Genomic DNA, 57,671 nt, shown 5'->3' on the forward strand with positions numbered 1-57,671 from the left:
TGGAACGATTTGTTTGTACATATTACAGTGACTATAATCGAAAGCAAGCTGCTCGAATCCATTTAGGGTTCAATGCGGCCGAAAGTGATTTAGTGAATATGTTTGATAATCCTAATCGGTAAGAACAGCCTAAAATGCTTGCAGGAACGTTTACACATTTATCTTGACACTATCAGTCGAATAGTCGAATATATTAATTAAATAATATGATATTACGATTCCTGTGGGATGACTATATTACATAAAAATCAGTCAGAGAAATTAGGATGATGTCTCTGACTGATTTTTATATTTATGCATTACTATTTTTTTTATATAGAAGTAAAAAAATATATAAATAAATTTTATTTATATATAAATCATCAACCATTAAATATTATTAAATAATCATAATTTATTGCTTTTATGAAACATTATATGTATAAAATTATACAGAGATGCCTTAGCAGTAACCTAATAAAGTTGTTTTTATCATTTAGGTGGATACGAGCACTATCTAGGTAATAAAAGTAATACTGAATTGTGCGATAATATTTATATGAAGAAAACTTGATGCTCGAGTGACAATTTTTAATTATTATAATAAGTATTTTTGTAAACAAGGGGGACACTGTGTGGGTGTGTAAAGAAGTTGTATTTAAACAAATCGGCGCAAAAATTGTCTATTACCGTAAACTGAATGGATTAACACAGGAAAAACTCGCAGGGTTTTCCCACATAAGTACCAGTGCTTTGGGACGCATTGAAAGAGGAAAATATAATCATAATATTTCTGTGGCTGTATTGATTGATATTGCCAATGGTCTCAACATTGATTTTTCTGTTTTGTTTGAGTTCAGTGAAATGGAAAAAAAAATGTGGTATATGTAGGATGATTGCCTGCAGTGTAAAAAAGAAATAAAGAATATGTCTTATAGAAAGCCTGTAAAAAGTTTTTATTTGATACATGGAAAAGACCTATAAATCAAAAGGTATCTTATACATATTTGAGCAATATGTACTATTGATCTGAAACAATTCTATTTGGAAGGCATCCATAATAGTATTTTAAATATTTTTATTAGATATATCCATATTATGAAAACACAGTATTTTTGAAAAAGAATATAGAGTAAAAGCATATGTCTTATAGTTGTAAAAAAAACGAAGATACTGGTTGTGCGGTTTTATTTTTCAAATTTTCTGCAGGAGGGCGGCATTTCATGTATCATATTCCTGATTTCGACACATGCTATAAGAAATATTTTCCTAATGATGCAGATACTTTTATAATGGAAATTTCAGTTGGTAAGTTCGACTATTCAATTGAAGAGTTTACAAAAATATTAATTGACGGAAGAGTGGAACATGATCTTATCAACTTCGTTGAACTTAATGTTTCACGGCCTTTTTGTGCAGCTATTATCATGCATACTGCATATGGCCATTATAAGAGTGATTTGGAAAGCATGTTGAAAAATTTTAATGGAACAAAAGAGTTTGCTGACGAAATGCGAAACATTGCATTGTTGGTAAAAAGTACTGATAATATAAAATCAGGGTAGTGCATCTTGTTGATTTTAAAATTTTTAATATGGTTTCAGTAGAGAAGATGATGAAAACAGACTATCCGGTAATATTCAACAGGTAAAGAAAAATGATTTAATAAATTATATAATAAAAAATTTATTTATTGACAAATTTAAAAAAATCATATAATTTGCTGTATAGGAAGAGTATATTTTTGATTTGGAAATGGTATGCAGTATAATTAATGAGAGGGAATATATGAAATTTTTAATTTTGCAGGGAAGCCCCCGTAAAAATGGGAATACAATGCAATGCCTGCAGCCTTTTTGTGAAACATTGAAGAATGCAGGACATGAGGTTGATTTGGTATGGCTATATGATAAAAAAATTGCCGGATGTCGTGCTTGCCGATTTTGTCAGGAAGATTGGTCGAAATTTACCTGTACTATTCAGGATGATGCAGTTTTTTTGGCGGATCAGATCATGAGCAGTGATTGTATTATCTTAGCAACTCCTATTTATTCTTGGTATTGTACACCTCCTATGAAAGCCTTGTTGGATCGAATGGTATATGGGATGAATATGTACTATGGTGAAAGAAAAGGACCGTCTTTATGGGCGGGCAAGAAAATGGCGATAGTGACGACTTGTGGATATCGACCGGAAAAAGGGGCAGATCTGTTTGAAGAAGGAATTCGTAGATATTGCAGGCATTCCCAACTCCAATATATGGGAATGCTGGCGGAACGGCATTTAGGGTATCAATCTGCATTTATGGATGAGACGAAAGCAGCACATGCCAGGGCGTTTGCTCTGAAACTTTGTAAAGTATAAAACGATATAAGAGATCATAAGAATGCTGCAAGCACGTGATTTAAATAAAATTATATAATCTGGTATAAAAAGAGCGCTGAGGGAACGAACCTTTTTCAGCGGTTTTTTTATGTATGTTCAGTGAATTTTGTGAAATATATGAAGTGAATAAGCCTTTGCACTGTTTTTTATACTAAGTAAAGATAGAACTTAATACTATATTAAACTAATACTATATATAGTATTGTTATTATTATAATCATGATATATAATAGAATATATTGTATATCATGATTGACAATTCCGTGCAATTGCCTTATACTGAAAAAACCGAATATCGGAGTACTTTTAACTAATTTGTAATTTTATAGCAATGGATCGTGTAAATTCAATAGTAAATTTGTTTGGACAAAATACGGCATTTTGAGACAACAGAAAATATATTTTTTGTGCTGTCCTTTTTTATGGCTTCGTGATATCGGAAAAGGTTAGACGCAGTAGAGGTTAAGTTATAATGATATTTGTTTGGAGGGTCAGAGGATGAAAATCATAAAACGTAATGGATCAGAAGAAGTTTTCAACGTAGACAAGATTATTAAAGCTATCGGCAAGGCCAATATTGTTGTAGATGAAAAACACCGATTAAATGCTTTGCAAATCAGCAGTATTGCTGAAAAGGTAGAAAATATATGCAGTGAAATACCACATGCGATGAATGTAGAAGACATACAGGATTATGTGGAAAATGGAATCATGGGATACAATGCGTTTGAAGTTGCACGAAAATATATTACATACCGATATGTTCATTCTCTTATACGGACTAGAAATACGACAGACGATAAAATATTGAGTTTGATTGAATGCAATAATGAAGATGTAAAACAAGAAAATTCTAATAAAAATCCTGCGGTTAATAGTGTGCAGCGTGATTATATGGCGGGAGAAGTGAGCAAGGATCTAACGATGCGGCTGATGCTTCCTAAAGATATAGTAAAAGCCCATGAAGAAGGCATGATACATTTTCATGATGCCGATTACTATGCCCAGCACATGCACAACTGTGATTTGGTCAATTTAGAAGACATGCTGCAACAGGGAACGGTTATAAGTGGTACACGAATTGATCGTCCGCATAGCTTTTCTACAGCTTGCAATATTGCGACGCAGATTATTGCTCAAGTAGCTAGCAGTCAATATGGCGGACAGAGTATCAGCTTAACTCATTTGGCACCTTTTGTGGATGTCAGCAGACAAAAAATTCGCAGAAGTGTTGTGGAAGAATGTATGACACTGGGAGTAGAGACCTCTGCTGAGAAAATAGAAAAAGTTGTTCATAAGAGGCTTCTTGAAGAAATTAGCAGGGGGGTGCAGACTATACAGTATCAGGTGGTTACCTTGATGACCACCAATGGACAAGCGCCTTTTGTTACCGTGTTTATGTATTTGAATGAAGCACGAAATGAACGGGAAAAAGAAGATTTGGCAATGATTATCGAAGAAATGCTGCAGCAACGTATTCAAGGAGTGAAAAATGAAAGCGGTGTGTGGATTACGCCGGCGTTTCCCAAATTGATATATGTATTGGAGCCAGATAACTTGAAAAAAGGGACACCTTATTTTTATTTAACGGAATTAGCTGCAAAATGTACTGCGAAAAGAATGGTGCCAGACTATATAAGTGAAAAAATTATGCTTCAAAATAAAGTCGATAAAAACGGAGACGGTCATTGTTATACTTGCATGGGATGCCGGAGTTTTCTTACCCCTTATGTAGATCCCAAAACGAATAAGGCGAAATACTATGGGCGGTTTAATCAAGGGGTTGTTACGATTAACTTGGTGGATGCAGCGTTGTCCAGTAAGGGAGATATGGAATCTTTTTGGAAAATTTTTGACGAACGGCTAGAACTATGTCATAAAGCATTGATGTGCCGTCATAATCGTCTGAAAGGTACGAAGTCGGATGCGGCACCTATTCTTTGGCAATATGGAGCATTAGCTCGTTTAGATAAAGGAGAAACTATCGATGAACTGCTATATGGCGGTTATTCGACTATTAGTTTGGGTTATGCCGGCTTATATGAATGTACGAAATATATGACGGGCAAATCTCATACCGATCCGCAAGCTACACCGTTTGCATTAGCGGTTATGCAGCATATGAATGATAAATGTACAGCATGGAAAGCAGAACATAATATTGATTTTAGTTTATATGGGACTCCTTTAGAATCGACGACGTATAAATTTGCTAAATGTTTACAGAAACGATTTGGTGTTATCAAAGGGGTAACTGATAAAAATTATATTACCAACAGTTATCACATGCATGTAATGGAACCGGTGGATGCTTTTACAAAACTTAAATTTGAAAGCCAATTTCAACGACTTTCACCAGGGGGTGCTATCAGTTATGTTGAAGTACCGGATATGCAGCATAATCTGGAAGCCGTTGAAGCGCTGCAGCAGTTTATATATGAAAATATTATGTATGCTGAACTGAATACAAAATCCGATTATTGCCAAGAATGTGGGTTTGATGGAGAAATCCAAATTGTTGAAAGTGATGGAAAACTTGTATGGGAATGTCCAAAATGCGGAAATCGGGATCAGAATAAATTAAATGTGGCACGGCGGACGTGTGGGTATATTGGGACTCAATTCTGGAATCAAGGAAGAACCGAAGAAATTAAGGATAGAGTCATGCATTTGTAGGAGAAAAAAATGAATTATGCGAATATCAAGTTTTATGACATTGCCGATGGTCCGGGCGTTCGGGTAAGCCTTTTTGTTTCTGGATGCACACATCATTGTAAAGGATGTTTTAACCCGGAAGCTTGGAGTTTTGAGTATGGGGAACCTTTTACAGAGGCTGTACAACAAAAGATTATAACGGCTATTGCACCGGAATATATCAGTGGACTTACTTTGTTGGGAGGTGAACCGATGGAACCTTGTCATCAAAAAGCATTGGTAAAATTTCTTGATAAAGTAAAAGAAGCGTATCCTGATAAAACGATTTGGTGTTATACAGGCTATACGTATCCGGAGGATTTTAAAGACGGAGGCAAGGCGTATAGTGAGGTTACAAAGAAAATGTTGTCGTATATTGATACGATTGTCGATGGAGAATTCAAGGAAGAACTGAAAGATATATCTCTGCAATTCAGAGGTTCCAGCAACCAGCGTATATTGCAGCTTAAAGAATAAAGTAAAATATTTCATACCTAAATGGTGGACGGCTTTCTCATATAACAGATAAAAATCTAATGTATGGGAGAGCCGTTTTTTAGGAAAAATAAAGGTTTGTTTTGAAGAAAAATAATATACATATTTTTTCAGATAAAAAAGAATGTTATGCATTTAATATTAAAAATAAATTATTATAAAAAAATTAAACAGTAATTCTAAGTTTACGCATTTATATAATAGTGGTATAATGAAAAATTATAATCCCTTAATGCGTATCACTTGCAAATAGATAGGAGAGATGAATATGATAGTAAAGAAAAGAACAGTCGGTGTCATTGGAATGGGACATGTAGGAGCTCATGTAGCATTTACGTTAGGAATGATGGGAATTGCTGATGATATTCTTATTTGTGATAAAAATGAAGATAAACTTTGCAGTGAAAGACAGGATTTAATGGATGCCGTTCAATTTATGCCGCATCGCGTTACATATAGTATTGCCGGGTATGAAGAATTGGGCAATTGTGATGTTATCGTTAACTGCGTCGGCGATATTACACTGGTTGCTACGGGAAGCCGTGATGATGAAATGAAGTTTACTGCGGCACAGGTGGCTGATTATATCCCGAAGGTAATGAAAGGCGGCTTTAACGGAATTTTTGTTAATATTACTAATCCCTGTGATGTTATCACGTATCTTATTCAAAAATTGAGCGGTCTGCCGAAAAATCAGGTTCTTGGCACCGGTACCGGACTTGATACCTCCCGTTTAGTCAGTGCGATTTCTCAGCAGACAGGAATAGAACAAAGCTCCTTTACTGCCTTTATGATGGGAGAACACGGCGATTCTCAAATGGTTCCATGGTCTTTTGTGTCTTTTTCGGGAAAATCATTAAACGAAATGGAACGAGATCCGAAGTTTACATTGAATCGTGAAGATACTAAAAATTTGGCGATCCGTGGCGGCTGGATTACTTACAAAGGCAAGCATTGTACAGAATACGGAATTTGTTCGACGGCAGCAAATATTGTAAAATCTATTTTGCATAACCAGGGAAAAGTGATGGCGGCCAGTGTGCCTTTCCAAGGAGAGTATGGAGAACAGGATATTTATTGTGGCTGTCCGGCTGTTATTGGAGCCAATGGAGTTCAGCATATTGTGGAATATCCTTTGCCGGCTGATGAAATGGCCGAATTCAAAACCTGTTGTGCTAAGATTCGCGGGAATATAGCAAAGGCAGAAGACTTACTTGGAAAAGGAAAATAATAAGAACACAGAAGTTGAATGCGGTGGAAACTATATAAGAACTGCTGTATAGAAAAATGAAGAAATATAATGGATATCCATGTAATAAAGCTTCTCTGTATATGAGAACTGGAAATAGAACTTGATTTATCAATATATCTATGATAAAATATCTAAGCAAGTTCAATTTTGGACTTACTTATTATATGGGGGCGTAGCTCAGCTGGGAGAGCGCTTGCATGGCATGCAAGAGGTCAGGGGTTCGATCCCCCTCGTCTCCACCATAGATACATAACGGCTTGGACTCATGGCATGTTGTCATGAGTTTTTTTATATGTTACTATTTTGTATAAATACTATGCCGTATAAAATACACATTACAGGAGAATATTATGGATTATGAAAAAATCATTCGGGTTGTTCAGACAACTCGACCGTTTTTTGTAGATGATACAAGAGAAATTAAAGTAACTGTTAAAGGAAGATCTGATTTTGTGACACAGATTGATGTGGCTGTTCAGGAGTATTTGCGTCAGGAATTATATCGGCTGGATCCCCAGACTATTTTGATTGCTGAGGAACAGAAACGTATTTACATTAAGCCGGATACCAGCTATTGGATACTGGATCCGATTGACGGTACACAAAATTTTATTCGTCATGTGGGGCTAAGTGCGGTGTCGTTAGCTTATTATAATAAAAAGGATTTGCAATTTGGAGTTATTTATAATCCATTTACGGAGGAAACTTTTTATGCTGTTCGCGGACAAGGGGCTTTTCTAAATGGACGAGCGATTCATGTTACAGAAAATAAAGTTTTAGAAAAATCTCTTATGGCAATCGGGACATCTCCATATGATCGGCAGTTTATTCCAAAAAATTGGGATGTATTCCAAAAGGTATATTGCCGTTGTTTAGATGTTCGTCGTTCAGGCAGTGCCGCTTTAGATTTGGCATACGTAGCAGCGGGACGATATGATGGTTATTTTGAACGAAATTTAAAGCCTTGGGATATGGCGGCGGGAATTATATTAGTGCAGGAAGCGGGCGGACGTGTAAGCGATTATACCGGTAAAGAGATACAGGTTGATTGCAATGCGGATATTTGTGCTGCGAATGGATTTATTAATGAAGAGTTGCTACGTATAATTGGGGAAAAATAAGAACAACAAGAAAATGCTTACAGAATACAGGTAAGCAGAGAAGACCCATATACAATGATGATTAATATGTATAATTAAAATAACAAAAAGGTATTTACTTAAAAATATACTGATGATATAATAAAAGTGTAAAAAGCGGAAAGGATGTGGAATGTTACCCGTTAAAAGCATTGGAAAAGAATCACGCAGTTTACTTCTTGCCCAGATGACCGGTAGCATGTTGAAAAGCAAACTATTAGTTATTGGGATTGTGTATGAAACATTATGTTAATGCATCAATGAGAGACTGTTTGTAAGGTCAAAGGATGTGAGTCCAAAAGGCACTTAAATAGCAAATAGTCTGAGTAGGAAAAGAGATTGCATGACGGTGATTCTTACAACGGAATAGGGGATATGTCCATATCCACATACATGCCGCTTTTCATAAAGGCGATGGCCGGTCGGGTCATCGCCTTTGTTCCGTGTGAAAGGACTATGGGAGCAAAATATATAGGTTAGACAAATTGAATTGGGTAATATATGAGGAGTTCTTTTTATGGAAATTACTATTCGAGCAGCCAGAAGGGCAGACTTAAACCGTGTTGTATATATAGAACAGCAATGTTTTCCAAAAGCGGAAGCGGCAACGTATGAACGTCTTAGTGAGCGGATACATGTTTTTGTTCATTCTTTTTTCGTAGCTGAAAAAAAAGGAGAAGTAATAGGGTTTATTAATGGCTGTGTGACTAAACAACGAAAACTGACAGATGATTTATATGAATCCACGATGTTTCATGATGATAAAGCGGATTATCAAATGGTTTTTGGATTAGATGTACTGCCATCAGAACAGCATCAGGGCATTGCTAAAATGTTGATGAAAGCATATATTGCAGCAGCTCATGAACGAAATAAGAAGGCCGTTATATTGACGTGTAAAAAACATTTAATTCCTTTTTACAAACAATTTGGATATACGTGTGAAGGGCGGTCAGGTTCTTTGCATGGAGGTGCCGTTTGGTATGATATGATTTTGTTATTGCACGAAAAAACGTAATTATATATTTTTTTTTATAGAAGGAAAAATATAAAGAGAATTGTAAGACATCTATTTTCATGAAGACAGATACGGTAAAAGGAGCGATATGGCATGTTAGGAAACTTTTGTTATTCTAATCCGACTACGTTGTATTTTGGTGATAAAGCATTAGATAATCTAAAAAAAGAACTTGTCCATTATGGAGAAAAGATACAATTGGTATACGGCGGCGGTTCTATTAAAAAAAATGGTATTTATGACCAAATCATTTCAATACTGCAGGAAGCTGGTAAAACTATCATTGAAGATGGGGGAGTAATGCCGAATCCAACGATAGAGAAAGTATATGAAGGAAGTAAATTAGCCTGCCAGAACCAGGTTGATTTGATCTTAGCAGTTGGTGGGGGTTCTGTTTGCGATTATGCTAAAGCGGTATCTGTTTCTGCCTATTGTGAAAAAGATCCGTGGGATACATATTTTTTACAAATGAAGAAAGTGGATAATGCAGTTATTCCAGTAGGTTGTGTATTGACTATGGTGGGGACTGGCTCAGAAATGAACGGGGGAGCTGTTATTACTAACCATGAACAAAAGTTAAAAATAGGACGCGTTTTTGGACCCGCGGTATTTCCAAAATTTTCTATTCTAAATCCTGTTTTCACTTTTACTGTGCCGCGATATCAAATGGTGGCTGGTATTTATGACATTATGTCACATATTCTTGAACAATATTTTTCCGGTCAAGATGACAATACGTCCGATTATATTAGTGAGGGTTTGTTGAAATCGCTGATTTACAGTTCCCGGATTGCAGTAGAACATCCTTGTGATTATGAAGCAAGAAGCAATATTATGTGGATTGCTTCTTGGGCGTTAAATACTTTGATTGCTAAAGGTAAATCGACAGATTGGATGGTACATATGTTAGGACAGGCAGTTGCTGCCTATACGGATGGTACACATGGAATGACGTTGTCCTCAGTGTCTATGCCGTATTATCGGTTTATTTTACCTTACGGATTAAAAAAATTTAAACGATATGCTCAGCATGTTTGGGATGTCCGTACAGAAAACAAGAGTGATGAAGAAATAGCTGGTGAGGGATTGGATCGAATGGAAGCGTATTTAAAAGAAATTGGCTGTGTTATGAGTATAAAGGATTTTGGGGTTACTGCAGATATGATGGAAGACATATGCGATTCCGTTTTTATTTTAAAAGGGGGATATCACGTATTGACACGGGAAGATGTGATTCGCATTTTAACGGAAAGCTTGTGTTGAAAAAGAGTGTTAGACAAATCAGTGGATTCATTTTATAATGAAATATAATTTTCATGAATGGATGCTTAAACACGGCGTTTTTTGTAAATTCGTCAAAAATACGTCAAAAATTAGATGCAAAAAATTTTGTTTATATCTTCTTTGGCTTTTTCTCGCATCTCGTCTGTATAGTGGACGTATGTTTTTAACACTGTTTCAGTCTTATCTCCTAAAAGGGCAGCCACGGTGCGTATGTCGACGCCGTTTGCCAGTAGGAGCGTGGCGTAAGTATGCCGTAAGTTGTGAATACTGATATCCGGGCGCGAGATATGTATCTGTCTATTTATTCGGACCGGATTTACCCCCTTAAATATTCGTTTATCAATGTTCAAAGGAACCGTACAGCGATATTCTTTTAATAGTGTTACAAGTGCATCGGGGATAGGTATTTCTCGATTTCCATTTGTATTTTTTGTCGGTTTAAGGCCATAGATATTTTTATCTATGGCTCCATATTGCTGACAAACTGTTATTGTCTTTCTTTTTACATCCACTGCATCCCACGTGAGGCCAGCTATTTCGCCATAGCGCAATCCTGCGTATCCTGCAATGGCCACTACAACATAAGCGGCATAGTCGGAATTACGAAGACTGTTTAGTAAATCCATAAATTCACTTTGGCTAAGAGCGTGAAGCTTTTTATTTTCCTTGTCCTTAGGAACAATGATGTCGGTAGCGGGGTTATGCATGAGGATTTTGTATGGGGATATAGCATACCGAAATAATCTTTTTATTTTTATCATATATAACTGTTTTGTGCTTGCCCGGCAAGATAGATTATTAAGACAGTCGACAATATCAGCATACGTGATTTTTACTATTTCCCTGTCGGAGATAGTATTAAAAGCATCTATGGCCTGGTCATAAGTAGAGCGTGTATTATATTCGAGATTACTCTTTTGATCACGTAAAAACAGTTCTTTTAGTTGACGGAGCGTGAGATGCTGCATACCGCAGTTCTCTGATTCTACGTTCACCGTTTCTTTTACCTGCTCCAATAATTTATCTCCAGCAAGTTTGGCCAAGGCTCTCCGGTTTTTCCCTTTGAACCCCTGCTTAGACCTTTGATGCCATTTTCCGTATGCGTCTTTGTATGACAGGATAACTTGGATTCCGTTGTCCTTCTCACGAAATGTGAAAGTGTATTCTAATTGCATTCTATTAACCCCTTTCATGTGTAAAAACAGGGGCTGATATGTTATAATAATAAGGTAATCAGCCCATTTTGATTGGTGGTGCGATTGCGTTCTCCCGTTGCCGGTTGCACCCGGTGACGGGATTTTTTGTTTTTAAAGTATTCTATTGCAATTTTCCAATAACTACCAAATGTGTGAATGATCCGCCTATTTTGTTTTTTACATCGGTTCGACCCACAGGATACCCATATAGAGTTATTTGTTGTCCAACTTGGGTATTATTAACGTTTCCGGCAATCAGAGCGTCTATAATTACATTTTTACTGGATTCGATGACAATTTCGCAGGCTTCGCCCCCTAGCGCCTTAGATAGATCATTGTCAGGTGGGTTATTTTCGGCGATAGCTACCCTGCCTGTGAAAGAAATTACCTTGCCATAGTAGTTCCATGGTGACTTATAGACAACAGTTGCATCTTGAGACTCGGCAATGGGCGCCAGGGCTCTATGCTTTTTTATTTCCCCAATAGCTAGTTTTATGTTGCCATTTTTTAGTGCATCAGGATCGGACTTATTCCATTGTACTGTTTCTTCCTGTGCTGTTTTGGCCATAGGATCAGATGAGGATAGCTTTTGCGTGGAACTGGTAGAGAAAATTGCACCAATAGCAAAGATAATGATGGCGATAGTACTAATTAAAGCTGCTTTTCCTCTAGTTTTCTTTTCATCTGTCCCCCATCGAATAATTAAGCAAGGTTTCATTAACCCTAAAATTAAAGAAATAATAGCAAGAAAAAATAAAATAGTAAATAAAATAATCATAATTAATTTTCCCCCCTATCTAAAAATAAGAGTATTAATATAAATTACAAATACATAGAACAAATGATAACTCTACCTAATATTTGTAGTTTAGCTTTTTCCGAAATTAATTTACATGCCTAGTAATATTTTTCCGAAACGTTAAAAATGGAAACTTATAGTAGCGAATCTCTTTTGCATTAAGCGACAACAAAAAATTGTATATCTGGTAGATCTGATTTTGAAACCTCTTGTCCATGTAGTAAATGCTCTAATACATCCGCATGAGCATTGGCGTCAAAATCACCACATTGAATATGGCTTACCTCGTGTAAAACGGCTTTAACTTGGTTGTTATGATCAATCAAAGAGTTTACAAAAATGGTATATGTACCGTCCACATTAGGGTGTACCAAGGCTTTCATGTGCAAAGGCATTGCTTTATAAATAAGAATAATATTCAATCATCAATGCCCTCTTTCTTTTTTAATTCGTTGATCATGTTGATAGCAAAATCAATATCTTTTTTATTCAAGTCCTTAGAAGCGTCAAAAAGAATACGCATTTTAGGATTGGTACGCAATTCCTCAGCTATCTGCGCTATTTCTGGATCGTGGTACCAGCCTTGGGAGTCATTCTGAGCATCGTCTGCTAAATCTTCAACCCGAATATTTAGTTTAGTGGCCACCTTAATTACATTGTCAACACTTGATTTGGCTATTCCCTTATTTAACATGGATATTAATGTTGTATATGGTATGTTAATTTCTTTTGCAAAAGATTTTATAGTGTATCCTTGAGATTCTATCAGGTCTCTTAAATTAATACTCATTTGTTAGTCACCTCTTGCCTGTTATTATATACGGTATATCGTATCAAGTCAACGATATACCGTATATTTTTATGTAAATTGTAAAAGTATTTGATAAAACACAACAATATATACGGTATATCGTATTGACAATACAGCATATCATGTTATACTAAACACGTAATACGATACATCGTATTTTTGAGCGTATAGAAAGGGGGTGTGAACATGTATCAAAATTTAATAAAAGAAATGGCAAATAAGCATATTGTCCAAAGTCAAATATCTGATCTATTGGAAATTCGCCCTGCCACTGTTAGTGACAAAATACAGGGAAAATCTAGATTTTATTTTGATGAGGCGATGAAGATTAAAAAAGTTTTTTTTCCCGCCTTTGATATGGAATACCTTTTTTATTCCGCAGACAACTAAGTTTAATACTAGAAAGTGAGGTGACAAAATGGAAGAAAAAACAGTAATTTCAAAACAGGAACTTGCCAAACGTTGGGGCTGCTCAACAAAAGCTATCGAAGAGAGGGAACATGTGGGGCTGATTAAACGCCGTCACGGATTACCTAATGTGATGTACCGTATGAGAGAAGTCTACGAGCTTGAGGGACTTGACGAAAAAGACCGTCATACGATTAGCCCGTTTGAGTATCATCAAGCCATTGTGCGGGCTGAAAATGCCGAGCAGAAAGTTAAGGAACTGCGGTCTAAAATGGCCCAGGTGGCAGTCGTCATCAATGGCGAAATGTTGAAGCAGGCTGATCGAGAGGTGAATGAGGGATGAATGCCACAAAAGACACTATTGGTTCCCCGTGGTGGTTTGTCAACACCAATTATGAAAAGAGGCAGGAACTAAATGCCATTTGTTATAGCAAAGCCACCGACTATGGCGAACCCGCAACAATTAAGGACGCCCTGGAAATTGTTTTTTGGTTTGGGGTGTATGCCGGAATGGGATGCCTGCTGGCATACGGCTTATGGGAAGTTGTGTGAGGAGGTGAAAAGTGAGTAAATGGATATTATTTTAATTGCAAGAGAGGTACTTGAACGGTATAAGAAAATTGAGGGCGAAAAATATGACCCTTCAGAAGGTGAATTAGTAGCAATTTTAAAGGATGGTGTTATGCAAATCGGATTGGATGATACCAATCAATTAAAAATTAATGTTGTTCTAGGAAGACCACTTAACTGCAAAGATTTAAAAATATTAGACAATGGAAAAGCCGTTGACACAGCAATGTCAACGGCTCTGCAAAAAAAATTATTAGTTCAAGGTAACTATAGCACAAAAGGAAGTAATTTGTAAATGTTTCACATTCGAAGGGAGATTATAAATTATGGATATTAATGTACATGTAATACTAGATGAATCACCGGCACTGCTTACCACGCTGAACACTTTTAGCGAAGTACTGAAGGAATTTTTACAGAAAAAAAACACAAATGTTATTACCATAGCACCACAGATTACGAAAGCCGTTCCTGAAAAAATAGTTACTAAACCTGTCGAAACAAAAGCTCCGGAAACCCCGCAGGCAGTACCGGTAGAAGTACCCGTAGAAGAACCAACGGATGCCGTTATTACGGACGAACAAAATCAGGAGCTCCGCAAAAAAATGACACCGCTGCTCAAAAAGGATAAAACCAAAACGATGGATGCGGCCAATGCGTGGCTGAAAGCAAATAAGCTGGATCGCTTATCTCACATGATGCAGTCCCAAATGCCTGATTTCCTGAAAGCAATCGGGGCAGAATAATGGGAGAACATGCATTGTTGTCCGCTTCCAGCTCGAGTCGATGGCTGGTATGTACGCCCTCGGCTCGGATGGAGGAAAAGCTCACTGATACGACAAGCCCATATGCGGAAGAAGGTACCCGGGCGCATGCCTTGGCGGAGCAATGGCTGAAGGAGTATGTTGCTACTGGATATTTGGATGAGGGTACGTTAGCAATGGACGCCCATGATACAGACGGTGAAATGATGGAAGCCGTAAGGCGCTATGTAGATATTGTCATCGAAAAAATCAATGAAGCGCGGACTGTTTCACCGGATGCCGAAGTACATATCGAATACCACCTGGACTATTCACCCTGGGCTCCTGAAGGATTTGGGACGGGCGATACGGTGATCGTATCAGACCACTATATAGAAATTGTGGATCTGAAATATGGAAAAGGGGTACCTGTTTCTGCCGTAGGAAATACGCAGATGCGGTTCTACGCACTCGGGGCGCATAATGCGTTCGGTATCTGCTACGGTTACGACAATGTTAAAATGACGATCGTGCAGCCGCGGCTGGACAGCGTTTCTACGGATGAAATATCTATTGCGGAACTGCTTGCCTGGGGTACACAGATCCGCCCCATTGCGCAACAGGCGTGGGATGGTAAGGGCGCCCCGGTAGCGGGAGTGCATTGCCGGTTTTGCCGGTGCCGCACTACGTGCCGGGCGTTGGCAGATTATATGCTGTCTTCTGTTAAAAAAGACTTTGCACCCGGTGCGGAGCTGGAAGACTGGGAAATTTCAGATATTATCTTAAAGGCCAAGGAAATAAAATCTTGGTTGAAGGATATCGAGGATTATGCACTCTCCGAGGCTCTTTCCGGTACCACCTGGCCGGGGCTGAAAGTGGTAGAAGGTATCAGTCGGCGCAAGATTACCGATGAAGACAAAGCGGCATCGATCCTGCAGCTGAATGGGTATGAACACGATACCGTATATAAACCCCGCGAGCTCAAAACCATTACGGAATTAGAAAAATTATGCGGGAAGAAGCATTTCAGCGAACTATTAAAGGAATTCATTGAAAAACCGGAAGGCAAGCCAACGCTGGTTTCAGAAACGGATCGGCGGGAACCGATGCCGTTACAGGATGTTGCCGACGATTTTGATGATACGTTATTAGAAGATTTTATTCAAAAAGGAGATAAAACATTATGACAGTTAAGATTTCTACAGGAGTAGTACGAATCAGTTATGCAAATATTTGGGCGCCAAAAGAAACGCCGTCCGGAACCATGAAATATAGTTGTTCGCTTCTTATCCGTAAAGATGATAAGAAGACACTGGCTAAAATCAGCGAAGCGCTGAAGCAGGTTAAAAACGATTCTGCCTCTAAAGAAAAATGGGGAAAAGTTGTAAAAGAACTGCATATGCCGATCCGGGACGGCGATACGGATCGCCCAGGTGATCCGAATTACGAAGACTGCTATTTTATCAATGCGAATGCCAACGAAGACAGGGCCCCTAAAATTGTAGACCGTGACAGAAACGAAATTCTCGATAAGTCGGAGGTATATAGCGGATGCTACTGCCAAGCGGTTATTACATTTTATCCGTATGCAGCCTCTGGCAATAAAGGCATCGGATGCGGATTGCAGGGCCTGCGAAAAATTAAGGACGGCGAACCGCTTAGCGGTTCTGTGGTGACCGACAGTGATTTCAGTGATGAGGATATCGAAGACGATGCGTTCGGCGGAAACAGCAGCGTGGATGATTTATTTTAGGAGCTGAGAAATATGAGAACGCTCGCAATAGATATAGAAACCTACAGCGACGTCAACCTAATCAAATACGGAGTCTACAAATATGTAGACTCCGATGCTTTTACCATCCTGCTGTTCGGTTACAGTTTTGATGAAGATCCGGTCACGGTCATTGATATGACGCGACAGGAATTACCGGATGACCTAATTACGTGCCTGTACGATATCGATATCATCAAAACGGCCTTTAATGCCAACTTTGAAATAACATGTTTAAGCAAGTACTTGCAGCGCAGAAATTTACCGCCCCTGCAGACAGCGCAGTGGGAATGCTCCAGCGTACTTGCCTGCTACAATTCCCTGCCTACGGGTTTGGCCAACGTGGCCAAGGTATTACACTTCGGGGAGGACAAGCAGAAAGATGCGCGGGGCAAAGCCCTGATCCGATATTTTTCAATGCCCTGTAAACCAACTAAGGCTAATGGAGGGAGAACGCGAAATATGCCGGCAGATGCCCCGGACAAATGGGTCGAGTACATAGAGTATAACCGGCAGGACGTCGTGGTGGAAAAGGCAATCCGGAGAAAGCTGTTAGCCTTGCGGCCGCCGGATACCGAACATCAGGTGTGGTGCCTGGATCAGAAAATAAACGCTGCAGGTATTGCCGTGGATCAAACGTTGGTAAATAATGCAGTCATTATGAACGTGATACATCATGACACGCTGATGGAGGAAGCTACGGAGATTACGGGGCTTTCCAATCCGAACAGTGTCATGCAGCTAAAAGAATGGATGGAAGAGCAAGTAGGACGTCCGTTGGAATGCATGGATAAGAAAGCCGTGCAGGAACTTTTGGCAGAAACAGACTTACCGGTGAATGTGCGGCGTATCCTGGAAATTCGGCAGTTATTAGGAAAGACCAGTATCAAGAAATATGAAGCCATGGCAGGATCCATGGCCAAAGACGGCCGGTGCCGGGGCATGCTCCAGTTTTATGGGGCAGCGCGTTCCGGACGCTGGGCTGGGCGCATCATCCAGCTGCAGAACCTGCCACGAAACAGCATGCCGGACTTGGATACGGCGCGGAATCTCGTAAAAGATGGTGATCTCGACGTCATGGAAATGCTGTATGATAACGTACCCGATGTATTATCCCAGCTCGTACGTACCGCACTCGTAGCACCGGAAGGAAAACGGTTTATCATTGCCGACTTCTCGGCGATCGAAGCCCGTGTCATTGCGTGGCTTGCCGGAGAAACATGGCGCATGAACGTATTTGCCGAAGGCGGTGACATTTATTGTGCATCTGCTTCTTCCATGTTTCACGTTCCTGTCGTGAAGCACGGCATCAACGGAGATTTGCGACAGAAAGGAAAGGTCGCCGAACTGGCCTTAGGTTACGGCGGTGGACCGCATGCTCTTGTTATCATGGGGGCACTGGAAAAGGGACTGTCCGAAGAAGAACTGCCGGATATCGTAGAAAAATGGCGTGCGGCATCGCCTAAAATTATTCAGTTTTGGGGCGCTGCCGACAGAGCCGCTAAAAATGCTATTCGTACCCGTAAACCACAGCGCATTAAGCAGGGCGGCCTTATATTCCGGGTTGCAAAAGGCGCCTTATTTATTGAATTGCCCAGCGGTCGGCATCTGGTGTACATCCATCCGCGGATCGGTACGAATCGATTCGGTGGAGAATCCATTGAGTATATGGGGATGGAACAGACAAGCCGTAAATGGGGGCGCCTTGAAACCTATGGCGGTAAGTTAGTGGAAAACATTGTGCAGGCCGTGGCCAGAGATTGTTTGGCAATTGCTATGATACGCCTGGATAAGGCGGGTTATAAAATAGTGGCGCATGTGCACGATGAAGTGATTTGTGAAATGCCGGAAGGGCAGGGAAGTCTGAAAGAAGCCATTGCTATCATGACACAGAATGTTTCCTGGAATGAAGGACTCGTACTGAATGCCGACGGATTTGAAACTAACTATTATATGAAAGATTAAGGGAGAAAAAACTATGCGCTCAGAAAGCAACTTTTACAAATATTCTAAATTAAAGTATTCGTGGGCACTGAATAGCGCGATTGCTTGTATTATCGATTACGCAACACAACATAATTGCGACGGTTGCCCTCTCAAAGGGTCGGGGGAAAATAAGCGTTCAAACAGCTGTAAGAATCGTTTAATTAAATATTTTATGAAAGATTAGGAGTTGATTACTATGGAATTAACAGAATATACGCTCAACAAACAACGAGAAATGGCACAATCAATCAAGAATTTATTGGAACAAGAAATTGTAAATACAACAGATGAAATTCGGCTGTCGGATATCAAGACGGGAGTAGATTACTGCAATGGCGCGATTGTTTCCTGCCGGTTGGCCGCAGAGATTCTGAAGCAGCAGAAGGAAGCAAAAAAAGCAGAAGAGGCAACAGCAGAACCGACTACACCACCTGTGGATGAAAAAACTACTGCAGATGAAGCGAAACCTGCAACCGAAGATAAACCAAAAAAACGGTCTCACCACAGAACCGCTAAGCCCCCAGTGGAAGAACCGGCAGTAGAGGAAGACATTACCGCTGATCTGGATGACCTGTTTTAGGGGGTGTCGGTATGAAAATACTAGGATACGCGGAAACAGGCCTTTTGTGGGATGTGGTGCAGCAGTATAGAGGGGGTAGTTATTATGACGGAACGGAGAGTTACCCAGCAATACAGATGCACGTAGACTGCGGGCATATGTTTAGCTGTAGGTGGCATCTTGAGGATCACTACTGTCATACATATGATGAGGGGCAGCACTTTTACTGCCCTAAATGCGGAGCTCAGCTAATAGCTTATATGGGGTATTTCTACGAGACGGACCGCGAAGAATGTATACCACTCCAGATGTGGTTTCGGGTAACGGAGACGGCGACCACGGTAAACCTGGAAATAAAATATCAGGCAGTCCAGAGCACACCACGAGAAGAACCGCTGGGACTTATCCGGCAGCAGCGTAGACAACGGTGTACCCTGCAGGCGGATATCAAGAACCAGTGCCTGTATATCAAAACATCGGCAGGGACGACTACGGTAGATATGGTGGCGCACCCCGATTGGCCGGAAACAACACCGTTGCGATATTTGACATATAAATCAAAAGCTTCTCGCGAACGCAAAGGGATAACCGATATTTTTAAGTTATGGCGGCAAACAATCGAACAAAAAATATGTAAAAAGCTGGGATATCATGTTCCTTCTATGTATGTAGGAACGTCGCTGCAGGGCCGGTATGGTATGTTCTTTAATGCTTTACAAAACATTGCCTGGCGGTTGGCCGCTCCGACAGCCCCTAAGTATGATCGAGATTCATGGGAGGTCCTCAAAAATTATGATTCAGAGGTGCTGGACTATGAAAAAGAAGTGTTAGCACGTACGAGTAAAGGGCAGGAATATTACTCTGCCGTATGTGATGCCTTTGCACTGCCGCAGAAGAAGGCAATGCGTAAGGCGCTGAAAGACAAAGGCCTCTTTTCAGAAATATTATTCCAAAGAGCGCAGCACATCACTTCCAATTTTGATATGCTGCTGCGTATCGGGCAATCTATTGGACCTGTTAGGGGGGCAGGCCGTTACTATAGTGAGTATGGGTGCGAAGGTGCTGGATTTTGGCGTAATGAAGAGGTCATGAAATTTCTGCGACGAATTGCCCGCTTCTATAACGATGAAACGGTAATGCGCCTTTTAACGAAGTACTGCGAAACTCTTCAAGATACAGCACGCATGTATGTACAGCTGACTCCTAAAAATAAAAAAGTGTTCTGGCGGCAGCCTCATGTTGGCGCCCGGGATTTACACGATGCGGTTATGGCGCTGCACGACAAGCAGAAGTATGCGAACCGGGTCATCCCGCAGACGCGGGAAATGAAGGCACTGCGGGACAGAATCAGCGGACTGGAGTTTTACACGCCGGAAGGTACACATCAATTGAATGCCATCAGCGCAGCACTCCATAATTGTGTGAAGTCCTATGGTGACCGGGCCGTGAAGCATCAATGCATCATCGTAGGAGTACGTACCGGTGACACGATACTGGCCTGCATCGAAGTACGACAAGGAACCTTGATACAGGCCAAGCTGCTGCAGAATAAATTGGCGTCCAGCGACGCACGGATGAACAGCATCATCTGCGGATGGGTGCAAAAACATCATTTGACACCCTGCTCCGATCTGCAGATGCCGGAACAGGAGCAGAAAGCGGTGTAACCTATGAAGTACGATTTACAGTTTGATATAGCAACAGGGGCCAACCGGTTTGCGGAGGTCTGGCGTACAAAGCCTATTTTGTGGTCGGAGTTTCTGCATAAGCTGGAGACTCCGGCCCGGACAGGCGAAACCGCAGCCGAGTACAGGACTTTTAAAAAGTCGGATAAGGACAAGGCAAAGGACGTCGGCGGCTTTGTCGGCGGCAAACTGAAAGGCGGCCGCCGGCTGCAGCAGAATGTGATACACCGCCAGCTGGTTTGCCTGGATGCGGACCATGTGGATGACATGGATACATTTCTGCTGCTGGTAGATTTGGCCGTCGGGCATTATGCCTGGGCTTTATATTCTACCCACAGCCATACATCGGAATCTCCACGGCTGCGGCTTGTGATACCGCTTTCAGAACCCATACCGGCGGAAGCGTATCCGGCTGTTGCCCGGCGTATTGCCGATACTATCGGCATCGGTCAGTTTGATGTTACTACCTATGACGTCCACCGACTCATGTACTGGCCGTCAGCACCGCAGGATGGCACGTACATCTTTACCTATAATGACGCACCGCCTATACCGCCTGCGGACGTACTGGCTACGTATGAAGACTGGCATGACACGGCAGAGTGGCCTGTAGGTCCTACGGAAGTAAAAGCACGACAGACGGAGGCCAAACATCAAGGGGAACCGGCGGAAAAACCGGGACTTATCGGGGCTTTCTGCCGACAGTACACGATCACGCAGGCTATTGAAACATTTTTAAATGAGGTATATCTCCCGACGGGGCATGAAGACAGATACACATATGCCGAGGGCAGCACGTCTGCCGGGTTGGTGCTCTATGATGATAAATTTGCGTATTCCCATCACGGAACGGATCCGGCATCCGGAAAATTATGCAATGCGTTTGATCTGGTGCGGATCCATACGTTCAGTCATCTGGATGACGATACCGACGACCGGACGCCTATCAACAAACGGCCTTCCTACGTGGCCATGATGAAACTGGCAGGAAATGACGAAGCCACGAAACAAGAACTGGCAGAACATGATATGGCCGAGATTAGAGGGCTCATGACGGATGACGGCTTGGACCTTCCGGACGCAGAGCAGGACCAGTCCTGGCTCAAACACTTAGAACGTGGCAAGAACGCGGCCATTAAGCCGACGGCCGAAAACTTCATTTTGATTTTATCGCACGATCCCCTATTAAAAGACAGTTTCGGTTTAGACGACTTTTCTCACCGCATCCTGCTGAAGAAAGATTTGCCCTGGCACCGCAGCCAGGAAGGAGTTATCTGGCGTGATGCCGATGACGCGAGTCTCCGGAACTATCTGTCCAAGTATTACAAACTGACCGGCCGGGGCGTCATCGATGACGCATTGACAGAGGTCATGGCGCAGAACCGGTTTCATCCGGTCCGGGAGTATTTAAAAGGCTTGCACTGGGATGGCGTCAAGCGGGCAGAAACGCTTTATATTGACTATCTGGGCGCCGAAGACAACACGTACGTGCGCACGGTCACGCTGATACACTTAAAGGCCGCTGTCGCACGCGTGCTGCATCCGGGTATCAAGTTTGATCCCTGCATCGTTCTCTCCGGTCCACAGGGTATTGGCAAGTCTACAGTACTGGCTAAGCTGGGCCGGCAGTGGTTCAATGATTCTATCGTCAGCCTGCAGGGAAAGGATCCCATGGAACAGCTGCAGGGCAGCTGGATGATTGAGCTCTCTGAAATGCAGGCGGCCAACAAAGCGGAAAATGACCAGATTAAAGCGTTTATTTCTAGGCAGGTGGATAAGTTCCGGGCACCCTACGGCAGGCGTACGGAAGAATTTCCCCGCCAGTGCGTATTTGCGGCAACAACCAATGATTATATTTTTCTGAAGGACCGCACAGGTGGCCGAAGGTTTTGGCCGCTGTTTGTGCAGGGAAGTGACCGGGATATCGGGGAGATAGATATAGACCAGATATGGGCAGAGGTGTATGAGGCCTATCGACAAAATGACAGCTTACTGCTGCCGGCAGACGTGGCCAAGACGGCCGCAGAACTACAGGAGGCGCATACAGAAGGCAGTGAAAAGGCAGGGTTGATACAGGATTATCTGGATAAGAAACTGCCGGAAAACTGGGATAGCTTAGACTTGTATGACCGTAAGGCCTATTTAGAGGACTACGACGAGAGGGCACCCGATGCCGTCGTCGTACGAAAACGGGTATGCATCCTGGAGATATGGTGCGAAGCCATGAACGGCAGCCGACCGCAGTTAACAAACGCCGTTGCCCGAGAACTCAACAGTATCATGCAGGGAATGCGAGGATGGATGCCATATAAAGAACGAAGTGGGAAATTACGTTTTGGGAATATCTACGGCCTGCAAAGGGCCTACATTCGAATAAAACGTTAGAATTAATGTATAAAATTATTATTTTTGGTGTTACCAATTATTTTCAAGTGTTACCAATTATTAGGAAAAACGATGTTACCAATTATTTAGTATTATACAAAAAGTAGAGAATTAGAAAGTAAGGTGTTACCAATTATTTTTTTTGGTAACACCAATTGGTAACACCTTTGAGCTAGATAGGGACTGAATTTAGTAACTGTTGTTACCAATGTAACCAATTCTATATAGAGATATATGAAAATGAAACTTTAGACACGTGTACGCGCGTGAGGAAATTCTCTAAAGTGTCTAATACACGTACTTATAAGAAGGCCTTTGAATGGGTAACACTGGTAACACCCGCATATGTATAAAAAATTAGGAGATAGTATGAAAATTTTAGAAAAGGAACTAGAACAGAAATTAGTGCAAGGAGTGAAACGACTGGGTGGCTGGGCATTAAAGTTTACCAGCCCCGGGCAGGACGGTGTACCAGATCGGATTGTAATGATGCCGGGCAAAACGTATTTTGTAGAAATGAAGGCACCCGGTGAAAAGCCAAGGCCCCTGCAGCAGGTTGTGATCCGGCGTATGCGGCGTCTGCATCAGAAAGTTTTTACCGTGGATAGCGAGGAAGAGCTGGCCAAACTGTTGCAGTATATGTTGGATGACCAATGCAAAATAGATAGAAGGGCGATGTTATGATATTTACACCACATGCGTATCAAAAAGAAGGTATCGAATATATTATAGGGCATCCGGACTGCGGCCTGTTCTGGGAGATGGGACTTGGCAAAACGTCTACTGTATTAGATGCCATAGATGCCTTAATGTATGACTGCTGTTCCATTCGTAAGGTCCTTATCGTGGCGCCGAAAAAAGTAGCAGAAGCCACATGGCAGGACGAAGCGGTGAAATGGGACAATCTGCGAGGCCTTACTTTTTCTACGGTATTGGGAACGGAAGACCAGCGTAAAAAAGCCCTGCGGAAGGAAGCCGATATTTATGTAATTAGCCGGGATTCCGTTGTGTGGCTGATGGAGCTATGCCGTTTCCGGCCGTCCTTCGATATGCTGGTAGTAGACGAAAGCAGCAGCTTTAAGAATCCACAGGCCAAACGGTTTAGAGCACTTCGCAAGGCAAGGCCTTTCTTTAAACGGATTGTTATATTGACCGGAACGCCGGCGCCAAACAACTTACATGATATATGGGCACAAGTGTACCTGCTGGATGCCGGCAAACGGTTGGGCGTAACGTTAAGCGAGTTCCGGAAAAATTATTTTAAACCAGGACGCAGCAATGGATACGCTGTATATGAATGGCTGGTCCGGGATGAGAAATCAAAAAAGGAAATATATAACAGGGTGTCGGATATCTGTATGAGCCTAAAAACGAAGGATTATTTAAAACTGCCCGAACGGATCGATAACATCATCCGCGTGCAGATGGATGAAACCGCCAAGCAGTGTTATAAGAGTATGAAAAAAGAAATGACACTGGAGCTGCATGGTGCGGAGATAACTGCCTTAAATGCCGCCGCGCTGTCCAATAAATTACTACAGATGGCTAATGGCAGCGTGTATGAGGATCCAGATCCGAATGTGGAATACGTAGGAGGTTATTTCGGAGGAACAGTGCAGATCCATAAAGCGAAATTGAATAAACTGTATGAAATTGTGGAGGACAACCCAGGCAAACCGGTGCTTGTGTTTTATGCATTCAAGCACGACTTGTGGACGATCAAGTCTAGGTTTCCAAACGCGGTAGAACTGTCCGGGGCAGACAGCGTACGAGATTGGAACGCCGGGAAAATAGAAATGCTGGTGGCCCATCCGGCTAGTTGCGGATATGGCCTGAACCTGCAGGCAGGGGGCAACATCATTGTGTGGTATGGCCTGACTTGGAGCTTGGAACAATATCAGCAGGCCAACGCCCGATTGTACCGGCAGGGGCAAGATAAGCCGGTCATCATACACCACCTGGTTACTGCCGGCACCATAGATGAACAGGTCATCGCGGCACTGCAGCGAAAACGGACCGGACAGGATGCCTTGATGGAAGCAATTAAGTCGCATTTACGAGGAGAGTGAAGAACATGATAACGAAACGAACAGAAAAGCTATGGAAAGCGGCATTGAATATAATTATTAGGCCCGATGAATTTTCTGGCGGAGTGCATTATTTATATAAAAGGGAAGGTACAATGGTATTGGCAAACGCATATATGGCGGTATGGATCCAACATCCGAACCCCTTTAATTTAAGGGGTATGGAATTTTCAGAAATGAGTGAGGAAATGTACCGAAGAGTATTTGCGGAGCCTGATAGGGGGGAAGGCAATGTGCTACAGGATGAGAATACAGTGAAACACATAGAGGATAATGTACTTGCTGTTTTTTCAATTGCGGGGCGCGAAGTGTTAGTTTCCAATAAATTACTAAAACGTATTCCATATGATCCAAGGGAAGATATTGTGCGAATTAATAATCCTAAAAAAGATGGTCCTTTGTTTTTTTACGATGTAACAAAAGTTTTATATGGGCTTGTTATGCCCTTTCGCAACATGAAGGGACGATGAAAAGTATGTATCATAATGATTATGTGATTGTCGTTAAGCAGTATCTGCGGCGATATAAGGAATTTGGGGTGTACATCAATAATATCCATGTGGCCATAGAGGATATCCAAGACACGATGAAACTGGAAGGAGCCCCGAAAGTTTCTGTATTATCTGAAGCAGGAGGATGTGGTGGGAGTGGTAAGGGTATCAGTCCGCAGGAAGTATTATACTTTAGCAAAGAATCGGCGCCGGCACGAATTGCAGAACTGCATAAAAAGTTAGAGGAAATAGAACCCACCTTTAATAAACTAAAGAATTCACTTAATACATTGGACCTGGAGGACAGAAGTTTATTAATGCAAAAATGGGTATCAGGGGATTCATGGGAGGAGGTAGCCCGTGAAGTTAATCTTAGTTATGCTAGTTGCCGTCGGCGCAGCAATGTACTGTTGGAAAAGTTAGCAATTATGATATTCGGAAAAAATGCGGATGACACAAATTCAAAAATTATTTTTGTTAAGTAAAAGTTGAGCAGATTTTGAGCAGAAAAATGTGGTATACTAGTAGCATGAAAATTTATATACAGGGCGCCTATATTTTGTAGGCGTCTTTTTTATGCGCAGAAGCAGGTGATACCATGATAGATTGTGACAATGTACGATGCCGGTTTAATCGGCGCGAGGTGTGTGTTAACATGCGGATGTCCGTACGGAACGGTCGATGTATATCGTCTGAAATTAAGATGCATCGGCAGAAGAAAACCCGGGAAACAGAAATCAATCATGCGCCCGTGGTGCGGTCTACTCGAAATAGAATATTGAAATGATTTTTTCCCGGGCTATTTTCAAAACAAAACAAGGGATGGTGGTGACAATGTGAAATGGAACTACGGGATAAAGCATATAACGATTATTTGGACGGTATGAAGTACAAAGAAATTGCTGAAAAGTACGGCGTATCCATCAATACCGTAAAGTCGTGGAAACAACGGCATAACTGGCAGCGTAAAAAGGGTGCACACAAAAAGAAAAAGGGTGCACCCTTTCGTAATACGAATTCAGTAGGGCATGCAAGCAGCGTCCCTAAGCAAAACAGTAACGCTGTAAAGCACGGGCTGTTTGCTAAGTACCTGCCACCGGAAACGGCTAAATTAGTACAGGCTATCGAGGATACACCACCTATTGACGTACTGTGGGAGAATATCTGCATCAAATATGCGGCCATCATCCGGGCGCAAAAACTTATGTACGTTAAAGATCAGGCTGATTTGACGAAGGTATTGAAACGGGAAAAAGAAAGTTCCGGTAAAATTAAATCCTGGGAAAAAGAATATGAGCTGCAGTTTGCTTGGGATAAGCAGGCTGCTTTTTTGACTGCCCAGTCCCGTGCTATGGGCACCCTTAACAATATGATTAAGCAGTACGAGGAACTGTGTCGGTCTGGACAGGCAGATGAAGAACAGCAATTACGGATTGAAAAATTAAAGGCAGAAGTTGATTCTATTAAAAATGATGCACCAGATAAAGATGCTGTTACATTTACATTTGATAGAAAGAGTGATTGATTGTGGAAGTAAATATCGCCGATATTATTTCACCGGCTTTTGATCCGGTGTTCTGGGATATACAACAGCATAAACATACGTTTTATTGGTTGGCCGGTGGCCGTGGTAGTACAAAATCTTCGTTTATCGGTGGTATAGAAGTACCCACGTTACTGATGCAGCATCCACAATGTCATGCCGTCGTATTGCGTAAGGTAGGCAATACCATCAAAAACAGCGTATATCCGCAAGTACAGTGGGGTATCGATCAATTGGGTGTTGCTGCCCGCTTCCGTTTCAAAACGTCACCGCATGAAATAACCTATAAAACAACCGGCCAAAAAATTCTTTTCTTTGGGGTGGATGATCCGACAAAGGTCAAGTCCATTAAGCTGCCGTTTGGGTATGTAGGTATTGTATGGCTGGAAGAATTAGACCAATTCAGCGGCATGGAAGAAATACGAAACCTGTTTCAATCTTTATTGCGTGGTGGTGAAGAGTACTGGGTGTTTTGCACATACAACCCTCCTAAAAGTCAAAATAACTGGGTGAATGAAGAAATACTCTTCGACGACCCAGATCGACTAATACACCATTCAACTTATTTAGATGTACCTAAGTCATGGCTTGGTGATCAATTTATTCTGGAAGCAGAAAAGCTTAAAGCTAAGAATGAAACATTATATCAGCATGAATATTTAGGTGAGGTTACCGGTACCGGCGGGGCTGTCTTTGAAAATGTATCAAACATGTGTATGAGTGATGAAATGATTGCTCAGTTTGACCGACGGCATTACGGTCTTGATTTTGGTTTTGCTGTGGATCCGTTGGCATTTAATGCGATGCATTACGACGCAAAACACGAAGATCTGTATATATTTGATGAATTATATCAACAAAAATTAACAAATAAGCGAGCAGCTGAAATTATCAAACAGAAACATAATACCTGCCGCATCATTGCTGATTCTGCTGAACCTAAAAGCATCGTAGAAATGCGGGGCTTTGGCTTAAATATCACGGGAGCTAGAAAAGGACCGGACAGTGTGGAGCATGGTATGAAATGGCTGCAGGAACGGGCACATATTTATATTGATAAGAAGCGTTGTCCTAATACCTATAAGGAGTTTGTCAATTATGAGTATGAACGCAATAAGGACGGGCAGTTTATTAGTGCCTATCCGGACAAAAATAATCATGCTATTGATGATATCCGGTATGCCATGGAAAAAGAAATGGCTCGCAGCCGTCTCCGTATTATGAAATGAGGTGTATATAGTTGAATTTAGACGCAGCAAAGAAGTTAATAACTCAATATATAGAAGGGCATGCCGAGTTTATTTCCAGTGCTGAAATTGCAGAACGGTATTATCGGGTACGGAATGATATTTTGTTCCGAAAACCAAAGAAGAAGCCAGGAAGTGAAGATTCTGAAGTTGCTAACCCATTACGGAATGCAGACAACCGTATCCCTCATAGCTTTTATGAATTGCTTGTAGATCAAAAGGCTGCCTACATGTTTACAACACCGCCGCTTTTTGATGTGAAAAACGATGAAACGAATCAAGTTATTGCCAATGTGTTAGGGGATGGCTGGGCGAAAAAAGCAAAATTATTATGTGTGAATGCCAGTAACGCAAGAATTGCATGGCTGCATTATTGGATGGATCCGGAAAGTGGGTTTCAGTACGGTGTTGTACCTTCCATGCAAATTATCCCGGTATGGTCAAAAAAACTAGATCAAAAATTACTTGCTGTACTTCGTGTGTATAAGGATATTGATGCAGATACAGGTGATACCTACGATGTATATGAATATTGGACAGATACAGAGTGTCAGGCCTTCCGTAAACGAGCTGCAGATGAAATTATAACAGGCCTAATGGATTACCCTTGCTTTACTGATTTTTACGAAGCAGGGTTGTCTGATTCGGATAACGTTATGCACCATGATTTTGGCACGGTACCGTTTATTCCGTTTTTTAACAATTCTATACCTAGTAGTGATTTAGATCGTGTCAAAGCACTTATTGATGCCTACGACAAAACTTATAGCGGTTTTATGGATGACCTCGAAGATATACAGGAGGTCATTTTTGTTTTGACAAATTATGGCGGTGCCGGTGAAAATGGTGAGCTGAATAAGTTTTTGAAAGATCTCAAATATTATAAAGCTATCTGTACAGACAGTGATGGAGCCGGCGATAAAAGTGGCGTGTCGACACTTACGATTGATATCCCAGTGGAAGCTCGAGATAAAATGCTTGAAATTACACGTAAGGCGATTTTTGACATGGGACAGGGCATTGATCCACAACAACAGGGATTGGATGCTACAAGCGGCGAGGCAATGAAATTTTTATATGCTTTGTTAGAACTCAAAGCAGGATTAATGGAAACGGAATTCCGCCTTGGCTTCAATGAACTGATACGGGCTATTTGTAAGGTAAATAAACGGGACTGTGGAACGATCATTCAAACGTGGACACGTACCAGTATCCGTAATGATGCTGAATTAGTGGCAATGTGTGCTCAATCAGATGGAATTGTATCGCAAAAGACCATCTTAAAACATCACCCCTTTGTAGAAAATGTGGAAGATGAGGAAAAACAGCTGCAGAAGGAGCAGAAAGAAAAAGAAGCACAATTGGATTCTTATGATGATGGCGATTTACATGAACCAGTTGGTAACAAAGGGGGTGAGGGGAATGCATAAATGGTTGATTGCATATGTTAAGCAGTTTGATAAGGATTTTCCCATTACTGCCGTTGCCGATCATACGGAATATGAGATTGTTCGTATCATCCAAACATGCTGTTTGACTAATACCGCATATAGTACCGGTACATCGACACCATCAGGTACATAAATTTCTATTCGAGGCAGGTAACCTCGGTAAAAACCGGAAAATTAGGAGGAATATAGTATGACAATTGAAGAATTTGTGGCACAAAAGTTAGGAATTGTCGAAGATCAGAGGCCGGCAGCCGTTACGGCCCTTAAAGGGTATTTGGACGGTGAGTATGTCACCAAGTCGCGTTTTAATGAAGTCAATGAAGAAAAGAAAACGCTTACCGGACAAATTGCCGACCGGGATAAACAGTTGGATACGCTGAAAAACAGTAAAGGGGATATGGAATCCCTGAAAAAACAGATTAAACAGCTTCAGGAGACCAATGCAGCGCAGAAAACCGAGGCAGAAAATAAAATGAAGGAACTGCAGTTTACCAATGCTATTAAATTAGCCATAGCAGATAAAGCGCAGGATGTGGATATCGTATCTGGACTGTTTGATAAAGAAAAACTCATCCTTGGCCAAGATGGAAAAGTGACCGGGTTAGATGAACAATTAAAAGCACTGGTAGAAAGTAAGCCGTTCTTATTCAAAAATGATGGTAAGCCGCCTAAGTATGATCCAGCAGGTGGTTCTGGCGGTGCAGGAAAAAATCCATTTGCAAAAGATTCATTCAATTTGACAGAACAAGGAAAATTATTAAAAGAAAACCCCGAACAGGCACGTTCGTTGGCCGCGGCAGCGGGAGTAACTATCTAAAGGAGTGATGAAATATGCCAGGAACTACACTAGTGGACGTTATTGTCCCCGAACTTTTTAATCCGTATGTAGTCAATCGTACCATGGAGCTTTCGGCTCTCTTTAATTCCGGGATTATCACAACAAGTCCCGAATTTACAAAACTTGCGAGTGAGGCTGCACGTACTCACAATATGCCTTTCTTTGAAGATCTTACCGGTGAGGCACAAAATATCGTCGAAGGGAAAACAATTGATTTTCAGAAAATTACATCGAATAAAGACGTATCGACAACCATTATGCGTCAGCAGAAGTGGTCGGCAACAGACCTTTCTGGTGCACTTGCCGGATCTGATCCGATGCGTGCTATTGGTGATTTAGTATCAAGATACTGGGCTCGGCAATACCAGAAAGAACTTATTAATCTGTTAACTGGTGTCTTTGCAGCGGCGACAATGGAAGATCATGTACTTGATATTTCTTCTGGTACAGGGAAAGCTGCTAATATTTCTGCCTTGGCGTTCATGAATGCCTTGCAGCTGTTAGGTGATGCACAAGATCAGCTGACGGCCGTAGCGATGCATTCGGCAACTAAAACCTACCTCAAACAGCAAAACCTTATTACTACAGAACGTGATTCTTCGGATGTGGAATTTTCGGCATATCAGGGGAGACGCGTTATTGTCGATGATGGTTGTCCTGTGACTTCTGGGGTATATACGACGTATATTTTCGGGCAGGGAGCCGTTGCATTTGGTGAAGGATCTCCGGTTGATTTTGTACAGACTGAAACTCGGCGTGATCCGGATGTAGGTGCCGGTGTAAATATGCTTTATAATCGCCATTGTTTTATTATGCATCCTCGTGGAATCGCATGGCAGAATGCTAAGCGTGAAAATGTGGAATCACCTACGCGGGCGGAATTGGCAGATGCTACTAACTGGAAACGCGTATACGAGCCTAAGCAAATTCGCATGGTTGCTATTAAGCATAAAATCGCGTAAGGAGTAGACCATGAACAGTGAAGAATACTGGGCTCAACGTGCAGAAGAGCGGGAGCTGGCATGGCACAAAAAGAGTCAAAATACTGTTGAAATGGAATTATCCAAGACCTACCGTGATGCATTGGGTAAGATTCAGACTGAGATAGTGGCCCTGTATGGCCGGTATGCCAAGGATAATAAACTTACTATGATTGATGCTAGAAAACTGTTGCAGGGTTCGGAATATCGTACATGGCGAATGAGTTTGAAACAGTACATTGCTATGATTAAGAAGACTAACGACAAGGGACTGTTGCAGGAATTAAATACGTTGGCCATGCGTAGCCGTATTTCTCGATTGGATAAGTTGTATAGTGATACACTCGTGGAATTAGATGCGTTGGGAAGAATTACAATTGGACAGATGGATCATTTTTTGACGGATGCATATACAGATAATTATTATCATGGATTGTATGATATTGGTCAAAAGTGGAGACTTATTCAGCCTGTGGTCAAAGCAGATTCAAATGATGTGGAACAAGTACTACGTACTCCATGGAGCGGCAAAAATTATAGCGAGAGAGTTTGGAAAAATACAAGTAAGCTGGGTGGTTTGCTGCAAGACGAAATGGTTGCTGCTATTCATCGTGGGGAAAGTGTACAGAAAATATCAAGACTAGTAATGCAGCGGATGGATGTAGGAAAGAATAATGCGACGCGGTTGGTCCGAACGGAATTGAACTATGTACAAAATAAGGCTGCTATAGACAGTATCGCCGAATCCGGCATGAAATACTATACGTTCATAGCGACTTTGGACCGCCGTACTTCGCAAATATGCCGAGCGCATGATCGACATGTATATCCGGTGCAAGATGCACAGTCAGGCACTAATATGCCGCCGTTGCACCCGAACTGCCGGTCTACTATATCAGGAAGCTTTAATGATGAAATGGGAACCAGTAAAGGCACTCGTATCGGTCGAGATAAAAATGGTAAGAACATTCATGTGCCGGCTAATATGGCATATGATGATTGGCATGCTATCTATGTAGATCAGACAATGACGCTTAAACAGTGGCAAAAAGGGGAATGATACAATGACACGAGATGAAGCCATACAAGCTATTACTGAAAAAGTACAGCTCAGGAAGGCCCAGCAAATTACAGATACAGCCAATCTTACCTTTTTTGCTGAAAAGTTGGTTGTAGATATTTTGGACTATTGTCATCGTGATGATTTCCCCCCTAGTTTGGTATATACCGTTGCCGATCTTATTTGCAAGCGTATTGATGATGAAGTGAAAGCGGTAGCAGGAGCGCCGGGGCCGCTCAAACGGTTGCAGCAGAATGATACTACCTATGAATGGGCAGTAAATGCGGCCAATGCTGCAGGGCTTTTAAGTGATGCTGATTTTGATAGTATTAAACCTAAACTGAATCGATGGCGAAAGGTTGTATGGTCATGATACAAAATACATACTTAAAAAGCTTATTGTCCAGCATCATGTATACGGATACTGTTACGGTAACCAGGCAGATGCCTACTATTGATGAGGAAGGTGCTGATGGATACAAGCCAACCGATGTGTATGTCAATATTCCCTGTAAATTATCTCAGTATGGTAAAGAATTAGAATCTAATCAGGAAGACAGAGCTTTTAAACTGCGGACTGATTTACGAATTTGCATAGATCCAGTTTATGTAATATTGCCAAACGATATTATGACGATACATCACCAAGGGCAAACGTTTGTGTTATATGCAGCACAACCATTCTGCTATGCAGATCATCAAGAGATTTCTGTACGGCGGAAGGAGGATGCATAATGGCTGAGTTTGATGGGTTGGATGAGTTAGATAAAAAGTTAGCGAATATGGCTAAAGAATTTCCTATTAAACGGAATCAATTCCTTGCGCAGGAAGCGGAACTATTGATAGGTCAGGCAAAGGAAAATACACCGGTAGATACGGGTGCGTTACGAGAAGGATGGCATCGTACTAGGGCACATGCCGGACAAATTGAGATATACAATAATACGGAATATGTGAATCATGTTGAATATGGGCATCGTATCAAAAATCATAAAGGAGAATGGACGGGAAAAGTAGTGAAAGGTAAAAAAATGTTGCATATTGGAATGGATACTTTGAAAAAGAATTATCCAGAGGATGCTGAAAGTATTTTAGAAGGATTGTTAAAATGATTATGCTGCGTTCTATAAAAAAAGCAATTACGATAGCTTTGAAAACTAAATATCCCACTTATAAGGTGTATTTTGATAATGTAGAAAAATCAGATACACCTTATTTTTATGTCGAAATGCGGCCTACGGCTAAAACGTGGGATACCGTGATTAGCGATCGGTCTGTTCAGATTGACATACAGTTTATTCCGCCTCTTGACACCTATGGCCGTGCAGATCGTAGTTTACTGTACGATGTGGCTGATAGTATGGAAGAGTTGTTCCGACCAGTATTTCAAATAGAAGACCGGTGTATTACCGTCTTAGAAGCAGAAATCACGTTTTTTGATGAAATACTACATTATATTTTTAATCTTGATTTTGCTGATGCATTCACCAAAGAAGAAATTGGTGGTATTCAATATGAACTCATGCAGCAGTTTGGTTTTGAACTTAATGGAAAAGATTTGAAAGAGGAGGGAATGTAAATGGCAAATGAAGCAGATATTTTTGGCTTGCCTCAAGTCCTGATTAATTTTCGAACAAAAGGTACCACTGCAATAAAACGCTCTGCAAGAGGTATTGTAGCGATGATTTTGCGGTGTGAGACTACAGATGTTATCAATAACTATAAAATTTCAGATGTGTCGGATATTCCGGGTACATTCAATGATGATGCAAAAGACTTAATTGAAAAGTGTTTGGATGGAACACCGCTGAAAATCCTTTTATATACGCTTCCTGCATCATCTGTCGAATCGGCAACCAAGACACAGGCAGATGTATTGAAAATGTTGGTAAGTATTAAATGGAATTGGTTATGTGCCCCTACGGCGACGAGTGCAGATCAGATAGAACTTACTAGCTGGATTAAATCCATGCGAACGAACAAGAAAAAGACCTTTAAGGCAGTTTTGGCTGCTCAAGAAGCTGATAATGAAGGTGTCGTCAATTTTTGTACCAATAATATTAAGGTGCAGACAGGTACCGATACTAGTGGTAATGCTGTGTATAAGATTTATACGGCCTTGCAATATACCGCCCGAATTGCTGGCATTTTGGCAGGGCTAGCTCTTGATCGATCGGCTACCTACTTCAAGTTAACAGAAATTGAAAGCGTTGAAGTGTATGAAGATATAGACAGTTTGATTAATGAAGGGCAGCTTTTATTGTTTGATGAACAGGATGGAGACGGCGTAAAGATTGCTAGAGCTTGTAACAGCTTAACGACCTTTACAACCGACAAAGGCGAAGACTTCCGGTACATTAAAATTATCGAAGGAATTGACTTAGTTACGGATGATATCCGGGATACCTTCAAAAAATACTACGTTGGCAAGGTTATTAATGACTATGACCATAAAATGTTGTTTATTGCCGCTATTCTTGTTTATTTTTCTGAAATTGAAGGGAATGTACTTGATAAAGATGCAGGCAATTCGGTAGATATTAATGAAACATATCAACGGAATTATGCCATCCTTAAAGGAGCCAACGTAGATGACATGACTGCTCAGCAGATCAGAGAATATAACACTGGCGATACTGTTTATTTGGCGGGTTCCGTGAAATTTGTAAATGCAATGGAAAACTTAAATATTGATTTTTCGATGTAAGGAAGGAGGTAAGGTACTATGACAAGAGCTGCAGAAGATTTGACCTATCGTGGTCGCCGGCGGTGGAATGGAAGCCACGGCAAAGTATGGTGGGATAATGAACTGCTTTTTGAAATTGAAAAATTTGAATGCAAGGTAACGGCTAACCGTGAAGATGTTATTATTGGCAACAGCGTTGACAGTAAGATCGTATCCCTCAAAGGGGAAGGCACGATTACTATTAAAAGTGTTGTCAATCGTAATATTAGCGCCTATCTTGAAGCTTGGAAGTCTGGACAGGATCCACGGGCAACATTTGTGGGATTGATTGATGATCCCGATGCAGTGGATAAACAGAAAGAACGGTGCAGTATTGATAATGTTTGGTTTAACGAGCTGGCGATTATGAATTTTGAAAAAGGGAAAGTGGTTGAAAAAGAATTTCCGTTCGGGTTTACACCGGAAGATGCGTCGTTTATGGAAACAATTTCGTAATAGTTATTTAGGAGGAATGAGAATATGGCAGCAGTAAGTATTCAAGATTTAATTAATAAGAAAGATCAGATTCAAGCACAGAAACAAGAAACGTATGATTTAGACACTTCTATTGGAACGATTACTGTTAAAAAGCCAACACGGTCTTTTGTGTTGGAAGCGTCTAAGTTAGAAGAATCCGGTGAAAGTGATAAATATATGATTTTAAATTTAGTAACCGCACCAAATCTTAAGGATACGTCTTTGCAGCAGACTTATGGATGTACGGAACCGACAGATATCGTGGACGCGTTGTTTGATCCAGGTGAAGTTGTGGGTATTTCTAAGAAAATCATGGAATGTGCCGGCTATGGCAAAGATATTAAAACTGCAGTACATGAAGAAGTAAAAAACTAATTAACGAGAACTGGGAAGCGGCTACGGCCGCTTTTTTGGTTCTCCGCGGGCATCCATTACATTATTTTTTTTCCTTATCTGAGACAGAAAAACTATTCTGTCATGCAGCAATGGAATTGGAACTTAAACGACAATATGATATGGCGGCGTGGATTGCGACAGGAAGGAGGCAGTCATGAACGGATATGTACTTAGTGCCACCTTGGAACTGAAAGATAAGTTAACCGGTACGGTAAACGAGGCACGAAAAGGATTAAAGAATTTAAAAGAATCAGCACAGGGGGTACCTTCCAGTCTGCAGTCTGCCGCTACATCTTTTGAAAAAGCGGGTGCGTCTGCAAAAGTACTAACATCTGGTATAGACGCGGCTAAAAAATCTTTATCTGGTATCAAAGGAACCTATACTACTCGATTGGAAGCTAAGGACGAGGCTACCTCTAAAATCAAGCTAGTGCAGGAAGAATTAAATCAATTCAAAGGTAAAACCTATACAGCTATGGTTAATGTTAAAAATAACCTATCTAAAGACGGTGGTGTGGGTGGCAAGTTGTCAAATGGCATGTCTAATATGGCAGGTGGTATGTTAATGGGTACCAGTCTGCAGATGGCGGGAGCAGCCGGCATTGGGTATGGAATTTATGATACGATTAAGACCTATATGGATTTTGAGGCACAGTTATCCGAAATTAAAGCTCTTACCGGGTTAGATGCGACTGCCATGGATCAAGTAAAAGAAAAGGCCATGGAATTAGGTCAGGCTACCGTGTTCGGCAATACAGAAGTAGCCAAAGGTATGGCTGAATTACTGAAGGCTGGCGTAGATGTCAAAGATGTATTGGGGGATGCTTCAGAAGCGGCATTAAACTTGGCCGTTGCCGGAGATATTGCATTACCGGACGCGGCTGAAATTATGAGTACGGCCATGAATGCATTTAAAGTAGATGACGCAACACATGCTGCAGATACTCTTGCCGGAGCTGCCAATGCCAGTGCAACGAGTGTAGGAGAATTAAAATATTCTTTGGCGGCATGTTCTGCTGTAGCCGCTGGTGCGGGTATGAGTTTTGATGATACAAACACTGCCCTTGCCGTATTTGCACAAAATGGACTCAAAGGATCTGATGCCGGCACATCTTTAAAAACTATGCTGTCTAACCTTGTACCGAAAGGAAAAACAGCAATTGCAGCATTTGAAAAATTAAATTTACTTACAGAAAGCGGTTCCTCTGCTTTTTTTGATGAAGCAGGAAATATGAAGTCTTTGGCCGATATTGCGGGTCTTCTAAATAATCGTATGAAAGATATGACCAAGGAAGAACAACTGAGTACGTTATATGACATGTTTGGATCCGATGCAATTCGTGGCGGTATGATTCTACTACGCGAAGGTGCAGGCGGCGTTACACAAATGTTTAAAGAAATGGGGAAGGTAACGGCAAAAGATGTTGCCATTACTCGGATGGATAATCTCAAGGGTGATATTGAACAGTTATCTGGTGCTTGGGAAAATTTTCAAGATACTCTGATGGATAGTCATAATAGCTTTGGATTACGTGGATTTATTACAGAATTGACCGATGTTGTGCAATATGCAGGAGCATTAATTAAAGATGGTTTCGATTTTTCGGATATATTCAAACTTGCGGGAAAAGGTATTAATGACTTGAAAAATAAATTTCTTCAATTTGATGGTATCGGATCGATGTTATCTGGCGGCGTGTTGGCTTTTGGACTATATAAGATTACAAAACTTGTTTTAAAAGCGAAAGATGCAGTAACATCAATTGGACAAGGAACAAAGATACCAGGTGGCATGGGAGATACAACCGGTATCACAAAAGATATGGTTATCAATGCTCGGACGGTAATTGTAAATGGAAATAATTCTTCGACGGTACCTAATAGCCCGATTCCAACAGATACAACCACTCCTAATAATGGCGGACTGTCTAAATTATCTCGTTTTACCAAATGGATGGGACGGCTTGCTGTTCCATTAGCAATTGCTGGCGGCATATATGATATTGTCACTGCTCAAGAAGGCCAAAGAGGAGCGGCTGCTGGTGGAGCTATTGGTGGTGTTGGTGGTATGTTAGTTGGTGCTAAACTAGGAACCGCTGCAGGTGCTTCTATAGGATCCATCGTTCCTGGTGTTGGTACAGCAGTAGGGGGTGCTGTTGGTGGGCTTGTTGGTGGTACTGCCGGATATATTGGCGGTAGTAATGTAGGGAAAAATTTTGCGGATAACATTGATTTTTCTGGAATAAAAGAAAAGTGGTCTACAGCGATAGGAGAAATGGAACGGGATTTTGTGAATGCCGGTCCACGGTTCCAATCCGGTTGGGCTGAAATTACGGAAAATATTCGAGCTGGTTGGGATAATAACACCGCGTATTTACGCGCTAAACAAGAAGAATTTAGCACACAGATACAAACGACATGGAATGATATTTCAACTGGGGCACAATCTGCCATGGATAGTATTAGAAGCGCATTTTCGGACGCTTCCGCAAATGCAGAAAGCTCTTGGAGTAATGTTGTTGGTTGGTTTGATACCAATGTATGGGGACCGTTGAAGGAAAAGGCTTCCAATGCATGGGATTCCATTAAAAGCGGTATATCCGGTATTTCACTTCCTTCATTCGGTGTTCATTTGCCAGGCATGAAGTGGAATGCTACAGGTTCCTCTTATTTTGAGGGCGGTCTGACACATATCAACGAACATGGCGGCGAAATTGTGGATCTGCCGCAGGGCAGTCGTATTTATCCTGCAGCGACGACGCAGCGCATTATTGCAAAACGAGTATCGAAATACAGAAATAGTAATACTGGTGGGGTACTTGTAACGGGAAATACTTTTATAATTCGCGAAGAAGATGATATTGATAAAGTGGCACATCAGTTGTTTCAATTGATGGACCAAGCAAATTTGAACTATGGAGGTGGGTATTAATGGGGCTAGGAGCATTAAGCAATGTCATAGAAATATTATCTGCAGCTTTAAGTGGGGGAACTAGTGGTGCTTATCGACAGGTTATTTTAAACAGTGCTACAGAAAAACTTATATTACCCGTTACCCCGCCTACATATAAAGTATCGACGGCACAAGGGAATAAGATTGTAAGTATTACCCAAGTTGGTGAAGCACTGATTTTTGGAATGCCAAAGCTGCAGACGTTAACGATGGAATGCTTTTTCCCGGCACTAGTACATGATTATCCTTTTGTTGTAGGAGATACCAAGGCGCCTTCTGCTTGTGTGCAGCAGATTATTAAATGGAAAGAAGCTAGGACTCCTATACGAGTTATTATTACCGGTACACCGGTAAATATGGCAATGGCCGTACAGACATTTGACTTTCGGGAGCAGGATGGTAGTCAAGATATTTACTATACATTAGGCCTTACCGAATATAAAGATCTAAATACGCCAGCAGCCAATAATGATAAAGCGGTTGATAGTACAACAGGTCTAAAAGAACGAGCCGATAATACACAGGCAGCTACGTCGGCCACGTTGGTTCAAAAAGGTGCGGACATACTGGATGCGGCCAAAAAATCGTATGGACAATATTCACATTGGAGACGTATTGTGCAATCTAATGATTTGAAAGACTTAGCTATTAATAATATCAGTAAGCTCCGCAAGTTGGTGATTAAAAATTGATTATCAAACACAATGGCACGGATATCTCTAAACTGGTAAAGAAAATTACGTGGTCTGGTGCGCGGCTGCTGGTTGCACGGAAGCTTATATTTGACTATGTGCAGGATGCACGGGATCCTAATTTACCGAATTATGTAATTAATAATGGAGAAACTGTGTATGGCTATGATGAAGATGAAAATCTGCAATTTCAGGGCAATGTGTATAGTCTTGAAAAGAATACCCAGGAATCTAATATCACTGTTATGGCCTATGATAACTTGTTTATTCTTTGCCGATCGAAGACTACTCGTAAATTTACGAATATGACGCCGGAAGCGATTACCCGAGCTATTTGTGATGAAATGGGCATAAAAACAGGAAACATCATTGAAACGGGAAAACAGGTTAGTTTTATTGCTGCTGAAAAGACTGGATATCAGATTATTATGCGGGCTTATACGGATGTGGCAAAACAGATCAATAATGCGAAAGCCAATGCGAATGATCCAGATGTACTTTATCATTTGGTCATGAATGGTGATACGCTCGATGTAATACAAAAAGGAACGTTAATCGAAAATTTCACGGCAGATCAGTACAGTAATATTGAAAATAGTCAGTATAAAGAAAGTATCGAAAATCTTGTCGATGTTGTTATGATTACCGATGAACAGGGCAATTTAACCGGGTATCAGTCAAATGAAGACTGGATAAAGAAATACAGTATGATACAGGATGTTTATAAGTCCAGTCCCAAAGCCAATACTCAAGAAAAAGTAAAAGCTATGATGAAGGGGCCGGATAGAACCGGTACTTTAGATCTGTTAGGTGATTATCGTGTAAAATCGTCGTATTCCATTCCTATCAAAGATATTCAGACAGAGCTTACCGGGCAATTTTGGGTGAAATCGGATTCGCATACCTTTGAGAATGGCATGCACTTTATGCGGCTGGAAATTGAGTTTGAAAATCTGATGAACAAAGTAGAATGGAGCGACAGTAACGGCATCGGGAAGGGAAAGCTGTCTGTTAGCAAAGGACTTACTGCCGGATATAAGGCGTGGGGTGGTGTCACGATGGATAATGGACGTAATGGATGTGCGGAAGCAGTCGGAAAAGTAGGCAGCTATTACAGCCCATTCTTAGCGCAGGAAGCGAATGCCGGTGTCGTCAAAGTACCGACAATGGTAGGTGATGCCCAAGATAGCGGGATTGCTGTAGAATCATTTGATACCAGCAATTTACAAAAAGGAGACTGTATTGTCTATGGGGATGACGAACATATTGTGATTTATGATGGCTCTGGCGGGTATTACGGCAATAGCAGTAGTGCAGACCACGTTGTTCATAGCCATGATTACACAGATGTAGGTATGACACCAACTAAAATTATTAAGACCAGCAGGGGGTGAGCGAATGATTTCTAAGAACATACCAACTGCAGCACAATCTATGGCTAAAATAGTACATTCCATTCATGGCATAGCACAAGAAGAACAACTGCAGGGGATTATGGTTGGCATTATAACAGCTCCGCCGCCTGATATTAAAGTGATGGTAAACAATATCGAACTTACTAAGGACGATATTTATATTTCGGAATATTTGCTTATTGGTTATGAACGTACTGCAAAAGGTCATCTTGTAAGTGCAACGCAGGACCGGAGTGGTGGTAGTGGTGATGCGGCATATGAAAGCCATAATCACGATATAAATAATGAGTATACCGATACCATCGTCTATACTGACACGTTAAAGGTTGGCGATAGAGTGAGTGTTATTCCGGTATATGGGCAAGACGCTCAATTATATATTATTGAGGATAAGGTGGTGAAACTATGAGTGAGGAATTCCCTTTCGTTGGCAGCAGTTCCGGTATGACAGAAACAGCCGCGACAGAAAATAATTTACCAATATGCAAGGAGTATGCATGGGATTTTGAAAAAAATTGTTTTTTATATGATGGGAACGGACAGCATGTTTTAGTCGATAGTGCTGAAGCGGTAAAGGTCTGGATCTATAAAGCGTTGCAGACGGAACGGTATCAATACCTTGCATATAGTTGGCAATATGGAATTGAAGTAAAGCCATTTATTGGAAAAGTTATGAGCGTACAGGAGCGATATAGTGAGCTCAAACGTATTATTATTGAGTGCTTGATGGTGAATCCATATATTACCAGTGTTGATTCTGTTGAATTTACAACAACAGGGGATAAAGTTTCTTGTGAAGTGGATATTACAACGGTATATGGAGAGGTGAACGTCAATGTATAGTGCTAGAGAACAGGCAGATATATTGGAAGAATTACAGAATAAAAGTACGATAGCTGCCAGTAAATTTGAAGGAACCTTTGAGTATGATATATTTTCTTCAAATAGTATCGAATTTGCGAAAACAGAAGTTGAATTGGAACAATTATACAAGGCGGCGTTTGCTGATACGAGCTGGGGTGACTATCTTACTATGCGAGCAGCTGAATCAGGTATTATCCGGAAAGATGCAGTACATTCCATCGGAAACGTTATAGTAAAAGGAACGGGAACACTGCCTACAGGTAGTATTTTTGCGACAAAAGCAGGTACTCAATTTAAATCCTTGTCAACAGTGTCCATTGTAGAAAGCGCAACCATAGCGGTACAGGCAGTCATTGCCGGAGAAGCTGGGAATGTTTCTGCAGGTGAAATTACACTTATTCCGATGTCTATACCTGGCATCAACAGCGTTATAAATGAGGAAGCTATGCACGATGGGTATGATGAAGAAAACGATAGTAGTTTACTTAGTCGTTACTTAGTGCATGTACGGACGCCGGGAACGTCCGGCAATAAGTATCATTATTTAGAATGGGCGACAAGCGTCTCAGGAGTGAGTTCTGCTAAAGTTATTCCTTTATGGAATGGGGCGGGAACCGTCAAGGTTGTCATTGTCAATAATAATTATGAACAGGCGAGCGATACGTTAGTGAAAAGCGTTGCTGATTATATTGAAACAGTACGGCCCATTGGAGCAACCGTCACAGTCACAAGTGCAGCCCCAAAAATGATTAATATATCAGCTACGATTGACGGGACGTTAAATGAATCAACGTTTAAAGAAAATATCAAGAACTATTTTATTACGATTGAAAAGAATATTATCAATTCGTCAGATACAGGCTATGTATCCATTGCTAAAATTGGTGCTATCATACTAAGCGACAACGGTGTTAACGACTATTCAAACTTAAAAATAAATGGTGAATCAAATAATATAGCATTGACATCGGAGGAAATTGCAACCCTTGGGACGGTGACACTCTCATGACGTTTGAATTGTTAAGAACTACACCCGTTAACGTTTTGCGGTATTTGCCAGATTTTCTGGCTAAGGATCCTATATTTAAATTGTCTCAGGAAACGCTTTCATGGGAACATGAAAAGGGTAGGTTAGAAATTATTGATATTGCCAAGCAATTGTTTGTCAGCAGTGCAACGTGGGGACTGGATGATTGGGAACGGAACTATGATTTATCGCATGGAATGAATGATACCTATGATTACAGGCGCAATAAATTATTTGAAAAAATGCGGGGCGCACGTACTAGTACTGTAGATATCATAAATAAAATTGTACAAACGTATGGTTCCGGGTATGTTGAAGAACATAATGATCGTTATTATTTTAATGTATATACAACCTGTAAAGATGTGGGAATGCTGCAGGAAATGCGGAAGCAAATTTTGATGTCCAGACCCGCTCATTTAGGTATAAATATTTATACCGGATATAGTTGGAATGGACATATTAATTTCGATGGTACGTACACATATGGTTCCAGTAATACAGAATGGAGTGATGGATAATGAGCTATCTTAGCAAATGGTTAAATCTTTTTCCTAAGGTCATCGGCAATCAAACACGATCGGATGATGGGATTGATAATACGCTGGATTACAATACGGACGGATTCCCTCAGCGTATGGCCAATGATCCTGTCCGATATGATTTAGAAAATGCCGTGGCAAGTCAGCTTCTTAGTAACGATGAACGGTTGAAAGAAGAGGTAGATAAATATAAAAAAGAAGCAGATGCTAACCTTGATACCGCAATAGAAAGTCATAATAAGGACGTAAATGCCCATGCTGATATTCGCACTAAGATTGGCATGGATATTGGTATACATAATAAGAATGGTGAGGCTCATTCAGACATTCGTACTAAAATCGGCACGGATATAGGCACTCATAACAAAGACGCTGCAGCACATGCGGATATCCGACAGCTTGTTTCCGATACAGTAAAAGTTACATCGACTGTCAATAAACCGGAATCCATGGCTGATAACGGATTATGGTGTGAAATTATTAGTTGAGGTAAAAAAAGTATATGTTAAAAATTATAAATAATTGTATTTATCATACACGGGGTGATTCGGGGCCTTTGGCATATGCACCTAAGTTAAATGGTGTTTTGCTTACTAATTATATTGCAACATTATCTGTAAAGAAGTCTGTTGACGATGATACGTATATATATCAGAAAACATTTTCTAATGGGACTATATTTATTGATGCTGCAGATACAAACAATTTGTTACCAGGTAAGTATGTGTATGATGTTCAAGTATCGTGGACAGATAATGATGGGAATAAAATGATCAGAACAGAAGGGCCTTTTGATTATAATTTAATTGCAGATGTGACGAGGTGATATCAATGAATGAATTGGTAGGAAATTTAACTGATGATACCGCCAGCATTACAGGAAATATCGAAGAGAATACTAGTTTTGATTCAAGCCTTGGAGCGATTACTAAAGGAGATAAAGGTGACAAGGGAGACATTGGGCCTGCCGGTGCCAATGCTTATGCAATAGCTAAAAAAAATGGCTTTATTGGAACAGAATCCGAATGGTTGGCAAGTTTACATGCGGATTCTTTTTTTAGTTATGACAGTTTATATGAATTTCCTAACATCGGAAAATTCGGTGTTATCTATATAGATACCGGCTCAAATAAAACATATCGGTGGGATAGTGAAAATAGAAAATACTTTTGCGTTGGAAGTGATTATTCTGATATTGGTGTTATTAATGGAGGGAAAGCATAAATGGCGACACAAACTTTAAATAATGTACAAATATTATTACGTAATGATACGGCAGCCAATTGGAATTCTAAGAATCCTGTTCTGGGTAAAGGTGAACTTGGACTTGAAATTGATACGGGTCGTTTTAAATTTGGAGATGGAGCGACAGCGTGGAATGATAATACTCAGTACGGCGGCATTATGATTAAGGCAAATGCCAAGAACGGATATATTACGATTGATGGCGTAGATACGTTGGTATATACATTAAATCCGGCAACGTCGAGTGCTTTGGGTGGAATTAAATCTGGATCAGGGATAGGGGCGGTAGCAGTTGATAGTAATGGCAATGCCAGCGTTGCAAGTGTTGCAGCGGCGGGAAAATTATCAACAGGACGGACCATTTCGCTTGGGGGCGATATATCTGGATCGACCACTTTTGATGGATCCGTTAATGCTGCAATCACAGTAGCTCTGGTTGCTACAGGTGTTACGGCAGGAACATACCCCAAGGTTACGGTGGACGCCAAAGGTCGCATTACTAGTGGTAGCAGCTTGATGGCTGGAGATATCCCATCGTTACCTTTATCTAAAATTAGTGATGCCGGAACTGCTGCAGCAAAAAATATAGGGACTGCTGCAGGAAATGTGCCTGTATTAGATAGTAACGGTAAGCTGGCAGATAGTATGATTCCTTCATTGGCCATCGGAGATGTTTTTCCTGCAGCTTCTGATGCGGAAATGATTAAACTTTCGAGTGCCCAGCAAGGTGATATATGCGTTCGTAGTGATACCAATACTACATATATGTTAAAAGTAGCACCATACAGTACGCTGGCAAATTGGGTGCAACTCAAAACTCCGACGGACTTGGTGCAAAGTGTCAACGGGAAGACTGGCGTTGTAATAATAACAACCAATGATATTGCAGAAGGCAGCAATCATCTGTATTGGACACAGGCACGGTTTACTGCTGCGTTTCAAGCCATGGCGAGTACGGAATTGTCTGATGGAGCAACTATTTTACATAATACCGATACGCTGATTATTAACTGTGGTAATGCATAGGGAGTGACTGCATGGAAAAGGTCATAAATGGCAGAATTCAAATACGTAGCGATACAGCTGCCAATTGGAAAGTGAAAAATCCTATTTTGCTTGCAGGGGAATTAGGAATAGAAACGGATACCAATTCCATAAAATATGGAGATGGAAGTGCTGCATGGAATGATTTAAAGTATATCAGTTTTCAGGCAGATGTTACTTGCTCCGTACAATCTACAGGAGGGTCAGCAACTGTATGGATTGAGGTGCCATGGGAAAATGTTTATATTACTGAGTCTCCTCCAAACGGTACCGATATTAATGTCATAGAAATAACATCATAGCAGACCATATACGGTCTGTTTTTTATATGGAAGGAGAAAATATTATGTCAGTATTAAAAGCAATTTTCCATCGTTGGAATAAAACGACTTCGGCTTACGATACGTTGCATCCGGAAACAGAACATGCTCAAGTAACAGACTTTGGACAAGGGGTATTGACGCATTTGGCTAGTAATGTGCTGTCTAGTACGATTAGCAGTCTTACCACTGATAGTTTAATGGCCAAGTTGGTGAAACTTATTTTTGATGCTACCGGAGTGCAGTACAATATTGCGCAAAATGGGTATATCAAATTTGGCGATTTATTTGGAGGACTAATTATACAGTGGGGATTTCACTATTGTTCTGGAAATAATCTAGCAGTTACTTTCCCAATAGTTTTTAATGTTCTTCTGTCAATTGTAGAAAGTCATAAAGCAGATACATTATCAGATTTTAAAACCGCCACTATCGTAAAGCCGAATGAAACTGGATTTACAATAAACACAAACAGTAATGGGTATGTATTTTATTATATTGCATTCGGAATGTAGGTAACAAAATACTATATTCACATACCTTTTTTATTTTAATTATACAGGAGATGACGATATGAGTTTTGCAAGTAACGTTAACTATTATGTATGTGCGTTTGACAGCACCGGGAAGCGCATAGGATGCGATATATCTTCTTTCGGCTCGGATGACGGAAAAGCGGCAGATATAGTGACTAATGTCAAAAGTAAGTTTCCAAGTGCCGCAATCGTTGAGATTGTGACAGCGAATATTTACAATCAATATCTTGCCGGATATGTGCGGGATATGACAACTGGGAAACCAATTGAGTACGTGGCACCGGAGCCCACAGCAGCAGAAAAAAAGGCATCACAGGCGGACGTGGTGGCTGCTAAGTATGAGCCGCAGATTACAGAACTAAAAGATGCGTTGGCTACGGCCACATTGGCCGGGGATACAGCAACCGTAACGGAATTACAAACGGAATACACAGCGTTAATGGCGGCCTATACGGCAGAACTGGAGGCGATAAATAATGGCTAGATGTAAATTTTGCGGTAAAAAATTGGATGATGCCGGATATTGTACCAATGAAAAATGCCCGGAATCAATTCGGGCAAAAATTATGCAAGCTGCAGCACAAGAAGAAACTACTGCAACTGAAACCACAACACATACTAAGGAGGCTTAAAAATGGAATGGACAGCAATCATTGGTCCCGTGACGGCCCTGCTGACGGTTTGCGGGGTAGCATTTAATTATGGGGTTATTAAGCCGTTGCAAGCGTCTATTGATGATTTACGTAACCTTATTGCGGATACCCGTAAATATGTCGAAAAAACAGAAGAGAAGCGGCAGGGCATGGAAACGAGGTTAACTAGGGTGGAGGAGTCAGCAAAACAAGCACATCTTCGTTTGAATGATTTGGCGCAGGAGGTGCATCATGATTGATTGAAAAAATTAATATTGCAGACTGTATGGTCATAGCGGCGCTTGCTATTGCGTTGATTATGGCTATTTTTTATGGCCTAAATGAGCTTGCTATGTCTATTGCTAGTGGGCTCTTGGGATATATCGGCGGCAGTGTTAAATCGACCGCTAGTCAAAAGAAGGAGGAACAAAAATAATGAAGGTGTTTATTAATCCAGGGCATGACCAAAATTATGACAGCGGGGCCGTAAATCCGAATTCCGGCTTGAAAGAATGTGATGTTGTTGCTAGAGTGGGGAATCGCGTAAAAAATTATTTGGAAGCAGCTGGCTGTGAAGTGCAATTGCTGCAGAGCGATAATTTATATTTTGATAGTCAATATAATGATCGTCCTGTGGCTGTATGTGTAGCGGCAAATGATTGGCCGGCAGACATATTTATCAGTATTCATTGTAATGCTGCTAATACACAGGCACGGGGAACGGAAGTCGAATGCTATGACAGTAATGACTCTGGAGGGCAATTGGCACAATGCATTCAGTCTCAGATCATCAACAGCATTGGTACCGTTGATCGCGGCGTGAAGGAAATGCCAGGGCTTATCGTTTTAAAACATACCAATATGCCGTCCTGCCTTGTTGAAATGGCCTTTATCGACAATAAGGCCGATGCACAGCTGTTGATTGACAGTGAAGACGACTTTGCCCGTGCTATTGCCCGTGGCATTACGGATTACGAAGGTACGCTGTAATGCAACCTAGTGTATAAAAGTATCAGAAATGAGTTTGGCCAAACATGTTTTGTAACTATTTTATGAATTTTAGTGTATATAAAAGGAGAAATTAATTATGACAAAAGAAGAAATTTTAAACACCGTAGTAACAGAAGTAACATCTTTAGCTAAAGACCAGGCAACATCTTTATTGGGTAGTTTGAGTGTGGACGAATTGACACCGTTGGTACAGGCGCAGATTAAAACTATCACGGATCCGTTGGAAGCGGAAATCAATACAACTTCTAGTGTATGGGTGAAGATCCGTAACCGGTTGTATATTACAGCTATTAATAATGCTGTAACTTCCATTGTGGCAAGTATTCAGAGTGGATTAGTGGACTTGGTAAAGAAATAAAATGTGAGATAGTAAACTGCCGGACTGCTCAGTAGATGAGTAGTTCGGCGTTTTTTTGCATTAATTTGAATCAATGTGTTAAACTGTAATAAACAATATAAAAAGTAATGTAAATGTAAAAATTAGTGCGTATTGATAAAGTAATGAAAATCGTTTCTTTTATGGTTAAGGGTTCGTTATCGGTATTTGTGTTTGCTGTAGGGGCCTGTTTGTTAAAACGCAAATCGGAGGATTTAAAATGATAAAAGATATTATTGAAGCAAATGAAGCTGTACTCCCAAACAGTAAAGAAATGACGGTATTAAAAGAATATTTTCCATCATGCTTTAAAGCAGATGGTTCTTTTGATATGTATCGTTTTTCTGAATTTTTAAAAGATAAAATTGATATTTCACATGAAGGTTATGAATTGAAGTTTTTGGGAAAAAACTATGCTAAAATGCTTGCTTCTCTTGATACCGAAACTGTCATTATTCCAGACGAAGCACACAACTCACTTCCTGAAAATATAGACAGCGAGAATGTGTATATTAGTGGAGATAACCTTGATGGTTTAAAACATTTATTAAAATCCTATGCTGGACATATTAAATGCATCTACATAGACCCTCCATACAACACAGGTTCTGATGGGTTTGTTTATAATGATAAGTTCAATTTCACAATTGATGACTTGGTTGAAAAATTGAGCATTGACAAAGAACAGGCCCAGCGTATTCTTGACTTAACCAACAGAGGAAGTGCATCTCATTCTGCTTGGCTTATGTTTATGTATCCTCGATTACAATTGGCTAAAGATTTGTTGGATATAGACGGTGTGATATTTATTTCGATAGATGATAATGAACAAGGTAATTTAAAGCTTTTAGGTGATGATATTTTTAGTGAAACAAACTTTGTAGCACAGTTGGTTTGGGAGAAGAAAAAGAAAGGTAGTTACTTAGCTAATAGTGTTACAAATATTAAAGAATATGTTTTGGTTTATGCCAAGCGAAAAGAAAAATTTGATGGTTTAATTGGTGAGATTAATAGTAAGGAAGAAACATATCCTTGTGTTAATGCTTCAAATGGCAGAGATGTTCGGATTATTCGGGCAGGGATAGAAAGCAGATATCGAGAGCCAAATTATAAAATGAATGCTGGCAATATTATATCTGATACGACAATGAGTCTTCTACTTAAGTCTGATTTGATAATTAAAAACGGTGTATTAGCACAAGAACTAAAAATTGAAGGAAACTGGCGATACGGGCAAGATGCAATGACTGAGTATGCAAAAAATAAAGAATTATACATTACTCGGGATTTATATTTGAGAAGAATTGTAAAAGAACCAAGATATAAAGGTCTAAAGGATTTGTTATTACGTGTTGGCGATAATGATACATCAGGGTATTCTTACGCAGTAGATAATACAAATCTACAAAAAAATGGATGGGGTTCTAATGAAGATGCCGATGAAGAGCAGCGGCTTTTGTTTGGAGAACAGTCATTAATGAGTTACCCAAAACCTGTATTGCTGATAATGAAACTTTTATCTTGTTTACAAAAAGACGAATTGACAGTTGTAGATTTCTTCTCTGGCTCCGCAACAACTGCTGAAGCCACAATGAGATTAAATACCTTAGGTAAAAAAGTTAGAACAATTTCTATTCAATTACCAGAAAACTTGGATATCAAGTATGAAACATCAACTGGAGACGATAAAACAAACGCAAAAAAACTTATAAAATTTTTAGAGAAGAATAATCGTCCACATACATTAGACTATCTAGGCATTGAAAGGCTTATTCGTGCATCAAAGAAAATTCATGAAGAAAATCCGGACACAACTGCTGACCTTGGTTTCAAACATTACACATTACACGAAGTAAGTCAAACGACTCTTGATAAAATTGAGAAGTTTGATAATAGTGGTTTTATCACTGATACATCTATATATGATGAATTTGGCACTGCTACGGTTCTCACAACATGGCTAGTACACGATAATTATGGGTTTGTAAACAACTGTAAAATGATTGACTTTGCAGGATATACAGCATATTGGTGTGAAAACCACCTATATTTTATCAAGCCGGGTCTTACTGAAGAAGCAATTAAGTCGGTTATTGAAAAATACAATACTGATGGTAGTTTCAACCCACAAAATATGGTGTTATTTGGATATAGTTTTAATTATGTTGAAATGGAAAACTTGAAGACAAATGTGAAAATTTTACGGGATTCTGAGAAGAACTTGAAAATAAATATCGATACTAGATACTAAGGGGATGCAGATTTTGGAACTAATACTTGAACGACAATTAGAACATCAGCAAAAAGCTGTTGATGCTATTACATCTGCACTTGATGGGATTACAATGATTAAACCACATTTTGCATACGAGAATCCTTTATTTGATAGAGAAGAACAATGTCTTATTCATAATTTAGAAGAGGTTCAGAAAAATATACGCACTGATTACTGTGGCTGCCGTGATGAGGGAAATTATCTTAACCTTGATATCAAAATGGAAACTGGAACAGGTAAAACCTATGTTTATACACAGACTATCTATGAGATGCATAAGAAGTTTGGCTTTAACAAATTTATTATTGCTGTTCCATCTCTCCCTATAAAAGAAGGAACGGCACAGTTTATTGGTGATAGCTATGTAAAACATCATTTTTCTGATACTTGTGGATACAATTGTGATATTGAATTGGGTGTTTTGGAGAGTCCAAAGAAAAAGAAAAAAGGATTTTTAGCTATGCCACCTGCCGTATGTGATTATGTAACAGGCTCATGCCAAAATTCTAATAAGATTTATGTCTTGCTAGTGAATATGCAATTACTAACTAATAGTAATATCCTTACTCGATCAGACTACGATTATTTAGTTGAAGGCTTCTATAGACCATTTAATGCTCTAAAAGCCACTAAACCTATTGTCATAATTGATGAACCACACCGCTTTGCACGAGATCAAAGAGCCTATAAAGCAATTGTCGAAGAATTATGTCCACAGCTGATTATTCGCTATGGAGCAACGTTCCCGGATACTACTGTAGGGAAAGGCAGAAACAAGGCTACTTTTAAGGATTTCAATAACCTTGTGTACGAATTAAATGCTTGTGATTCTTTTAATCATAATCTGATTAAGGGGGTGGCAAAGGAACATTTTGAACCACTATCCCAAAAGGAAGAAAAGGTAAAACTTCTATCTGTAGAATCAAAGACTTCTGCAACTTTTCAGTTCAAGAGACGTGGTGAAGATACAAAAACATATATACTCACATCAGGAGATTCGTTGTCTATAATTGATGCTGCTTTTGAAGGAATTACAATATCTGCTATTGGTAAAAATTTTATTGAACTTACTAATGGGCAAATTAAGTATAAAAGTGAGGAATTTAATACAGATATATATTCATCTTCTTATCAAGAACAGATGCTAAAATTGGCTATCGAAAGGCACTTTAAAACAGAACGCCAGAATTTTTCTGGCAGACAGTTCAAAATAAAAACATTGGCATTATTCTTTATTGACGATATCTCATCATACCGAGACTCTGATGATGAAAAAAAACCTTATTTAAAAGAGATGTTCGAAAGATTACTTCTTGAGAAGATTAATGATTTAATATCTAAATTGACAAACAATGAGCAAGAATATCGTGATTATCTTGAAGCAAGTAAGGCTGATATTGCAGCTTGTCATGCGGGCTACTTTGCACAGGATAACAGTGATTCAGATGAAGCAATTGCTTCTGAAGTGGCTGATATTCTTCACAATAAGAAAGAACTTATTTCCCTTCGTAGAGAAGATGGTTCATTTAATACCAGACGATTTCTTTTTTCAAAATGGACTCTTAAAGAAGGTTGGGACAATCCTAATGTGTTTACAATAGCAAAACTGCGTTCAAGTGGTAGTGAGAATAGCAAGTTACAAGAAGTTGGTCGTGGGTTGCGTCTTCCTGTTGATGAGAATGGTAATAGAATTTCCAACGAAGAGTTTAAGTTGAATTATATTGTTGATTTTACTGAGGCGGACTTTGCTCAAAAATTAGTTGATGAAATAAATGGTGAATTGCCTGAAAAATTGACTATTTCTGAAGAGCGGCTTAAGGAAGTAGCGGAGCAACGGAAAATTGACTATAATACGTTGTTTTTTGAGTTGGGTGCCAAGGGTTATATCAATATGAACAAGGAAATTATTCCGGACAAGAGAGACGCTTTTTATGCTGATTATCCAGAATTTGCAAGTGGAGTTAGTAGCAATAAAGTCACAGATGTAAACAAGAATAAAAAAGGAGAAATTCATGTTAGAAAAGCAGTATACACAGAATTAAAAACATTGTGGGAAAACATCAATCATAAATACTATTTATTTTTTGATAGAGATTTGACAAATGCAATACCACAGTTATTACACGATATTTTAAGGAAAAATGATATTTTCGGTAATGTAACATTGTATAGCCACAGAGATGAAGTGGTGAATGATGGGAAAGCTATGATGATTAGAAAAAACTCAGGTGTTTCCTATTCGATAAAGCGTCCTATACCATATAACGAATTTCTTAAACGTATTAGTCAACAGACTAGTATACCAATTCTTGAGATTCATGCGGCTATGTGTGAACTTGCAAAAGAAAAAGAGAATGGTATCCCTGAAGAGTTTATTAATGAATATTCTGTGGCAAATATTGTATCGGCTTTTTCTGATTGGAGAATTGAACAGCTGCAGACACGATTTAAATATTCTCGTTCAAATCAACCAGTTACGGAAACCGCATTAACCTATAAGAATGGAACTCCTAGAGAGATAATCAAACAGGGAAATGTAGGAACAATGTTTGTAGAAGGCACACCTTCTGATAAATATTTATATGATAAAATAGCATTTGATTCTCCGCTAGAAAAAGACAATATTATGACTGATATTTCGGAGGTGGTTGTATATGGGAAAATTCCTCGTTCCAGTATTGCTATTCCTACTATAGTAGGTGAAAATTACAGTCCGGATTTTATGTATGTTGTAAAAAAAACAGATGGTACTAAAGAATTAAATATCGTTGTAGAAACAAAACTAGTTAAAAACAACGCAACCCTTAGAGATACAGAAAAGGTAAAAATAAAATGTGCTGAAAAATTCTTCAATCAACTTACCCTTGATGGGTACAAAGTATCATTTCATACACAGCTGGAAAATAAAAAAGTTAAACAGATTATACAAGAAGTTATTGCAGAATGATACTATGTATAGTTTGTTAGCTCTCTATATCTTAATTTACTATATTTTTAGTTATGAATTATGAAAAAGCGTTGTAAAAAAAATATCGTTTTTATAGGGGAGTTAGGTTTAATCGAAATATTAAAAAATTCAAGAGCAGAACAAATGTTTGCCTTCCTGCTACCGTCGTGCTACAATACCAGTAGACTAGTCAAAATCTATTATTACGAGGTGTTGTAAACGAACGAAAAGTTTTTAAATCAAATTACGTGCGGTGATTCTATCGAATTACTGCAGCAGCTTGAAGATAATTCCGTAGATGCGGTTATTACAGATCCACCGTATTGCAGCGGTGGCCAAACAGCAAATGCACGAGCACAAACTCCATCCAGCAAGTATGAGCAATCAGATAATAAAATTGTCCATCGGCCGGATTTTGCAGGAGATACTATGGATCAAAGAGCATGGTTGCATTGGTGCACGATGTGGATTACTGATTGTCAGCGAATTCTTAAACCGGGTGGGTATTTTCTTATGTTTACTGATTGGCGACAGATGCCGACGGCTTCAGATGCGTTGCAAATGGGGGGATTGATATGGCGTGGTGTTGTAGCATGGAATAAAGGATTGGGAGCGAGAGCACCACATAAGGGCTATTTTAGGCATCAATGTGAATATATCGTGTGGGGCACGAATGGGAAGTGTCCCAAAGCTCATCATGCAGGACCGTATCCCGGTTGTTTTGATTTCCCGGTAAAACAGAAGGATAAATTTCACTTGACCGGAAAGCCGACGCCACTCATGGAAGAACTGGTACAAATTGTTCCGGAAGGGTCCATAATTTTAGATCCATTTGCCGGTAGCGGCACGACGTGTGTAGCAGCCAAGAAGCATAACCGGCAATACATCGGATTTGAAAAGACTGAAATATACCATAATATTGCTAAGAAGAGAATATAGACTGCATAAAAAAAGGTTCTTGTTGTGGAACCTTTTTTTTTGTCGTCAAAAATTCGTCAAAATTCTGCTTCTTTTTTGCTCTTCCTTAGTTTAATTATCGCATGTAAAAATTTGCTAAACCCGTATATTTTATGCTACTATTTACTTAATATTACTTTGTTTTCTAATATTCTGATATTTTATAATGAAGTAAAAATTTGAAGGGGAGTTTGATCGGATGAAGCAAATTTTTATAATGGCGGCTAGTTTTTTTTGTTTAGCTTTTTCGACGGCTTTTGCAACGGAATACCAATCTTACCATAGTGAAAGCAGTGGTTTTAACATCGATGTTCCGGCGGAATTTCAATATTTACAGACAGAATCAGGTATGACGCAATTAACAGCAGGAGACCAGAAAACAGGAGTGCTTATGACTGTTAGAGTCAATCAAATTCGTAACGGGACGACGGTGGCAGAGCAGGAAGAACAACTGCAGGCAGCGCTTCCGACATTGGAACAGCGTTTAAAATCGCAGGGAGCGACGATGGAAAATTCCGGGATTGCAACAATAGCAAGTCATAAAGCTATTTATTTTTATTATACGATTAACAGAGCAGGGACTGATTATTATCAAGAACAGTACATCGTGCTGGGAAATAATACTATGTACAGCCTTGTTTTTACAGTGCCCGCTGCGGTGGAAAATCAATATAAGCCATTGTTTACGCATTCTATTTCATCTATGACGATACAGTAGATATGCAGGGCTTGTTTTTGAAATAGAGATTGGAATGTTGGCTGTAAGCGGTATTACAAAAGAAAATGTATAAGAAAAACATCTCATCTGTGTAAAAATTATTATATTGGAAGAGATGTTTTTTTGCTCTCTGAAATAAATATTGTATAATAAAAAAGAAAGGATAGGAGGGAATCCAGCTTGGAAAATTATAAACCAGATAGGTTTTTACTTTATATGTATATTGTACTGGGTGTTACTATTGTGACTCTCTTTATGTTTTTGCGGCCTATAGATACGGATGATACCAGTCATACTGTAAAAGCTATTGCCATGCAAGGGGTTTATCAGCGGATGTCTTCAGATGTGCCTATCCCGTTTCAGCAATTAAAAGATATTTCTATTGGGCCGGATGATAATGAGCTCATTCTTCGCGGACATGTAAAACAAGATATTCCTAAAGATAAAAAAATTATGATGTATATCACCCGGTTGCAAGTACATATTCAACTGAATGGGAAGGATATTTATCATGAAGAGGGGGATGATTATACTTGGTGGGATTCTTTTGATAGTCCTGGCATTACTCCAAAAGATGAATTAGTGATACATTTACAGCGGGCAACCGACAGCAATTATCCCGAAGCCTTAGCGTTGTGGTTACGAAAATTCAGCAGTGGAGAAACCTATGCATTGCTACTTTATCAACTGCAGCGTAATGCTGCAAAAATTATTATCAGCAGCATGCTTTTGATTATTGGACTAGCACTCTTGTTCAGCATGGGTGTTCTACGGCTGTTTAAGATCGATATTTATGAACAGTTCTTTTCTTGCGCTATGCTGCTAATATCCGGGGCTGTATGCACCTTTATTGATTATGAATACATCACGTTATTGTTTCCTTATCCAGGGTTAATAAACATTATTGATTATTTGTCGCAAATGTTGATTTGTGAGTTTCTTCTTATTTATTTATCAACGTTTCTTAATAAAAAATCACATATTAAAACGGCCAACGTAATGATATTTTTATGGACACTATGTATTGTCGGATATTGTCTGTTTCAAAAAGGCCGGGGATCAGATGCCTTTTTATCTCCGGCATGGAGCATGCTGGTATTAGAAATGGTGTTCCTTATACGAGAATATAAAATGCATATGGAAAAACGTATTAAATATGTGGTTGTATCTGTGAGTGTGCTTACAGGATGCACAATTATAGAAATTGTACACTATTCATTTGTTCATTTCTATTGGATTTATGTATTTCAGGCAGGATTGTTGTTTTTTACGATAGTGCAATGCATTATTGCGGGTGATTTTGTAAGGGAAAAAATGCAGCAAGCTTCTTTAGTGCAGGAAATGCAAGGGGAATTGGCGCAAAGCCGCATTCGTGTTATGTTAAGTCAAATCCAACCTCACTTTGTTTTTAATGTACTGAATGCTATTAGCGGACTTTGTTTGATTCATCCAGAAAAGGCCGATGATGCTATTATACAATTTTCTAATTACCTTAGAGCGAATATCAATTCCTTGCAAAGTCAAGGACTAGTCAATTTTGAAGAAGAGCTGAAGCATATTCGGTGCTACGTAGCCTTGGAACAGCTGCGTTTTGGGAATAAGATACACATGGTTTATGATATTGGCGCTGCAAATTTTTCGTTGCCGGCACTTACACTGGAAC

Annotated in this window: 67 protein-coding genes and 1 tRNA gene (1 of these 68 running past the window's edge); 64 read left to right on the forward strand and 4 right to left on the reverse strand. The window is 40.2% G+C overall.

Annotated elements, in window-relative coordinates; all coding sequences use genetic code 11:
* The first annotated feature begins 612 nt into the window (after positions 1 to 612).
* The 10 genes from BLR11_RS01240 to BLR11_RS01285 all read left to right on the forward strand — a co-directional run bounded on the left by BLR11_RS01240 (position 613) and on the right by BLR11_RS01285 (position 10,225).
* Complete coding sequence (locus BLR11_RS01240) at positions 613 to 870, forward strand: helix-turn-helix domain-containing protein (RefSeq protein ID WP_091647486.1); 258 nt, start codon at positions 613 to 615, stop codon at positions 868 to 870.
* Between the two features lie 332 nt (positions 871 to 1,202).
* The gene (locus BLR11_RS01245; protein WP_091647488.1) at positions 1,203 to 1,544 is read left to right on the forward strand and encodes a hypothetical protein; all 342 of its coding nucleotides are present in this window, start codon (positions 1,203 to 1,205) and stop codon (positions 1,542 to 1,544) included.
* Positions 1,545 to 1,767: 223 nt separating this feature from the next.
* The gene (locus BLR11_RS01250; protein ID WP_091647489.1) at positions 1,768 to 2,343 is read left to right on the forward strand and encodes a flavodoxin family protein; all 576 of its coding nucleotides are present in this window, start codon (positions 1,768 to 1,770) and stop codon (positions 2,341 to 2,343) included.
* 519 nt (positions 2,344 to 2,862) lie between these two features.
* A complete protein-coding gene (gene nrdD, locus BLR11_RS01255) occupies positions 2,863 to 5,040 on the forward strand; it encodes an anaerobic ribonucleoside-triphosphate reductase (RefSeq protein WP_091647491.1) in 2,178 nt (725 codons plus the stop codon).
* A 9-nt stretch (positions 5,041 to 5,049) separates the two neighbouring features.
* A complete protein-coding gene (gene nrdG / locus BLR11_RS01260) occupies positions 5,050 to 5,535 on the forward strand; it encodes an anaerobic ribonucleoside-triphosphate reductase activating protein (RefSeq protein ID WP_091647492.1) in 486 nt (161 codons plus the stop codon).
* A 286-nt stretch (positions 5,536 to 5,821) separates the two neighbouring features.
* Positions 5,822 to 6,784 (forward strand): lactate/malate family dehydrogenase, encoded by a 963-nt coding sequence (locus BLR11_RS01265; protein WP_091647494.1) that lies wholly within the window; start codon positions 5,822 to 5,824, stop codon positions 6,782 to 6,784.
* A gap of 187 nt (positions 6,785 to 6,971) precedes the next feature.
* Positions 6,972 to 7,047 (forward strand) — tRNA-Ala (locus BLR11_RS01270).
* Positions 7,048 to 7,155: 108 nt separating this feature from the next.
* On the forward strand, positions 7,156 to 7,926 hold the full coding sequence (locus BLR11_RS01275) for an inositol monophosphatase family protein (RefSeq protein ID WP_091647495.1): 771 nt from the start codon (positions 7,156 to 7,158) through the stop codon (positions 7,924 to 7,926).
* Positions 7,927 to 8,461: 535 nt separating this feature from the next.
* Entirely contained in the window at positions 8,462 to 8,962 is a 501-nt protein-coding gene (locus BLR11_RS01280; RefSeq protein ID WP_091647497.1) for a GNAT family N-acetyltransferase, read from the forward strand.
* 93 nt (positions 8,963 to 9,055) lie between these two features.
* On the forward strand, positions 9,056 to 10,225 hold the full coding sequence (locus BLR11_RS01285) for an iron-containing alcohol dehydrogenase (protein WP_091647499.1): 1,170 nt from the start codon (positions 9,056 to 9,058) through the stop codon (positions 10,223 to 10,225).
* Positions 10,226 to 10,335: 110 nt separating this feature from the next.
* Here BLR11_RS01285 and BLR11_RS01290 read toward each other — a convergent pair whose 3' ends face one another.
* From BLR11_RS01290 to BLR11_RS01305, 4 genes are all read right to left on the reverse strand, one after another.
* Positions 10,336 to 11,421 carry a tyrosine-type recombinase/integrase gene (locus tag BLR11_RS01290; protein WP_176762827.1) on the reverse strand — a complete coding sequence of 362 codons (1,086 nt, stop codon included), beginning with the start codon at positions 11,419 to 11,421 and terminating at the stop codon, positions 10,336 to 10,338.
* Positions 11,422 to 11,563: 142 nt separating this feature from the next.
* Positions 11,564 to 12,220, reverse strand: a complete 657-nt coding sequence (locus BLR11_RS01295) for a hypothetical protein (RefSeq protein ID WP_091647503.1) — start codon at positions 12,218 to 12,220, stop codon at positions 11,564 to 11,566.
* Between the two features lie 179 nt (positions 12,221 to 12,399).
* Entirely contained in the window at positions 12,400 to 12,663 is a 264-nt protein-coding gene (locus BLR11_RS01300) for a hypothetical protein (protein ID WP_091647505.1), read from the reverse strand.
* Positions 12,660 to 13,031 carry a helix-turn-helix domain-containing protein gene (locus BLR11_RS01305; RefSeq protein ID WP_091647507.1) on the reverse strand — a complete coding sequence of 124 codons (372 nt, stop codon included), beginning with the start codon at positions 13,029 to 13,031 and terminating at the stop codon, positions 12,660 to 12,662. Before BLR11_RS01305 ends, BLR11_RS01300 begins: the two co-directional genes overlap by 4 nt.
* A 207-nt stretch (positions 13,032 to 13,238) precedes the next feature.
* On the opposite strand from BLR11_RS01305, the gene BLR11_RS01310 reads away from it, so the two are divergent.
* The 54 genes from BLR11_RS01310 to BLR11_RS01560 form a co-directional block, all read left to right on the forward strand.
* Positions 13,239 to 13,442: a helix-turn-helix domain-containing protein gene (locus tag BLR11_RS01310; protein ID WP_091647509.1), complete on the forward strand. Its 204-nt coding sequence runs from the start codon at positions 13,239 to 13,241 to the stop codon at positions 13,440 to 13,442.
* A gap of 28 nt (positions 13,443 to 13,470) precedes the next feature.
* A complete protein-coding gene (locus BLR11_RS01315; RefSeq protein WP_091647511.1) occupies positions 13,471 to 13,803 on the forward strand; it encodes a hypothetical protein in 333 nt (110 codons plus the stop codon).
* Complete coding sequence (locus tag BLR11_RS01320) at positions 13,800 to 14,012, forward strand: hypothetical protein (protein ID WP_091647513.1); 213 nt, start codon at positions 13,800 to 13,802, stop codon at positions 14,010 to 14,012. The genes BLR11_RS01315 and BLR11_RS01320 overlap by 4 nt, the downstream gene beginning before the upstream one ends.
* 19 nt (positions 14,013 to 14,031) lie before the next feature.
* Positions 14,032 to 14,325, forward strand: a complete 294-nt coding sequence (locus BLR11_RS01325; RefSeq protein WP_091647514.1) for a hypothetical protein — start codon at positions 14,032 to 14,034, stop codon at positions 14,323 to 14,325.
* Between the two features lie 31 nt (positions 14,326 to 14,356).
* Positions 14,357 to 14,776 (forward strand): hypothetical protein, encoded by a 420-nt coding sequence (locus BLR11_RS01330; protein ID WP_091647516.1) that lies wholly within the window; start codon positions 14,357 to 14,359, stop codon positions 14,774 to 14,776.
* The gene (locus BLR11_RS01335) at positions 14,776 to 15,960 is read left to right on the forward strand and encodes a DUF2800 domain-containing protein (protein ID WP_176762828.1); all 1,185 of its coding nucleotides are present in this window, start codon (positions 14,776 to 14,778) and stop codon (positions 15,958 to 15,960) included. The genes BLR11_RS01330 and BLR11_RS01335 overlap by 1 nt, the downstream gene beginning before the upstream one ends.
* Positions 15,957 to 16,526: a DUF2815 family protein gene (locus tag BLR11_RS01340; protein ID WP_091647521.1), complete on the forward strand. Its 570-nt coding sequence runs from the start codon at positions 15,957 to 15,959 to the stop codon at positions 16,524 to 16,526. Before BLR11_RS01335 ends, BLR11_RS01340 begins: the two co-directional genes overlap by 4 nt.
* A 12-nt stretch (positions 16,527 to 16,538) precedes the next feature.
* Positions 16,539 to 18,509: a DNA polymerase gene (locus tag BLR11_RS01345; protein WP_091647522.1), complete on the forward strand. Its 1,971-nt coding sequence runs from the start codon at positions 16,539 to 16,541 to the stop codon at positions 18,507 to 18,509.
* A 217-nt stretch (positions 18,510 to 18,726) separates the two neighbouring features.
* Positions 18,727 to 19,110: a hypothetical protein gene (locus tag BLR11_RS01350; protein WP_091647524.1), complete on the forward strand. Its 384-nt coding sequence runs from the start codon at positions 18,727 to 18,729 to the stop codon at positions 19,108 to 19,110.
* An 11-nt stretch (positions 19,111 to 19,121) separates the two neighbouring features.
* Positions 19,122 to 20,756, forward strand: a complete 1,635-nt coding sequence (locus tag BLR11_RS01355) for a PcfJ domain-containing protein (RefSeq protein WP_091647525.1) — start codon at positions 19,122 to 19,124, stop codon at positions 20,754 to 20,756.
* A gap of 3 nt (positions 20,757 to 20,759) precedes the next feature.
* A complete protein-coding gene (locus tag BLR11_RS01360) occupies positions 20,760 to 23,159 on the forward strand; it encodes a virulence-associated E family protein (protein ID WP_091647527.1) in 2,400 nt (799 codons plus the stop codon).
* Positions 23,160 to 23,528: 369 nt separating this feature from the next.
* Positions 23,529 to 23,843 carry a VRR-NUC domain-containing protein gene (locus BLR11_RS01365; RefSeq protein ID WP_218118684.1) on the forward strand — a complete coding sequence of 105 codons (315 nt, stop codon included), beginning with the start codon at positions 23,529 to 23,531 and terminating at the stop codon, positions 23,841 to 23,843.
* Entirely contained in the window at positions 23,840 to 25,228 is a 1,389-nt protein-coding gene (locus BLR11_RS01370; RefSeq protein WP_091647529.1) for a DEAD/DEAH box helicase, read from the forward strand. Before BLR11_RS01365 ends, BLR11_RS01370 begins: the two co-directional genes overlap by 4 nt.
* 5 nt (positions 25,229 to 25,233) lie before the next feature.
* Positions 25,234 to 25,716, forward strand: a complete 483-nt coding sequence (locus BLR11_RS01375) for a hypothetical protein (RefSeq protein WP_091647530.1) — start codon at positions 25,234 to 25,236, stop codon at positions 25,714 to 25,716.
* A 5-nt stretch (positions 25,717 to 25,721) separates the two neighbouring features.
* Entirely contained in the window at positions 25,722 to 26,222 is a 501-nt protein-coding gene (locus BLR11_RS01380) for a hypothetical protein (RefSeq protein WP_143006385.1), read from the forward strand.
* 113 nt (positions 26,223 to 26,335) lie between these two features.
* The gene (locus tag BLR11_RS13910; RefSeq protein ID WP_143006386.1) at positions 26,336 to 26,524 is read left to right on the forward strand and encodes a hypothetical protein; all 189 of its coding nucleotides are present in this window, start codon (positions 26,336 to 26,338) and stop codon (positions 26,522 to 26,524) included.
* A 54-nt stretch (positions 26,525 to 26,578) separates the two neighbouring features.
* Positions 26,579 to 27,262, forward strand: coding sequence for a phage terminase small subunit (gene terS, locus BLR11_RS01385; RefSeq protein WP_091647533.1), 684 nt, complete (start codon positions 26,579 to 26,581; stop codon positions 27,260 to 27,262).
* A gap of 2 nt (positions 27,263 to 27,264) precedes the next feature.
* Positions 27,265 to 28,509, forward strand: coding sequence for a PBSX family phage terminase large subunit (locus tag BLR11_RS01390; RefSeq protein WP_091647535.1), 1,245 nt, complete (start codon positions 27,265 to 27,267; stop codon positions 28,507 to 28,509).
* An 11-nt stretch (positions 28,510 to 28,520) separates the two neighbouring features.
* Entirely contained in the window at positions 28,521 to 29,957 is a 1,437-nt protein-coding gene (locus BLR11_RS01395) for a phage portal protein (protein ID WP_091647537.1), read from the forward strand.
* Complete coding sequence (locus tag BLR11_RS14060) at positions 29,950 to 30,111, forward strand: hypothetical protein (RefSeq protein WP_176762829.1); 162 nt, start codon at positions 29,950 to 29,952, stop codon at positions 30,109 to 30,111. The genes BLR11_RS01395 and BLR11_RS14060 overlap by 8 nt, the downstream gene beginning before the upstream one ends.
* Positions 30,112 to 30,168: 57 nt before the next feature.
* The gene (locus tag BLR11_RS01400) at positions 30,169 to 30,795 is read left to right on the forward strand and encodes a phage scaffolding protein (RefSeq protein ID WP_091647539.1); all 627 of its coding nucleotides are present in this window, start codon (positions 30,169 to 30,171) and stop codon (positions 30,793 to 30,795) included.
* 14 nt (positions 30,796 to 30,809) lie between these two features.
* Complete coding sequence (locus tag BLR11_RS01405) at positions 30,810 to 31,778, forward strand: major capsid protein (protein WP_048513565.1); 969 nt, start codon at positions 30,810 to 30,812, stop codon at positions 31,776 to 31,778.
* 10 nt (positions 31,779 to 31,788) lie between these two features.
* Entirely contained in the window at positions 31,789 to 32,856 is a 1,068-nt protein-coding gene (locus BLR11_RS01410; RefSeq protein WP_091647541.1) for a minor capsid protein, read from the forward strand.
* A 4-nt stretch (positions 32,857 to 32,860) separates the two neighbouring features.
* On the forward strand, positions 32,861 to 33,229 hold the full coding sequence (locus tag BLR11_RS01415; protein ID WP_091647542.1) for a head-tail connector protein: 369 nt from the start codon (positions 32,861 to 32,863) through the stop codon (positions 33,227 to 33,229).
* Positions 33,226 to 33,591, forward strand: a complete 366-nt coding sequence (locus BLR11_RS01420; RefSeq protein ID WP_091647544.1) for a hypothetical protein — start codon at positions 33,226 to 33,228, stop codon at positions 33,589 to 33,591. The genes BLR11_RS01415 and BLR11_RS01420 overlap by 4 nt, the downstream gene beginning before the upstream one ends.
* Complete coding sequence (locus BLR11_RS01425; RefSeq protein ID WP_091647545.1) at positions 33,591 to 33,968, forward strand: HK97 gp10 family phage protein; 378 nt, start codon at positions 33,591 to 33,593, stop codon at positions 33,966 to 33,968. Before BLR11_RS01420 ends, BLR11_RS01425 begins: the two co-directional genes overlap by 1 nt.
* Positions 33,965 to 34,435: a phage tail terminator family protein gene (locus BLR11_RS01430; RefSeq protein ID WP_091647547.1), complete on the forward strand. Its 471-nt coding sequence runs from the start codon at positions 33,965 to 33,967 to the stop codon at positions 34,433 to 34,435. Before BLR11_RS01425 ends, BLR11_RS01430 begins: the two co-directional genes overlap by 4 nt.
* Positions 34,436 to 35,563: a phage tail sheath subtilisin-like domain-containing protein gene (locus BLR11_RS01435; protein WP_091647549.1), complete on the forward strand. Its 1,128-nt coding sequence runs from the start codon at positions 34,436 to 34,438 to the stop codon at positions 35,561 to 35,563.
* A gap of 18 nt (positions 35,564 to 35,581) precedes the next feature.
* Complete coding sequence (locus BLR11_RS01440) at positions 35,582 to 36,037, forward strand: phage tail tube protein (protein ID WP_091647550.1); 456 nt, start codon at positions 35,582 to 35,584, stop codon at positions 36,035 to 36,037.
* A gap of 24 nt (positions 36,038 to 36,061) precedes the next feature.
* A complete protein-coding gene (locus BLR11_RS01445; protein ID WP_091647552.1) occupies positions 36,062 to 36,433 on the forward strand; it encodes a phage tail assembly chaperone in 372 nt (123 codons plus the stop codon).
* Positions 36,434 to 36,608: 175 nt separating this feature from the next.
* Entirely contained in the window at positions 36,609 to 39,386 is a 2,778-nt protein-coding gene (locus BLR11_RS01450; protein ID WP_091647553.1) for a phage tail tape measure protein, read from the forward strand.
* Complete coding sequence (locus BLR11_RS01455) at positions 39,386 to 40,099, forward strand: hypothetical protein (RefSeq protein ID WP_091647554.1); 714 nt, start codon at positions 39,386 to 39,388, stop codon at positions 40,097 to 40,099. The genes BLR11_RS01450 and BLR11_RS01455 overlap by 1 nt, the downstream gene beginning before the upstream one ends.
* Complete coding sequence (locus BLR11_RS14065) at positions 40,096 to 41,493, forward strand: XkdQ/YqbQ family protein (protein ID WP_176762830.1); 1,398 nt, start codon at positions 40,096 to 40,098, stop codon at positions 41,491 to 41,493. The genes BLR11_RS01455 and BLR11_RS14065 overlap by 4 nt, the downstream gene beginning before the upstream one ends.
* A gap of 4 nt (positions 41,494 to 41,497) precedes the next feature.
* Complete coding sequence (locus tag BLR11_RS01465; protein WP_091647555.1) at positions 41,498 to 41,923, forward strand: DUF2577 domain-containing protein; 426 nt, start codon at positions 41,498 to 41,500, stop codon at positions 41,921 to 41,923.
* A complete protein-coding gene (locus BLR11_RS01470) occupies positions 41,920 to 42,357 on the forward strand; it encodes a DUF2634 domain-containing protein (RefSeq protein ID WP_091647557.1) in 438 nt (145 codons plus the stop codon). The genes BLR11_RS01465 and BLR11_RS01470 overlap by 4 nt, the downstream gene beginning before the upstream one ends.
* Positions 42,350 to 43,387, forward strand: a complete 1,038-nt coding sequence (locus tag BLR11_RS01475; RefSeq protein WP_091647558.1) for a baseplate J/gp47 family protein — start codon at positions 42,350 to 42,352, stop codon at positions 43,385 to 43,387. Before BLR11_RS01470 ends, BLR11_RS01475 begins: the two co-directional genes overlap by 8 nt.
* Entirely contained in the window at positions 43,384 to 43,926 is a 543-nt protein-coding gene (locus tag BLR11_RS01480; protein WP_091647560.1) for a putative phage tail protein, read from the forward strand. The genes BLR11_RS01475 and BLR11_RS01480 overlap by 4 nt, the downstream gene beginning before the upstream one ends.
* Positions 43,926 to 44,435: a hypothetical protein gene (locus BLR11_RS01485; RefSeq protein ID WP_091647562.1), complete on the forward strand. Its 510-nt coding sequence runs from the start codon at positions 43,926 to 43,928 to the stop codon at positions 44,433 to 44,435. The genes BLR11_RS01480 and BLR11_RS01485 overlap by 1 nt, the downstream gene beginning before the upstream one ends.
* Before the next feature lie 14 nt (positions 44,436 to 44,449).
* Complete coding sequence (locus tag BLR11_RS01490; protein WP_091647564.1) at positions 44,450 to 44,773, forward strand: hypothetical protein; 324 nt, start codon at positions 44,450 to 44,452, stop codon at positions 44,771 to 44,773.
* A 5-nt stretch (positions 44,774 to 44,778) separates the two neighbouring features.
* Positions 44,779 to 45,171: a hypothetical protein gene (locus tag BLR11_RS01495; protein WP_091647566.1), complete on the forward strand. Its 393-nt coding sequence runs from the start codon at positions 44,779 to 44,781 to the stop codon at positions 45,169 to 45,171.
* The gene (locus BLR11_RS01500) at positions 45,172 to 46,218 is read left to right on the forward strand and encodes a hyaluronate lyase N-terminal domain-containing protein (RefSeq protein ID WP_091647568.1); all 1,047 of its coding nucleotides are present in this window, start codon (positions 45,172 to 45,174) and stop codon (positions 46,216 to 46,218) included. It begins immediately after the preceding gene.
* Positions 46,219 to 46,229: 11 nt separating this feature from the next.
* The gene (locus BLR11_RS01505; RefSeq protein ID WP_091647570.1) at positions 46,230 to 46,538 is read left to right on the forward strand and encodes a hyaluronate lyase N-terminal domain-containing protein; all 309 of its coding nucleotides are present in this window, start codon (positions 46,230 to 46,232) and stop codon (positions 46,536 to 46,538) included.
* Positions 46,539 to 46,582: 44 nt separating this feature from the next.
* On the forward strand, positions 46,583 to 47,071 hold the full coding sequence (locus tag BLR11_RS01510) for a gp53-like domain-containing protein (protein WP_091647572.1): 489 nt from the start codon (positions 46,583 to 46,585) through the stop codon (positions 47,069 to 47,071).
* A gap of 58 nt (positions 47,072 to 47,129) precedes the next feature.
* The gene (locus BLR11_RS01515; RefSeq protein WP_091647574.1) at positions 47,130 to 47,576 is read left to right on the forward strand and encodes a hypothetical protein; all 447 of its coding nucleotides are present in this window, start codon (positions 47,130 to 47,132) and stop codon (positions 47,574 to 47,576) included.
* Positions 47,569 to 47,724 carry a hypothetical protein gene (locus tag BLR11_RS14070; RefSeq protein WP_176762831.1) on the forward strand — a complete coding sequence of 52 codons (156 nt, stop codon included), beginning with the start codon at positions 47,569 to 47,571 and terminating at the stop codon, positions 47,722 to 47,724. The genes BLR11_RS01515 and BLR11_RS14070 overlap by 8 nt, the downstream gene beginning before the upstream one ends.
* Before the next feature lie 2 nt (positions 47,725 to 47,726).
* Complete coding sequence (locus BLR11_RS01520) at positions 47,727 to 47,984, forward strand: hypothetical protein (RefSeq protein WP_091647575.1); 258 nt, start codon at positions 47,727 to 47,729, stop codon at positions 47,982 to 47,984.
* Positions 47,981 to 48,160 (forward strand): hypothetical protein, encoded by a 180-nt coding sequence (locus BLR11_RS01525; protein WP_091647577.1) that lies wholly within the window; start codon positions 47,981 to 47,983, stop codon positions 48,158 to 48,160. The genes BLR11_RS01520 and BLR11_RS01525 overlap by 4 nt, the downstream gene beginning before the upstream one ends.
* Complete coding sequence (locus BLR11_RS01530; RefSeq protein WP_091647578.1) at positions 48,160 to 48,714, forward strand: N-acetylmuramoyl-L-alanine amidase family protein; 555 nt, start codon at positions 48,160 to 48,162, stop codon at positions 48,712 to 48,714. Before BLR11_RS01525 ends, BLR11_RS01530 begins: the two co-directional genes overlap by 1 nt.
* A 97-nt stretch (positions 48,715 to 48,811) precedes the next feature.
* Complete coding sequence (locus BLR11_RS01535; protein ID WP_091647580.1) at positions 48,812 to 49,093, forward strand: hypothetical protein; 282 nt, start codon at positions 48,812 to 48,814, stop codon at positions 49,091 to 49,093.
* 238 nt (positions 49,094 to 49,331) lie between these two features.
* Positions 49,332 to 51,362, forward strand: coding sequence for a site-specific DNA-methyltransferase (locus BLR11_RS01540; RefSeq protein ID WP_091647581.1), 2,031 nt, complete (start codon positions 49,332 to 49,334; stop codon positions 51,360 to 51,362).
* A 13-nt stretch (positions 51,363 to 51,375) separates the two neighbouring features.
* Complete coding sequence (locus BLR11_RS01545; RefSeq protein ID WP_091647583.1) at positions 51,376 to 54,333, forward strand: type III restriction-modification system endonuclease; 2,958 nt, start codon at positions 51,376 to 51,378, stop codon at positions 54,331 to 54,333.
* Positions 54,334 to 54,639: 306 nt separating this feature from the next.
* A complete protein-coding gene (locus BLR11_RS01550; RefSeq protein ID WP_245675051.1) occupies positions 54,640 to 55,272 on the forward strand; it encodes a DNA-methyltransferase in 633 nt (210 codons plus the stop codon).
* A gap of 217 nt (positions 55,273 to 55,489) precedes the next feature.
* Positions 55,490 to 56,008 carry a PsbP-related protein gene (locus BLR11_RS01555; RefSeq protein WP_091647586.1) on the forward strand — a complete coding sequence of 173 codons (519 nt, stop codon included), beginning with the start codon at positions 55,490 to 55,492 and terminating at the stop codon, positions 56,006 to 56,008.
* A gap of 180 nt (positions 56,009 to 56,188) precedes the next feature.
* Positions 56,189 to 57,671 carry the 5' portion of a sensor histidine kinase gene (locus tag BLR11_RS01560; protein WP_091647588.1) on the forward strand. Its footprint extends 290 nt past the window's final position, so only the first 1,483 of its 1,773 coding nucleotides appear in the window; its start codon is at positions 56,189 to 56,191; its stop codon lies off the right edge, out of view.

It is taken from the genome of Megasphaera paucivorans (genome assembly GCF_900103535.1).
Taxonomy (GTDB): Bacteria; Bacillota; Negativicutes; order Veillonellales; family Megasphaeraceae; genus Megasphaera_A; species Megasphaera_A paucivorans.

Coding starts and splice junctions, on each gene's coding strand:
- BLR11_RS01245 (WP_091647488.1), top strand. CDS start 1,203: ATGTATCATATTCCTGATTTCGACACATGCTATAAGAAATATTTTCCT.
- BLR11_RS01250 (WP_091647489.1), top strand. CDS start 1,768: ATGAAATTTTTAATTTTGCAGGGAAGCCCCCGTAAAAATGGGAATACA.
- nrdD (WP_091647491.1), top strand. CDS start 2,863: ATGAAAATCATAAAACGTAATGGATCAGAAGAAGTTTTCAACGTAGAC.
- nrdG (WP_091647492.1), top strand. CDS start 5,050: ATGAATTATGCGAATATCAAGTTTTATGACATTGCCGATGGTCCGGGC.
- BLR11_RS01265 (WP_091647494.1), top strand. CDS start 5,822: ATGATAGTAAAGAAAAGAACAGTCGGTGTCATTGGAATGGGACATGTA.
- BLR11_RS01275 (WP_091647495.1), top strand. CDS start 7,156: ATGGATTATGAAAAAATCATTCGGGTTGTTCAGACAACTCGACCGTTT.
- BLR11_RS01280 (WP_091647497.1), top strand. CDS start 8,462: ATGGAAATTACTATTCGAGCAGCCAGAAGGGCAGACTTAAACCGTGTT.
- BLR11_RS01285 (WP_091647499.1), top strand. CDS start 9,056: ATGTTAGGAAACTTTTGTTATTCTAATCCGACTACGTTGTATTTTGGT.
- BLR11_RS01290 (WP_176762827.1), bottom strand. CDS start 11,421: ATGCAATTAGAATACACTTTCACATTTCGTGAGAAGGACAACGGAATC.
- BLR11_RS01295 (WP_091647503.1), bottom strand. CDS start 12,220: ATGATTATTTTATTTACTATTTTATTTTTTCTTGCTATTATTTCTTTA.
- BLR11_RS01305 (WP_091647507.1), bottom strand. CDS start 13,031: ATGAGTATTAATTTAAGAGACCTGATAGAATCTCAAGGATACACTATA.
- BLR11_RS01310 (WP_091647509.1), top strand. CDS start 13,239: ATGTATCAAAATTTAATAAAAGAAATGGCAAATAAGCATATTGTCCAA.
- BLR11_RS01315 (WP_091647511.1), top strand. CDS start 13,471: ATGGAAGAAAAAACAGTAATTTCAAAACAGGAACTTGCCAAACGTTGG.
- BLR11_RS01320 (WP_091647513.1), top strand. CDS start 13,800: ATGAATGCCACAAAAGACACTATTGGTTCCCCGTGGTGGTTTGTCAAC.
- BLR11_RS01325 (WP_091647514.1), top strand. CDS start 14,032: ATGGATATTATTTTAATTGCAAGAGAGGTACTTGAACGGTATAAGAAA.
- BLR11_RS01330 (WP_091647516.1), top strand. CDS start 14,357: ATGGATATTAATGTACATGTAATACTAGATGAATCACCGGCACTGCTT.
- BLR11_RS01335 (WP_176762828.1), top strand. CDS start 14,776: ATGGGAGAACATGCATTGTTGTCCGCTTCCAGCTCGAGTCGATGGCTG.
- BLR11_RS01340 (WP_091647521.1), top strand. CDS start 15,957: ATGACAGTTAAGATTTCTACAGGAGTAGTACGAATCAGTTATGCAAAT.
- BLR11_RS01345 (WP_091647522.1), top strand. CDS start 16,539: ATGAGAACGCTCGCAATAGATATAGAAACCTACAGCGACGTCAACCTA.
- BLR11_RS01350 (WP_091647524.1), top strand. CDS start 18,727: ATGGAATTAACAGAATATACGCTCAACAAACAACGAGAAATGGCACAA.
- BLR11_RS01355 (WP_091647525.1), top strand. CDS start 19,122: ATGAAAATACTAGGATACGCGGAAACAGGCCTTTTGTGGGATGTGGTG.
- BLR11_RS01360 (WP_091647527.1), top strand. CDS start 20,760: ATGAAGTACGATTTACAGTTTGATATAGCAACAGGGGCCAACCGGTTT.
- BLR11_RS01365 (WP_218118684.1), top strand. CDS start 23,529: ATGAAAATTTTAGAAAAGGAACTAGAACAGAAATTAGTGCAAGGAGTG.
- BLR11_RS01370 (WP_091647529.1), top strand. CDS start 23,840: ATGATATTTACACCACATGCGTATCAAAAAGAAGGTATCGAATATATT.
- BLR11_RS01375 (WP_091647530.1), top strand. CDS start 25,234: ATGATAACGAAACGAACAGAAAAGCTATGGAAAGCGGCATTGAATATA.
- BLR11_RS01380 (WP_143006385.1), top strand. CDS start 25,722: ATGTATCATAATGATTATGTGATTGTCGTTAAGCAGTATCTGCGGCGA.
- BLR11_RS13910 (WP_143006386.1), top strand. CDS start 26,336: ATGATAGATTGTGACAATGTACGATGCCGGTTTAATCGGCGCGAGGTG.
- terS (WP_091647533.1), top strand. CDS start 26,579: ATGGAACTACGGGATAAAGCATATAACGATTATTTGGACGGTATGAAG.
- BLR11_RS14060 (WP_176762829.1), top strand. CDS start 29,950: ATGCATAAATGGTTGATTGCATATGTTAAGCAGTTTGATAAGGATTTT.
- BLR11_RS01400 (WP_091647539.1), top strand. CDS start 30,169: ATGACAATTGAAGAATTTGTGGCACAAAAGTTAGGAATTGTCGAAGAT.
- BLR11_RS01405 (WP_048513565.1), top strand. CDS start 30,810: ATGCCAGGAACTACACTAGTGGACGTTATTGTCCCCGAACTTTTTAAT.
- BLR11_RS01410 (WP_091647541.1), top strand. CDS start 31,789: ATGAACAGTGAAGAATACTGGGCTCAACGTGCAGAAGAGCGGGAGCTG.
- BLR11_RS01415 (WP_091647542.1), top strand. CDS start 32,861: ATGACACGAGATGAAGCCATACAAGCTATTACTGAAAAAGTACAGCTC.
- BLR11_RS01420 (WP_091647544.1), top strand. CDS start 33,226: ATGATACAAAATACATACTTAAAAAGCTTATTGTCCAGCATCATGTAT.
- BLR11_RS01425 (WP_091647545.1), top strand. CDS start 33,591: ATGGCTGAGTTTGATGGGTTGGATGAGTTAGATAAAAAGTTAGCGAAT.
- BLR11_RS01430 (WP_091647547.1), top strand. CDS start 33,965: ATGATTATGCTGCGTTCTATAAAAAAAGCAATTACGATAGCTTTGAAA.
- BLR11_RS01435 (WP_091647549.1), top strand. CDS start 34,436: ATGGCAAATGAAGCAGATATTTTTGGCTTGCCTCAAGTCCTGATTAAT.
- BLR11_RS01440 (WP_091647550.1), top strand. CDS start 35,582: ATGACAAGAGCTGCAGAAGATTTGACCTATCGTGGTCGCCGGCGGTGG.
- BLR11_RS01445 (WP_091647552.1), top strand. CDS start 36,062: ATGGCAGCAGTAAGTATTCAAGATTTAATTAATAAGAAAGATCAGATT.
- BLR11_RS01450 (WP_091647553.1), top strand. CDS start 36,609: ATGAACGGATATGTACTTAGTGCCACCTTGGAACTGAAAGATAAGTTA.
- BLR11_RS01455 (WP_091647554.1), top strand. CDS start 39,386: ATGGGGCTAGGAGCATTAAGCAATGTCATAGAAATATTATCTGCAGCT.
- BLR11_RS01465 (WP_091647555.1), top strand. CDS start 41,498: ATGATTTCTAAGAACATACCAACTGCAGCACAATCTATGGCTAAAATA.
- BLR11_RS01470 (WP_091647557.1), top strand. CDS start 41,920: ATGAGTGAGGAATTCCCTTTCGTTGGCAGCAGTTCCGGTATGACAGAA.
- BLR11_RS01475 (WP_091647558.1), top strand. CDS start 42,350: ATGTATAGTGCTAGAGAACAGGCAGATATATTGGAAGAATTACAGAAT.
- BLR11_RS01480 (WP_091647560.1), top strand. CDS start 43,384: ATGACGTTTGAATTGTTAAGAACTACACCCGTTAACGTTTTGCGGTAT.
- BLR11_RS01485 (WP_091647562.1), top strand. CDS start 43,926: ATGAGCTATCTTAGCAAATGGTTAAATCTTTTTCCTAAGGTCATCGGC.
- BLR11_RS01490 (WP_091647564.1), top strand. CDS start 44,450: ATGTTAAAAATTATAAATAATTGTATTTATCATACACGGGGTGATTCG.
- BLR11_RS01495 (WP_091647566.1), top strand. CDS start 44,779: ATGAATGAATTGGTAGGAAATTTAACTGATGATACCGCCAGCATTACA.
- BLR11_RS01500 (WP_091647568.1), top strand. CDS start 45,172: ATGGCGACACAAACTTTAAATAATGTACAAATATTATTACGTAATGAT.
- BLR11_RS01505 (WP_091647570.1), top strand. CDS start 46,230: ATGGAAAAGGTCATAAATGGCAGAATTCAAATACGTAGCGATACAGCT.
- BLR11_RS01510 (WP_091647572.1), top strand. CDS start 46,583: ATGTCAGTATTAAAAGCAATTTTCCATCGTTGGAATAAAACGACTTCG.
- BLR11_RS01515 (WP_091647574.1), top strand. CDS start 47,130: ATGAGTTTTGCAAGTAACGTTAACTATTATGTATGTGCGTTTGACAGC.
- BLR11_RS14070 (WP_176762831.1), top strand. CDS start 47,569: ATGGCTAGATGTAAATTTTGCGGTAAAAAATTGGATGATGCCGGATAT.
- BLR11_RS01520 (WP_091647575.1), top strand. CDS start 47,727: ATGGAATGGACAGCAATCATTGGTCCCGTGACGGCCCTGCTGACGGTT.
- BLR11_RS01530 (WP_091647578.1), top strand. CDS start 48,160: ATGAAGGTGTTTATTAATCCAGGGCATGACCAAAATTATGACAGCGGG.
- BLR11_RS01535 (WP_091647580.1), top strand. CDS start 48,812: ATGACAAAAGAAGAAATTTTAAACACCGTAGTAACAGAAGTAACATCT.
- BLR11_RS01540 (WP_091647581.1), top strand. CDS start 49,332: ATGATAAAAGATATTATTGAAGCAAATGAAGCTGTACTCCCAAACAGT.
- BLR11_RS01555 (WP_091647586.1), top strand. CDS start 55,490: ATGAAGCAAATTTTTATAATGGCGGCTAGTTTTTTTTGTTTAGCTTTT.